This window comes from Photorhabdus caribbeanensis (genome assembly GCF_018448885.1).
GTDB classification, from domain to species: Bacteria; Pseudomonadota; Gammaproteobacteria; order Enterobacterales; family Enterobacteriaceae; genus Photorhabdus; species Photorhabdus caribbeanensis.
In genome coordinates this window covers 1-40,855 of sequence record NZ_RCWB01000040.1, presented here as the reverse complement: position 1 = coordinate 40,855, position 40,855 = coordinate 1, and the positions used below count along the sequence as shown (strand labels likewise).

The following is a 40,855-nucleotide window of genomic DNA, read 5'->3' as shown; positions in this document are numbered from 1 at the left end:
AATCTGATATCTTTCTGTCTCGGTCAGTTGTGTATAGGCCATAGCGCATTCTCCTGTGGCGGGAAAGATGCCTACTATAGCAACTGACCGCCTTTCTGAAAAATTGCGCTTATTAGTCGAATCCGCCAAATTATTATTAATTCATCATAAACCTGGCAGCCTATTTTTATTTGCCATTATAGTTATTTTATATATTAGTTATTAAAAACATAGACATATTTTATCATTTATATCTACGTTTTTAAGTACAAAAATATAATTAACCGGTTGTTATTTTATAATAAAACACAAAGAGTAAAAAAATTGACTTTTATCCGAGAGAAAAGGTATCTTAAAAAACATCGAGGGGAAATAAAGATTTTTATCTACACCATTTAATAGATAGTTTGTTTTTAACTTTAATCTTTTAAAAAGATAAAAATTATTAAAAACGATAATAAAATGGTGATAAAGATAAATCAAAAGACCGAGATATAAAAAAATAGAAACTCAGGAAACATAAAGAAACGGAATTCTAATAAGAAGTAAAACAAGCTATCAAATATAGCTAAGAAGGTTGGTTCCGCCCCAAGTTATTTTATATAACCATAACAGGTTTAATTAAAATCTTGGAATTTATTAATTATATTTTTAAAATCAATTACAAGAGGTAATATTATGTCAGAGATCGAAGCAATCTCCTTAAAAGCACCAATCAGCGTTATTGCAAAAGTAACTAACAAATCACCATACAAACTTAAACTTATTCAGGATTCTATCCGTCTGGATCAAGGTGAGTGGACCACTCTTCCTCCTCAAGTAATTAATAGAAGCCATGATAACACGCCTGGAAAAGCGATTTGGAGAAGTGATTCAAACAGCCTGTTAGGTGGTGTTGCAGGGCGTTGTACCTACGTATTTGTAGATAGCAAAGGCGAAATTTATAGCATCTATATTACATGGAACAATCCTTTGATTGGCAGCAGCAGCTACTCAATCTCAACCGATTATTTAGGTGATGATTTACACTTATCCTATACAGCAGATGGCGGTAACAATCCAGTAGTAGAATATATGATTGTAAGCTAATATTAACCATTAATATTAACAACCATTCCTGTGGTAAAATATTTATGCAACAGGAATGGTTTATTTATTTCGAGAAATAATATCTTCTCCACCTTAACCAAAGATGAATGCTGATTATTTCTCTCATTTCTTTATCATTCTCCCTTTCATTAAAATGGATCGTATATCCATATTTTTAATTCCCTTATCAGCTCAAATTTTTTTCTAGTTCTTTATTTACAGCATTACAATAATATCGTTTTTTTATTATAAAATTGATTTTAATATGTTTTTACAGATGGTGCCCGATAAGCATCAAAACGATCGAGTAAGATGGCGGGATCTTGCTCAATTATTGCCATATGACGATATTTTTCATGCAAGAATTGTTCATCAGCCATTTTATTAATCATAGCAATGAGCGGATCATAAAAGTTATTAATATTAAGAATACCGCAAGGTTTCGTATGTAACCCAATCTGACTCCAGGTAAATACCTCACTAAACTCTTCCAACGTACCAAAACCACCAGGTAAAGCAACAAAACCATCAGCTAATTCAATCATTTTGTTTTTACGCTGATGCATAGTTTCAACAACGTATAATTCAGTCAGATTTTTATGTGATATTTCCCGTGCTTCCAATAATGTTGGAATAACACCAATCACTTTCCCGCCCTCTGCCAAAACCGTATTAGCCACAGTTCCCATAATACCTACACTGGCGCCACCATAAATAAGCGTAAGATTACGTTTAACCAATTCCTTTGCGAAGATAATGACATTTTCTTTATAGATTTCAGAAATACCTAGGCTTGAACCACAATAAACAGCAATACTTTCCATTATTTCAGCTCCTGTTACTTTATCTTCACATGAAAACCAAGATTATACGTTAGTATCACCATCATACAACTCATTTATAAAACTGATGCCAAGAAAACCAAAATAAGAATGGTTTTTTCATATTCAATACATTAGCATTAATCATAAATTATACTTAATTATTATGATATGAGATCAAACATCAACCAGATTGAAGTAAATACCTTCATCACTTGTCATCTCTAAGTTATCAACATATTAAAATGTGATGTGAATTTATATCAGAATTATATTCCAATAATGAAATTTAATTTTATTATAACTATATAATATGATCTAATAAATGAAAAATATTTCGCTAAAATTATATTCTCTAAACCTATTGAGTTATCTACGTTTCACTGCGAAGATTATCGGTCAGATCATTTGATTTTAATTGAGGTTTTGCCCGGATGTCTTCTTCCAAGCTCCAAAAGAGTGCCTTTCCATTAATACCTGTAATACTGTTACTGCTTGCCATGACATCAATTCAGAGCGGTGCTTCTCTTGCCAAGACGCTGTTTCCGGTCATCGGCGCACCGGGTGTTACCGCACTGCGCCTAGGTCTTGGAACTATCATTCTGTTTATTATTTTTAAACCCTGGCGCCTGCGTTTTAGCCGAAAATCAATCATGCCGCTGCTGACATATGGTATTGCTCTTGGCGCGATGAATTATACATTCTATATGGCGCTGACAACTATTCCTTTAGGCATCGCCGTGGCTCTTGAATTCACTGGCCCACTGGCTGTAGCCATGTTTTCATCACGCCGACCAATAGATTTTCTTTGGGTGGCATTGGTTATCGCTGGCTTAGCTTTCCTACTACCCATTGGCAATAATAATATCGATAGTTTAGATCCTATAGGGATCGTTTATGCACTCAGCGCAGGTGTTTGCTGGGCACTGTATATTATTTTCGGCCAACGCGCCGGTGCAGGTCATGGAGCAGCAACTGTGTCTATTGGTTCATTTATCGCTGCGATGATATTTTTCCCTGTCGGTTTGATCCAAACAGGGCCAGAACTATTATTTGATGTGTCCATTCTCCCTCTGGCACTGGCAATTGCGATTCTGTCTACTGCATTCCCATATACACTGGAAATGATCGCTCTGACCCGTTTACCTGCACGGACATTTGGTACTCTGATGAGTCTTGAACCCGCACTGGGTGCGCTATCTGGTATTGTGTTTCTAAATGAACATTTAACTATAACGCAATGGCTGGCACTGTTTTGTATTATTTTTGCCTCCATTGGTTCTGCGTCAACGGCAAAAGGAAAACCTAAAATCACCGAAGTCGATTAATCACTTTATTTAATCGAAATAAAATGGAAGCCGGAGTAATAACGTTATTCTCCGGTTTTTTTATAGATGAACTCCTTCATGATTACATTATTCACACCAATTCACCTGATAAATTATTATAATTTTCGATATTATCTTAAGAATTTAATAGTAAATATTTTCCTATAAAATTAACTATTGATTTAATAGGAATAAGCTATATGATTTAAGACTAATATTGAGTTACATTCGTCTCATTCAATAAAAAACTCATTATTAATACCAAGGGAAAACTATTATGGATACTGCAAGATTAATCAAAACAGGGATATCCACACTACTTTATACTCGCAATGATATCGATGATGATATTAAACAGGAAACCATTGAAATTCTGAACCACATGGTGATCCAATTTATTGATCTTTCTCTGCTTACAAAACAAGCACATTGGAACATACGCGGCAAAAATTTCATTTCCATCCATGAAATGCTGGATACCTTCCGTACCGCGATTACTGAACACACGGATATTTTTGCAGAAAGAGTCGTACAACTTGGTGGAACAGCTCTAGGCACTACACAAGAAGTTAATAGACACACAATACTGAAAAGCTACCCAACAAATATCCATGACGTACAAGACCATCTAAAAGAATTGGCCGACCGTTATGCAGTTGTCGCTAATGATATCCGCAAAGCGATGGATGAAGTCGAGGATGAAAACACCGCAGATATGTTAACCGCCGCCTCCCGAGATCTCGACAAATTCTTATGGTTTATTGAAGCAAGCGTTGAGCAGTAAAATATAAAGAGCCGTCATATTAAGAGCTCTGAGACTTACAGGCCCCTGTTAACAACGGGGGCCTGTCTACATTAACCTTTCATTACCCAAGACGCCGACACAGTAAAACATCATAAAATGCCCTCCACATGGACAAATTTCACCATATCCTTTAAAAATCAGCACAAATTGTCTATAATCCACACTTATTTTCAGAAATAACTTGAGGAAATAATAAAATGGATACCGAAGTAAAAGACAGCAATGGCACTCTACTTAATGATGGCGATTCTGTACAAGTCATCAAAGATCTAAAAGTGAAAGGCACATCAGCAACGTTAAAACGTGGCACTGTGATTAAAAATATCCGTCTTACTCATCGTGAAGATGAAATCGAATGTAACGCAGACAAAATCAGAGGGTTAGTATTGAAAACCTGTTTTCTGAAAAAAGTAGGATAAATCGCCTTTTCTATCAATTTTATTTACCAAATTAGCCGAAAACCCTCTTCATGAAGAGGGTGTCGCAAAAGGTCTGCGTTTTTTGCTAAGGGTGAAAATAAACCCACAGAGATTTATTACCTGTTATTCGTACCGCCAACTTATAGCAGGCTAAAAATGGTTCACAATATCAGAACAATTGCCCCTGAATATCGTATAATGCAGAAAATACTGGTTCTACCATGACCTTTTGTTGACTCCGGCTTGGTCATACCGTGGGTGGAGTTTATTCCCTCTTCATCTTCCGGGTAGCATTTAATTTTTCTCAACGGAGAACAAAACCGTGCGATCTGTATCACCTTGTTTTATCTTTATAAAAATATTACCTTTGCTCCAATCCTCACCGCCATTCTTCATAAATCCTATATTTTCAATATAGTTTATTAGCTCTATTTTACGATTCGGATTAACATTTGAAAATACAACCTCGTTAATCATTGGTTTTGTCCCATCAGGTGAATCGTAATAAATAATATAGTCACTTGAAATAAATGGCATTCCTTTAATTTCATCAAAAGTGAACATATTATATTTAATAAAATCATTTTTCGTATATGACAAATTAATATTCACAAATAAAACAGGGATAATTAAAATCACCCCCAAACAAATAAATATAATAAATATTTTTTTTATAAAATTATTCAATCTCAATACCGACATCTCTTTCTACACCTATGTTATACCCAGTTTTATCGTTAATATGTATTAATACTTGACTTCCATCTATATCACTTATAGGTGATATAGTATTCAAAAATGTGGGCAAAGACGAATAATAAAACCTAAGCTATATTGACAAAATTGTAGCTTTAAAGCTACAGTGTATCGCATTAATACGATTAAACATTATCTCACTCCCGACAATCGGGATTTGTATATAGAGTTCCTGAAAGGGATTCGTGACCCGATAGCGGAATCAAAAAGTTCGTCGCGGGTTAACCGGATGGTCACAGGAAATTTTGGTGATCATAAACCATGCAGAGAAGCTATCTGGGAGCTTCGTATAGATCAAGGGCCTGGCTACAGGGTTTACTACAGCCAGGTTGGTAATGAGATTGTTTTACTATTATTTGGAGGCGATAAACGCACCCAAGATGCTGATATAGATTAGGCTATTGCATGCCTGAAAGATTACTTAAAGAGGTGATTATGACCAAAGCACGTTTACATGGTGATGCGATGGTGCAGCTTCTCCGCGAAGACCCTGAATTTGCGCAGCACTATCTGCATCAGGCTTTTGTTGATATGGATGAAGAAGGCGGGCAAGAAGCGTTTCTAATGGCATTGCGCCACGTAGTAGAGGCGCGTGGAGGAATGGCTCAAATCGCTGACAAAGCAGGCATTTCTCGTGAGACGCTGTATCGCACACTGTCGCCGAAAGGCAATCCGACACTCAAAACTCTGCGTAGCATAATTGCAGCAACAGGATTCCAATTCTCGCATATTGCTGCGATAGCTTAGTCTTTGAGTGATTAGAATGATAAAGTCTGGATGGCGATAATATAAGCAGAAATTTAAGGCTGATCTTCCCTGTAATCGCCATCTTCTACATCCCACCAGACTGTCGTAACACACCATCATAGGTACCAGTGGTTTACCATGTTTTTCCAGATATCCACGAGGGGCCTCGAAGTAGGTAAACGTTAATTCATATTTAGCAAAACGCAGTTGTATAAGGTGGCTGATTGCATCGTCCACAAAAACTAGAATACGGATATAAGAAGAGTGGTGAGACTTTCAATTACATCGGACTGAGTTCTCTTCAAGGAATCTACTATTTCTAATAGCTTATTTGCCCTATTGATGAATTAACGAATATCAAGTGTAACAATATAAAAAATATCAGAAAACCGACTATATGTCGTTAAATGAACACATAAATATCTGCAAATTTATATAATTTTAGATAAGTTATTTAAACTAATTCAGATTATATTCTTGTCATATCAGCAAAAGACTTCTGCGTTTATTGCTCTTTTTTATTGCAATTTATCTCATGATAATAAAACCTTTATGAATTAAATATTACATGAGGTTTATTATGTCTGTTCCTACATTTGGATTAGGTACTTTTCGTCTGAAAGATGATGTTGTGATCACATCAGTAAAAAATGCTGTTGAATTGGGATATCGTGCGATTGATACAGCACAGATTTATGAGAATGAAGCCGCGGTAGGACAAGCCATAGAAGAAAGCGGTGTAGCCCGTGAAGATATCTATATCACGACAAAAATCTGGACAGAAAATTTAAGCAAAGAAAAACTGATACCAAGTCTTAAACAGAGTATAGCTAAGCTGCGCACTGATTATGTTGATTTGACGCTAATCCATTGGCCATCCCCAAATAACGCTGTCAGTGTTGATGAAACGATGAATGCGTTACTGGCTGCTAAAAATATGGGGTTGACACGAGAAATCGGCGTTTCAAACTTTACGATTGATCTCATGCAACAGGCTATTAATGCAGTAGGTGCTGAACACATCGCTACGAACCAGATTGAACTTTCTCCCTATCTACAAAACTGTCATGTGACAGCTTGGGCAAAAAATCACGGAATTCATATCACTTCCTATATGACCCTCGCTTATGGTAAAGCTCTTCAAGATGAGGTTATCGGACGTATAGCCACAAAACATCAGGCCACTCCTGCGCAGGTGATTTTGTCTTGGGCGATGGCATTAGGTTATAGCGTGATCCCTTCTTCAACTAAGCGTGAAAATTTACAAAGCAATCTGAGATCCTCCGAGCTTAAACTTGATGCAGACGATATGACGGCTATCGCCACACTTGACCGTAACGAACGTCTCGTTAGTCCGAAAGAGCTTGCTCCGCAATGGGATAATTAATTACTCCTGCTTCTTAATAAACTCGGTAGTCCCTTAACGTTGCAGGATAATATTTGTTTATTTCAGCTCCTTCGGGAGCTGTTTACATATTTACTTAGATATAAAAACTCGAACATTTTTACATTTACAGCAAAAGTCTTTTGTACTAATAAGCCTTTTTAGCAAGAATTCGCGGAGCATAATATCTCCATATACACAAATTAAAATCAATGATTAATGAAGAGTGAGGAATATTATGCTGTTTGAACGCTATTCTCTGAATGGTTTGTCGTTATCTAATCGCATTGTTATGCCGCCAATGACACGTTCGCGGGCGGGAACAAACGGTGTAGCGACTGATTTGATGGCTGAATATTATGCCCAACGTGCCAGTGCGGGGCTAATTATCAGCGAAGGTACACAAATTAGCCAACAGGGACAAGGATATGCATGGACGCCAGGTATTTATAAGTCTGAGCAGGTAATAGGATGGAAAAAAGTAACAGATGCAGTACATATGGCAGGAGGCAAAATTTTCGCTCAATTATGGCATGTGGGACGTGTTTCACACACGATTCTACAACCTAATAATTCTGCGCCTGTTTCTCCCTCTGCCCTTCAAGCAAAAGGGGTAAAAGTTTTTCTGGATGTAGAAGGCCGTGGACCTGAACATGGTATGGGTGAAATGGTACAACACTCGCAGCCACGAGCACTGACACTTGATGAAATTCCAGATATCGTAAATGATTATGTTCAAGCGGCAAATAATGCTATTGCAGCAGGTTTTGATGGCGTAGAACTTCATGCAGCGAATGGTTATCTTATTAATCAGTTTATTGATTCTCAGACTAATCTACGAGATGACGAATATGGTGGAACTTTACAAAATCGTTTACGTTTCTTGAGAGAAGTCGCTGCGTCAGTGGCTACCGCAATAGGGAAAGATAAGCTAGGTGTCCGCCTGGCGCCACTCACAACCCTGATGGGTTCAGAAGATGATACCCCTGAATCAACTTATCTGGCTGCCGCGAGTGTACTGAATGATATCGGGGTAGCCTATATTCATATTGCGGAGGCTGACTGGGAAGACGCTCCCGTCATGCCAGTAACCTTCAAAGAAGCTTTTCGCATCCTTTATCACGGCACGCTGATATATTCGGGTAAATACACTTTGGAACGAGCGGAAGAAGCACTAACTAAAGGCTGGGCGGATTTGATCGGATTTGGTCGCCCTTTTATTGCTAACCCAGATTTACCCTACCGTCTTTCCAATAGGCTAGAACTAAACCTGCCGATAAAAGAAAAATTTTTCGGTGGCAATGCGGAAGGTTATACCGATTATTTGGCTATAAGCTAGTAGAAATAGATAGATACCTTCCTACTCTTTTCGAGTAGGAAGTTTACGATGAGGTAAATATATCACTACGAGCTCAGGCACAGATATTGCCACAGGTTTAATCTTTACAAAGATTGATTTTTGCTTCAACGACAAAAGTATTTACGGAAGTCATTTACATATTCACTCAGAAAATCGATAAAGGCTCTAATTCGGATGCTTACAGCCTGATCACTGTAATATACAGCATTGAAAGGAATCCCGACGGGTAAACGCTTTTCAACCAGTAGTTCAACAAGTTCACCACTAGCAATCTCCTTATCAATCATATAATCAGACAGACACGCGATACCATTACCCGTTACACATAGTTGTTTAAGAGTTTCACCACTGTTGGAAGAAAGTCCCACTGTTATTTCATGTAGCTGTCCGTCCTGACAAGCTATCGGCCAGGTATTAAGTGATACCGGTTCGGTAAAACCAAGACAAATATGGTTTTCCAACTCCTCAATGCATTGCGGTATGCCATATTTTTTCAAATATTCAGGCGAGGCGATGATTTTTCGGTAGCTAGAAAAAAGTGGCCGAGCTCGTAGACTGGAATCGGTTAAGCTGCCTGCACGAATAGCAATATCCACTTTGCGTTCAATCAGATTGATATAAGTTTCCGAAGAAATCAGCGATAACGTTATTTCTGGGTAACGTTCGCGAAAAGGTTTAATCAACGGTATCAGTAAATGTAATACGACTGGCGTTGCAGCATCGATACGTAATAAACCACTTGGTGTGTGTTTAGATTCCATAATTTCAGTTTCAGCGGCGGCCATTTCTTGTAGAACATGCTGAACTCGGCGGAAATAACGCTCACCTTCTTCGGTTAGACTAAGCTGACGTGTTGTGCGATTGAGCAGACTCACGCCCAGTTTCTTTTCAAGCTTTTTTATAGAACGGCTCACGGCGGAATTTGCTAATTGCAGATGTTCCGCCGCACGACTGAAACTCCCGCTTTCCACGACTGACACGAAAATTGTCAACTCTTCTGAATTTGCCTTCATCGTTGCTTTTCTTAGAAAAAAATGTTGATATTTTAAACATTTTTGTTATTAAAACACTTTTTCATATTAAATGCCATCAGTAGACATTTGCTACGGAGATAATCTATGCCACCAACATTACTTACATTGACTATCAGTGCGTTTGCAATAGATACAACAGGGTTTGTTATTGCGGTCTGGGACCAACAATTACGGAACAACTTGGGATTTCACTACCATTAGAATGGGATTCGTTTTGAAGATGGTATCAAGGTCATTCGCACGAAAAACAACGCGGAATAAGAGGAAACGTTATGAGCATAGTTAAATACAAACGAAGTGAATTGCCACCTTTGACTGAAACACGGAAATCTGAACTTAATGTGCTGTCTGACAAGCCTGATAATGACATTGATTACAATGATATCGCACCACTGGACAACACTGTCTGGAAAAAAGCTGTACGGGGGCGATTCTATTACCCGATAAAAACATAAACTTCGGTCATATTAAGACTAAAGCAATCTCATATTGCTATATTACTGCCAATAACAACAAGAATCGGCCTTGCCTTCGCCAGGCGTGAGTTTCAATTTTACACAGCCCTTCATTGATACGCTGACAATGTGTTTCCACTAACCGGCAACCTTGCAATAGTCGATCACTCTCATAACCATTTTTGCACTACCACTCCAGAAGGAAATCCCTCGACACTCACGCTAAATAATACATTTTTTTACCACACCAAAAGGCTTACACAATCTGAAAACCACACGCAAAGACATTACGTGATTGTATGAGAACTACCGACTGATTTTATACAGACACCTTATCGGGAAATGCTTTATACAATGAATTTCAAGGTAAAAACACGAGATTATCAACAGTGATTGATATTTTAGATGAGCTGAATCGCGATGGTACGTTAAGTTTAAAAATACATGATATGACAAATTATTACCCTGATAGCAATATTTATTTGATTATCTAATAGCGTATATTTCAGGATGCACATGTCATTATTTTCATCATCTTGTTGATGTTTTTCACTTCTTCTCTACTCTTTTGTATAGGTATGAAAACTCCTAACTCTCATCAAAAATGCGGCGATATCTATTGCCAATTTATTCCCTACCAATATGAGGTTCTATTATGTCTAATGATAAAACAGGAAAACCACTAAAGCAGGGAAACAGCGAAAGAGATCTCGATATACGTGACCGAAACTATTTCCGAAAACTGGCCCTATTCGATGATACTGTTGTAGTCGGTGCAGAAATGATCGGCACTGGTTATGATGTTTTTGGTAAGTACTGCAACGTAGGAAGTTGTATTAACTCGCTTTTCGATGAACAAAAAGTCAACGCAAGTGAAGATAACTTCAAGAAGATCACCATCCTCGGAAAGACTCTAAAAGTCCCCCGTTATGTCGATTGTTATAGTGCCGGAGATTTGAAATATACCAATGCATCAGGAGAATCAATTGAGTCATATCAAAGCAGTATTTCCAGTAAAAGCCGCATTAAAGGTAACTACATATTCTTTAGCGCATCATTGGGTGTCGATTTTGCCACAGACAGTCTGACGGCTTCTGAAAATGCATTTTCCCGCATTCAATATACTTATGGCCTCTATGTACTCAAAGGTTCAGCGGAAGCGTTAAAAGAGTTTCTTAAAGAAAGTGTTAAAACGGCCCTTGATAAGGCAGATACCGAGGAGGATATAGATGACCTCTTTAATACCTGGGGCTCTCACTTTCTTAGCGGCGTGGTTATGGGTGGCTGCGCACAATATTCATCATCTACGGACAAATATACTTCGAATCTAACAAACACTCTTGACGTAGTTGCAGCAGCCTCATTCGCCGGATTTGTCGGTCTCTCTGTTAGTACAGAGAATTCACTTAAGGAAGACATAAAGAAATTTCGTTCAGCATCCAGCACGAAAACCCACTCCATTGGCGGTAATCTGTCTCAATTTGATCCTTTCGGTGGCGCGACAAATGCAGAGCAACCTTCATCAGAAGCAATAGCAGCAGCAAAAAAAGCATTTGATGATTGGAAAACCAGTGTTCCTAGTGCCCCTGAATTAGTTAACTTTACAGACTCCAAACCACTGACGGGGATTTGGGAACTATGTACAACATCAGTACAAAAGAAGAAACTTAAAACATATTTCGAAACCGTCTGGGGACCAAGAGAGTCAGCTAAGCGGCAACTGCATGCAGATTATATTGACGAAATCATTATTTCAAAAGCACCTATCCCTGAAAATTATATATTAGCAGGAGGGTGTGCTTATCCTGGCTGGCTGGGAGGAACGAAAAGTCTAAGCACTCCCTATATTTATCTGTGTTACCACAGGGTGTCATTCAACTCGATTATCGACAATGAACAACGTCATAAATGTGTTAGCGATATGAAGGTAATAGCAGAGGAAGGTATTCACTCAGAAAGCGAAGAAAGCGAAGAAGGCTGGATTAAAATTCCACAGGATATAAACTGGGGAATGGGTACAAAAAAAATCTATCTATGTTATCGACAAGAAGAATACAACCATGAGAAAGCAATAACAGACATTATTACTATTTATGATTCTTATCCTCCAGTTACTCTTCCACCTTACGGATATCAGGTGGTTCGCGGCGAACAGAATTCAAACGGTAATGTTAATGAGGGATGGACCACTGCATGGAGTGTTTATATAGCCACTACTCGTGGTGTAGATAAGTGATTGAATCTTCATGTTAATATATAGGTTGTCTAAATATAGTCCTGTTGCAAGCAGCAATACAAGTTAAACTTTCCCTGGTACACCAGAGCTAAACACTAGGATAATGCCGTGACCAAATGATTTTTTAACAATCTTAAAAGGAACGAGTTAGAGAACATATCTGCCTGCAAGACTTGCAACTTTATCAGTGCTAATATTTTCAATTGCATTGAAATATTTTACAACCGAGCCTGGAGGCCTTGGAATGGGCCTCTCGCTACGTGGGCAGTTCAGCAAGTAAGTTTACGGTTGCGGGATTGGACATGATCGTGATTTAAACGCCGTAACCAATATTCACCTTTAGGGGTTGCGAATACTCTCAGTCGAATAATATGTTTATGGTGATAGGGAATACCAACACGTTAAACGTTACTACCAATAACAACAAGAATCGCCTTATTTTCGTCAAGTGTGAGTTTCAATTACCCTTTTTCATGTCCCCCAATTTCCGCCTCTGAAAGAATTTCTGGCTGCTCAATGGGGAAAACGGGCAGCGCTTGCAATAATCTTGGGCCATATCTTTTGCTCAGTAAGCGCCTATCATAAATCACCACATCACCATAACATTCATGACTACGGATAAGTCTTCCTACTTGCTGAATAAGGCTAAAAGAAGCACTTGGTAAACTCTGCACTTCAAAAGGATAACGTTTAAGTGATTTCAACCACTCGCTTTCAGTAATAATGACCGGATTATTCACCGGCGGAAATGAGATTTTTTGAATGTGAACTTGGGACAGATAATCGCCCTTTAAATCCAACCCTTCCGCAAAAGATTGCAATCCAATCAGTACACTACATTGCCCTTCATTAATACGCTGACAATGTGTTTCCACTAACCGATAACGTGGCTGATCCCCTTGCACAAGTAACATCAGGCGTAAATCTGTCACATAAGAGAGAAAGATATCCATCGCCCTCTGACTGCTAAACAAAATCAACATGCCTTTATGTTGCTGTCTCAGCAATTGCCCCCTGAAATAACTCGCCATCTCTTGTAAATGAGCAGCTTCATTATGAAGAGTCGGTTCCAATGACATTTTGGGAATAACCAGTTTGCCCTGCCGTACATGGTCAAAAGGTGATGACAACGCGACAAAACGGTCCCCGGCTTTTTCAGTTAACCCGGTCAACTCCTGAATACGAGAAAAACTATTCAGAGAACGAAGCGTTGCCGATGTCACGACCACATGAGGAATGCTACGCCAAAGCAGTTGATTAAGCTGTTCGCTGACTCTGATACCGGCACAATGAAAATAGAGGTGTGATTGATTTTTCTCATCACGGCGTCTAAGCCATTTTGATACCGGTGCACTGGATGACTCTTCCAATGCTGCCAAACGCCACAGCTTAGTCATATTTTCAAAATATCCAAGCGTACGACTGGTATGCAAAATAGACCGATGCAATCTGACAATATCCTGTTTAGCCGTCCGCTCAGTCAAATCATTCAGTATCGCTTCTGCCAACCCTCGTAAGCCGTCAGTCAGCTTAAATAGCTGCTGGCAGCAAAGTAACAAGTTATCCGGTAACTTACCCATCTCGAACAGATACTCATCTACTTCATTCTTTTCCGGCAAAAGCGCCTGAGTGATAGTCGCAAGCTCTCTAAAGCATTCCCGTAGTTTTTCACTGTGTTCATTCAGGCGACTAGCATTAGCTAAGCGTGGCGGCTTTGCCGGATGGAATTGCACCAGATATTGCTCGACATGACGAACAAAAGTATCCAATTGACCATTAAGTTGAAACAGGGTGATTTCCCCCTCAACCTCCAGAGAATCTCTGGCAACATCCGGTATATGGTGTCCTTCATCGAGTACTAATAGCAAATTTTTAGCATCAGGCAGTACCGATTCACTCTCCAATGCCGCCATCACTAACGCATGGTTAGCCACCACCACATCCACATTGTCGATCTCACGGCGAGCAATAAAAAATGGGCAACGATGATAATACTGACAGTTACGCCCCAAACAATTTGCTTTATCGGTACTCACTTTCCCCCACAAAGCATCGGATAAAGCCAATTTATGGTGATCACGCAACCCATCCCAAGCAAAGGTTGTGTAATCACTACGCAACCGACGACACAATTCCCGCTCTTCACTATTAGCAAGTTCTGTTTTGTCCTCAACCAAAAACATAAGATCAATCTGCTCGCTATCGGTTGCACAAATAGCTTCAAGATTGCGAGGGCAAACATAACGACCACGACCAAAAGCACCGGTAAATTTCAGATCAGGAATAATTTTGCGCAACAGTGGCAGGTCTTTACTGTAAATCTGATCTTGTAAAGCAACATTTGCCGTACTTACAACCAATGGCTTACTTTCAGCTCTGCTGATAGCAATGCCAGGTAACAGGTAAGAAAGGGTTTTACCGATGCCGGTTGGCGCCTCAATCACCAAATGACGCCCTTCCTGATCCGCAAGCGTTTTTGCAACTTCGGCAATCATCTGTCGTTGCGGAGCACGAGAAATAAAACCATCAATATGTTGAGGTAATGCTTTATACCACTGACTTATCTGATTTTTTATTGAATTGGAAAGTGCCATTGAATTCTCTGCCATACAACCGGGGTGCTATTGTCCCACAGAGCAGAAATGAAATCAGCTTCATGTCGAGGCGGCAATCAACTCGTTTGTTAAATTGGCGAGCACCTTGCCAGCTATTCAGAACGCTATATACTTCCTATTTTCTACAACACCTGAGAACAATAATGAAAAAGTTCCTTATCATTTTCATCGCTATCTTTGCATTTGGTTCAATTGGCGGCGTATTCTTAGCGGGCCTTAATATGTACACCCGCTCAACCACACCGCTAGAATCACCAACCAATCAACAGCAAGAAACCACTACAGCACCGACACAACAACAATAACGGGCTGTAACACTTATATTTTATCCATTTATCTTCGTGTCAAGTGAGGGACCCCATGAATAACGCATATTTTGTCACTCCACAATGGTTAAAAGATCATCTTGATGATGAGAATATTGTCATCCTTGATGCAACCGCCCCACCGCCACCGCAACAAATTGATTGCCATAAACTTTGGCTGGATACTCATATTCCCGGCGCCCAATTTTTTGATTTAGACAAAGTTGCCAATCATCAAAGTGGATTGCCCCATATGCTGCCCGATCCGCAAACTTTTAGTCAGGCTGTTGGCGCAATGGGCATTAGTGAAAATCATTTAGTCGTGATTTATGACCAAGGCAATATGTTCTCCGCCCCTCGCGCGTGGTGGACATTTAAGATATTCGGCAGCCATAACGTCCGTATTCTTGATGGCGGTTTACAAGGCTGGCAACAGGCAGGATTGCCAACAGAATCAGGTGAAGTGAAACGCAATCCGCAAATCTTTAATGCCGATTTCGATGCTGACAAAGTGAAATCCCTGGAACAAATTCTGGATTCGCTCAATGATCAACAGATCCAAGTTGTCGATGCCAGAGCAACAGACCGTTTTCAAGCCAAAGCGCCAGAACCGCGCCCTGGCTTAAAAATGGGCCATATTCCCGGTAGTAAAAACGTTCCGTGGACCATGTTAGTAGAAAATGGTCATTTTAAATCAGTAAGTGAAATGACAGATATTTTCCATAAACAAGATGTCGATTTAACCAAATCTGTCATCGCCAGTTGTGGATCAGGTATGACCGCTGCCGTTTTGGTGCTAGGTTTAGAGATCATCGGCAAGAAGGATGTTTATTTATATGATGGCTCATGGGCTGAATGGGGAGCAGACAATAATACCCTACCACTTGAGAAATAATTAAATACCATAGGGCATCTCTATGCCCTTTAATTATTTAGCATAAACAAATAGATATATTGTTCGATCATCAGATAACCGTCAATCAAATAATTCACGTATCGTTATATTTCACAACCCCATTTATTAATTTAATTCCTCATTATTCAATTACTATTATTTTTTATTAATCATTAATGACATAAAACAATGAGATAAATACATTTGCAAATTCAAATATTATTATTATTAACTTAAAATTCAACTCTGTTTTTTATTTAAAAATAAGATTAAGCTACTATTCCAATAGGAGCTAATTATTGCCAGCCATTCTTATCAATAAATCGTGGGTATGAACGGCATATGAAGAGATCAACACCAAAATGTGTTGAAACTCTTTATGACAAAGCAAGAAAAATAAAACATCCTAATGCACTAAGTACTGAAAGAGTTAAATATTAATGTTTTTACCAAAGCATAATGTCAACATTTATATCATAAAAATGGAGAGTAAAAATGACTATTTCTCTTAAAGATCAAAGAATAAATCTCGCGCTCAGCTTTATCAGTGGTGCAGGGAGTATAATAACCGAAAAATCTGAACCAGCTATGGTTGCGGAAAACATTCAAGCATCATTGGAAAAGAGCAAAGTCACTGCCAATAGATTCTCTATTATTTGGGGACCCGCTGTTTTTCGTGTTGATAATGGAAAAAACACTAAAAATAATAAGGACGACCACGTTTTATTCATTGTAAAAAATCGCAAAATTCCCCATGATTATCGCATCGTTATCCGTGGATCATGGTCTGATGTTAACTGGCAGGTTGAAAACTTTGCTGTACACGAAACCGTAAATTGGTCACTTTGGGATCACAATATCCCTGAAGAGTTTAAAGACGCCAAGATCTCTTATGGAACCCATATCGCATTAGACTATATTGTTAATCAAGTAAAAAGTAACAATATTCCTGGTCATGGAGAATCACTCATTGAAGCAATTAATAAAATTGCTTCGGAAAAAGGCATACATAATATTACTATCACTGGGCACAGTTTAGGTGGTATTCTCGCTTCTACCCTTGGATTATATTTAAAACGCCTATACCTTAATAAGGGTAACAACAATATTCGTATTCATGTTTGCTCTTTTGCCAGCCCAAATACCGGTAATGATATTTTTGCATCTTACATTAAATCTGTTTTTAACCACACGTCAGCAACCAGCTATAAAAGCCATTTCTTAAGGGTCCATAATCAAAAAGATGTCATTTCCCTCATCTGGAATCTGGACGGATTAGAAAAGATTCCAACTATCTATGAGCCATTAATTAAATTAGATGAGAAATTAATTGACAGATTTAAAAAGATTGTTCTGCTTGTGAAAGATAAGGGTTACACCAAACTCACGCCAGATTTATCTTTTACGGCACCTATTTTAAAATTAGATCTCAATAAGCAAGTTGTTTTTCAACATATTAAAGCTTATGCCAACCAATATGGCATGAATTTAGTCGAGGTTAATGACGGTACTCAACCACCTATTGATGATCTTGTGGTTATTAATAGTAATCTATCTCAAGATATCGTCGCTTATTTCTTACTTATACCGTTGCCTGAATGATAATATCAATATCGTATAAATTGATTATGCTTTATCTATACCCTATGGATTTCAAGATGGATCGCGGCGGCAAGGGAGCGAATCCCCGGGAGCATAGATAACTATGTGACCGGGGTGAGTGAGTGCAGCCAACAAAGAGGCAACTTGAAAGATGACGGGTATATATTTTATCTAAATTCAATGGAGCCTTATTACAAAGGTTCCATTAAAAAATAATTTAAATATAATAAAATCACCTCCCCCATATATCATTAGAATATCACTAGATTTATAATCATTCCCAATGATATTATTCACAGAGATAATCTCAACACTATTTACATATTATCATCCTTAAGAAAAACATAACCCAAAAAGATAGCAATAATATTCCAACGTAATTATTCAATACATAATTCTAGTCGTTTACTTTTAATTGCAAAATAAATAATTCATATTTTTGTCAAATTAGATAATATCAGAAAACCCATGTAATCATTTGACAGATTTGAAAGTTATTATTAACTTTAAGTTTAATTCTGTTTTTGTCCAAATAGAAGAGCAAAAGAATTAAATATTGATATTTAAACCGATACCACGCATTAACACTTATTACATGAAAAAATAAGGAGTAAAAATGTCTATTTCTCGTGAAGATCAAAAAATAAATCTCGCGCTCAGCTTCGTTATTAACTCTGGAGGTATAAAAACTAGCAAACCAGAACCGGGCATTGTTTCGGAAAATATCCAAAGATCATTGGAAAACAGTAAAGCAACAGCAAATAAATTCACTATCATTTGGGGACCCGCAGTGTTTCGCGTTGATGATGTTGACGGGAAGAAAAGCGTTATAGATAAAAAGGATGATCATGTTCTATTCATTGCGCAAAATCGCCATGATCCAAATGACTACCGCGTAGTTATTCGGGGATCATGGTCCGATATTAACTGGCTCAATGAAGATATTATTGTCTGTAAAACTCAAGATTGGACACGATGGGATGCAAGATCACCTGAAAATGCCAAGATAGCCTATGGAACTGACATGGCATTAGGTTATATTCTTAATCAATTGAGAAGCAACAATCCTCCGGGTTATGGAGAATCGCTCACTGATGCCATTGATAAAATTGCCAAGAAAGAAGGGATACAAAATATTACTGTTACAGGACACAGTTTAGGAGGCGTACTATCTTCTACCATTGGTTTATATCTAAAGAGACGATATCTTGATAAAGGAAACAACAACATTCGGATTAATGTTTGTGCTTTTGCAGGCCCAACTGCTGGTAACGATATTTTCGCATCCTACTCTGAATCTATTTTCAATGATATATCATTAGCCGGTTATAAAAGTCATTTTCTCAGAATTCATAATAGCATAGATGTCGTTCCCCTAGCCTGGCATATAAAAGATTTGGAGGAAGTTAAAGCTATCTATCCAGTGTTAACTGTCACAATTAATGCTCTTATCCTTTCCGTCCTTGATAAGTACTACACACAAATTTTCCCAAATCTCCCTATCCATTCACAGATTCCAATATTACCAATAGCGTCATTTGACGATTTACTGGTCAATATTGTTAATCAACATATTCGTGCCTATACCAAAGAGTATGACATGAGTTTCATCACTATTGATGACAATTTAAATATACCGACTGATTACGACATTGTGGTCATTAATGATAGCCTATCCGAAAGCATCATTGATCTCTTCAAATTTCTAACCAAGGATAAAATCAGTATTACATAACTTTATCCCATCATATAAGATATAAGTGGAGCCTTTATTAAAGGTTCCATTCATCGCAATAAATTATTTTCCATAAGCAGTATTATATACAAAATAACTTCACGTAACCTTTCGAAGGTGTAATGATATTTTCATGAAATCATTTAGCATATCATTATTATCACTTACCTCTAATTTCATAATAAATAATTTACATGTTGCCAAATAAAATAATATTAAAAATCCTTTGCACACATTTGACAGATTCAAAATTCATTATTAACTTTAAACTTAACTATATTTTTTACTTAAACGGAAGACTAAAAAATTAAACCTTGATGTTTGAACCCAAACATTAGTTCAACATTTACCACATAAAAAATTGGGGGGAGAGGTAAAAATGACTATATCTCTTGAAGAACAAAAACTAAATCTCGCATTAAGCCTTATTATTAATTCTGGAGAAATTTCTGACAAACCAGACAAAATAAACATCATTGAGTCTGATATTAATAAATCACTTAAAAGCAGTAAGACAACGGCAGATAAATTCTCTATCGTTTGGGGACCAGCAGTGTTTCGCATTGATGAAAAATACCATGATAAAAAATATGATCACGTTGTAATGATTGTGAAAAATACCGATAATCCAAGTGATTATCGCCTTGTTATTCGAGGAACCTGGTCCAAGATTAATGCGATTGATGAAGATCTTCTTGTAGCTACAACTGTAGACTGGTCAAATTGGGACACAAATATCCCCCAAGAATTTGAAGGCGCTAAGATCTCCTATGGAACAGACTTAGCATTAAAGTCTCTTATTAATGGCAAGCCTCTTAATAAAGATAACGTATCACTATTACTAATCGATGAAATTGATAGAATTACCACAGAAGAAGGGAAAGATAAGCTACTGAATATTACCGTCACGGGGCATAGTTTGGGAGGTTTACTAGCTTCTACTATTGGCCTATATCTTAAAAGGCGCTACATCAACAACAACAATATACGTATTCACGTCTGCTCCTTTGCAGGCCCAACTGCCGGCAATGATATTTTCGCATCCTATTCTGACTCTTTTTTCAAAGGAACATTAAGCCCTAACTCTTATGAAAGTAATTTTCTGAGAATTCATAATAATCATGATATTGTTCCCCTAGCATGGGCTATCGAAGATTTAAATAAAATTAAGACTATCTATCCACATATAGCAATCAAATTACTTGTTGATGCTGTTATTCTTCTTGTCCTCGATAAAAATTACACCCAGCTCTCTCCAGATTACTCTTTTACTATTATAAAGACTCCAGACACCGTTCACGGCTTATTTAATAAGATAGGTTATCAACATATCGATGCATATCCCGAAGGCTATGGCATGAGTTTCATTCGAACTGAGAATGCTCCAGTGACACCGACTAGTTACGATATCGTTGTGGTTAATGATAGCCTATCCAAAAGGATTATTGATCTCTTCAAATCTCTAACCAAGGATAAAATCGATATTACATAAATTTATCTTATTATGTCTATATTTGATTTAAATGGAGCCTTGATTAAAGGCTCCATTTAATTGCAATAAATTATATACCTGTCACCTTTCAAGTTGCCTCTTTGTTGGCTGCACTCACTCCTCCCAGTCACATAGTTTTCTATGCTCCCGGGGATTCGCTCCCTTACCATCGCGATGTATCTTGAAATCCATAGGGTATAATTAAATAGAACAAATAAATTATTTTTCCTACTTATCACTAATTACAGCAACTCACTATCACTCACTTTTGTAAATACCAATATAAATTATTTTCCATAGATAATATATATCCACATCCTTCACGTTATCATTCCCAATAGTTAATATAATCTTACAAAAGCATAGCATAATTTTTATCGACTATTTCAAAGTTCATAATAGATAATTTATTTTGTTAAATAAAATAACTTTAAAAAATTATATACTCCCATTTAACAGATTTAAAGACAATTATTAACTTTTACTCTGTTATTTAAATAAAAACCCAAAGTATTGATCATTGATGTTTAAGCTAACACATCAGATCATCATTCATCACATTAAAAATTGGAAATGAAAATGACAATTTCTCTTGAAGATCAAAAAATAAACCTCGCGTTAGGATTTATTATTAACTCAGGAAGTATAATAACGAATCAACCAGAGCCGACTATCGTTTCAGAAAATATTCAAAAATCATTAGCAAGTAGTAAAGCAACAGCAAATAGATTCGCTATCACTTGGGGACCTGCTGTTTTTCGTGTTGGTAGTGCTGATGTTAATAAGAAAAAAAGCGTTACAGATAAAAAAGATGATCACGTTTTATTCGTTGTGAAAGATCTCAACAATCCAAACGATTATCGAATTGTTATTCGTGGATCATGGTCTGCTGTTAACTGGTTTGATGAAAACTTCAATGTAGGTACAACTGAAAACTGGTCAATTTGGGATTCAAAAGCCCCCAAAGATGCTAAAATTTCAAAAGGAACCCATATAACTTTAGATTATATTATCAACCAAATAAAGAGCAATAACCCTGCTGGTTATGGAGAATCACTGATTGAAGCAATTGATAAAATTGCTCTGGAAGAAGGCGTACATAATATTATTCTTACGGGACATAGTTTAGGCGGTGTGATGGCCTCTACGCTTGGTCTGTATTTAAAGAGACGTTATATTGATAAAGGAAATAATAATATTCGTATTCATGTTTCCTCCTTTGCTGCCCCAACTGCCGGTAACGATGTTTTTGCATCCTATAGTGAATCTGTTTTTAATGGAACATTACTATCTAGCTATGAAAGTAATTTTCTCCGGGTCCACAATCGTAAAGATATCGTCACCCTAGCCTGGAGTGTAAAAGGATTAGAAGAAATTAAGGTTCTCTATCCAATATCCACTTTAATCGTTAATGGTCTTATCTCGGTCGTGAAGGATAAGAATTACACTCAACTGACGCCAGATTTAGCTTTTACTGCACCTGATTTAAAACCTTCTCAAGGTTTAATTGAAAAACTAGTATCTAGACACCTTGATGCTTATGCCAAAGAGTATGACATGAGTTTTACTATAGTTAATGATCGTTCTAATCCACCGACTGATTACGATATTGTTGTGATTAACGATGGTCAATCTCGCAATATTAGAAGCTTCCTCTCATCTCTCATTCAAGATGAAGATAATACCTGTTAATTCTATCGTATTGACTCTTTTTATAACTTAACCAAAATGGAACCTTGATTAAAGGTTCCATTCTTTTCCCAACGTGCCCAAATCAGTCATAGTAACCATTATCACACCAATTAAAATTTCTTTGACAAAAATATCACATAATGGTAATTAAATTCATTATTATCTAACAAAACAGGTGAAATTATTAATATTTCAATTAACACCTTTTGCTACTTTTTTATAAAACAAAACATTATAAAAGGAAACCAAAATGCAACCCCAAAAACTAGAAACCAAAAGATTAATATTATCTCCTTTAGAAAGTAAGGATCATATACAAATTCAAAACATCTTTCCTCAATGGGAAATTGTTCGCTATCTTACAGCAAACACCCCGTGGCCCTACCCAGATGATGGCGCCATGAAATATATAAATAATATCGCGCTACCATCAATGGCAAAAGGAGATGCATGGTTTTGGACTATAAGAAGGAAGGATGATCCATCAATAATAATAGGAATGATATCGCTATATGAGCAAGAAAATAATAATAGAGGTTTCTGGCTAGACCCACAATGGTATAGAAATGGATTTATGACCGAAGCAGTCCAAGTAGTTACCGATTTTTGGTTTAATACCCTAAATCGCAACGTACTCAGAGCACCTAAATCCAGTGAAAATATTGCTTCAAGGAAAATATCAATTAAAAGTGGTATGCGATTAATAAGACTAGAAAATAGAGACTTTGTTAGCGGAAGAATGCTCTCGGAGACATGGGAAATAACTCGTGATGAGTGGAATAAAAATAATCCTCAAAAAGAGTAACAGTCTTACATATTCATAGGCATGCTTTTGTCTGAACGCTGCCCAAGTTCACTTTTTATAGTAGAGAAAGAGCAAAATAATAGCCCTAATGGGCGGTTTTAAATTGCTCTTAATCATCTGTTATACCAAAGAGATCACATGCGCTATATCAGCAGATGTTTTTAATTTTCTTATCTCCTCAAACAGCGTTGTTGCCTGTTCATATTCTTTGCGCAAATAACCAAGCCACTGTTTAATCCGAGCAACATGATATTGCCCGGTATCACCCTGCTTTTCCAACCGGATATATTTTTGCAATAGCTGAACAACGCCCTGCCAGCACATTTTGGGCTCGTTATATTTCACCACTCGGCTCAAATTAGGAACGTGAAGCGCACCCCGCCCAATCATGACCGCATCGCAGCCTGTCACACTCAGGCAATCCTGCGCACTTTGCCAATCCCAAATCTCACCATTAGCGATAACCGGAATAGCAAGACGTTGACGAATTTCACCAATCGCTTGCCAGTTAATACGCTCCGCTTGATAACCATCCTCTTTGGTTCGCCCATGAACTGTAATTTCCGTCGCGCCCGCCTGTTGTACCGCATCAGCAATTTCAAATTGCCGATCACCGCTATCCCAACCCAAGCGAACCTTAACCGTCACAGGCAAATGAGCAGGTACTGCTTCACGTATCGCTTTCGCCCCCTGATAAATCAGTTCAGGATCTTTTAGCAACGTTGCCCCACCACCGCTACCATTGACCGTTTTTGACGGGCAACCGCAATTTAAATCAACCCCATAGGACCCTAATTCAATCGCGCGTGCCGCATTTTCCGCCAGCCACTGTGGATATTGACCCAAAAGCTGAATCCGTACCAATGTGCCGGATGGTGTCCGGCTTTGGTTACGTAATTCAGGACAAAGCCGATAAAAAGATTTTATCGGCAATAGGCTATCGACAACCCGTAAAAATTCCGTAATGCACAGATCATACTCATTAATCTCACTCAGAAGTTGCCTGACCAAAGAGTCCAGCACACCTTCCATCGGAGCCAGTAAAACCCGCATTAATTAACCTCTAGCGTTAAGCGATTTATGAGTCCCATCATGATTGCGGCTACGCTGACGCGAAGGCGCCCCAGAACGACGATGGCTATTTTTCTGCCGATTATCACCACGTGCCTGGCGGCCATTCTGAATAGGTTCGGCCTTGATGGTGGGATCTGGCTCATAGCCGGGAATCGCCATACGAGGAATTTCCCGTTTTAGCAAACGCTCAATATCTTTCAACAACTTGTGCTCATCAACACAGACCAAAGAAAGTGCCTGCCCTGTCGCATCTGCCCGGCCAGTACGGCCAATGCGGTGGACATAATCTTCGGCGACATTAGGCAATTCAAAATTCACCACATAAGGCAGTTGATCAATATCCAGACCGCGGGCAGCAATATCTGTTGCAACTAATACCCTGATGCGACCCGTTTTAAAATCAGCCAACGCACGGGTTCTCGCCCCCTGACTTTTGTTGCCATGAATAGCCGCAGCCGTTACACCATCTTTATTTAACTGTTCTGCCAAACGGTTTGCGCCATGTTTGGTTCGGGTAAACACCAGAACTTGCTGCCAGTTACGACTACCGATCAAGAAAGAGAGCAGCTCACCTTTACGCTTTTTATCGACAAAATGAACAAACTGTTCAATCTGTTCAGAAGCGGAGTTACGACGTGCAACCTCAACACTAACAGGGTTATGCAATAACTTATTGGCTAAGTTTTTGATATCGTCAGAGAAAGTTGCAGAAAACAGCAAATTTTGCCGTTTCGGTGGTAATTTATTCAGCACCCGACGAATGTCATGAATAAATCCCATATCCAGCATACGGTCAGCTTCATCTAATACCAGAATTTCTACCCGCGATAAATCAACTGCATTTTGATGTTCAAGATCCAGTAAACGGCCCGGTGTTGCGACCAAAATATCCACGCCACCCCGCAATTTCATCATCTGAGGGTTAATGCTAACACCGCCAAAAACAACCAGAGAGCGCAATCTGAGGTATTTACTGTAATCACGTACATTTTCTCCCACTTGAGCAGCCAATTCACGGGTTGGCGTCAGGATTAATGCTCTGACCGGCCGACGCCCTTTCGCCTGAATAGGGGAATCATTTAACCGTTGCAGCATGGGTAAGGTAAAACCTGCGGTTTTACCCGTGCCTGTTTGAGCACTCGCTAATAAATCTTTACCTGCTAATACGACAGGGATTGCCTGCTGTTGGATTGGCGTTGGCACGGAATAACCTTGTTCTTCAATGGCACGCAAAATATCAGCACTTAAGCCAAGTGATTCAAAACTCATAAATAAGAAATGCTCCAGACTTCACCATTCCTGAACGCTATTCAGGGGCAGTTTTATGGGAAGAAAATCAGACGTGGTAAATACCACAAAGGAAAAAACACAAACTGCAATGCGCCATATCTGAATTATTATATCAGATATACTTTCTGTGGGTGCAACTAAAACTACAGCTATTTACCCGGTAATTTTCATGATCCATAACATTTTTATGCAATTTACATTGATTTACTATAAGTATAGAGTTAGCCCATGATTGATATTTTGTTTAAGTCTTTTGATTATTTGCAACAGGATGCATGTCCATGTCAGTCAACAACACCCAAACCGCCAGAGGCGAACAAGCTAAACAACAGTTACTCCAAGCAGCCCTTGAAATTTTCGGTAAATCAGGACTGACCGGTGCAACGACTAGGGAAATCGCATTACGCGCTCAACAGAACATTGCTGCCATAGCCTACTATTTTGGATCTAAAGAGGGGCTTTATCAGGCAGTCGCCCAGTATATTACTGATACAATCAAGAAGGAGTTCACTCATCTTTTTAAAGAGATTGATGATTTTTTTTCATCATCAACGACAGACTCACCGGAAAATATATTGAGATTAATTCACGAAGGATTTCTTGGCGTTAATCGTCTGATGATTGAAAAAGAGAGTATCAATATCAGCCGGATAATGGCTAGAGAGCAACTCGCCCCAACGGATGCCTATACTCTAATCCACGAGCAAGCACTCGCTCCCCTCCATAATAGATTAAATAAATTGATTGCCAGCTATATCGGCGCCGATGAACATCAGCTCTCTACCATGCTGCATGCCCATGCACTCATGGGAGAAATTCTCACTTTCAGAATGGCAAGGGAAACCTTATTACGCCAAACTGGCTGGAATAATATTGGGCCAGAAGAATATAAATTGATTGATCAGATCCTTATCCAACATATTGATTTATTGCTGAATGGCCTGAAAAAACAGAATTCGAATAAATAAAATAACAGGGAATATCATGTACAAAAATAAATTCACACTGGCAATATTAGTGGTCGCCGTTGTTCTTGGCGCTATTTTAGGAAGTTACTATTATCAAGGTAAAAATGATAAAGCTCTGACTCTCTATGGCAACGTAGATATACGTACTGTTAATCTGAGTTTCCGGGTTGGTGGTAAACTCGCCAGCCTGCAAGTCGATGAAGGCGATACCATTATGGCTAATCAAGTGATCGGCCAACTGGACAATGGGCCATTTATTAACGCTCTCAATAAAGCGAAAGCCACTCTAGATAGCGCTAAAGCACGTCTGGCTATGATGGAAGAAGGTTATCGCACCGAAGAAATTGCCCAAGTCCGTTCGGAAGTTGCACAACGTGAAGCTGCCTGGCATTTCGCCGATAGTTTCTTCAAACGCCAACAAGGTCTATGGCAAAGCAAAGTTATTTCAGCCAACGAATTAGATGATGCTAAAACGAACCGTAACCAAGCGTTAGCCGCGTTACAAGCGGCAAAAGATAAATTGAATCAGTTCGAAACCGGTTATCGTAAAGAAGAAATTGCAGAAGCCAAAGGCCAGCTTGCTCAAGCCGAAGCGGCTGTTGCTCAGGCTGAATTGGACTTACAAGATACTCAACTGGCTTCTCCCTCGCCGGGTACTATCCTAACCCGCGCCATTGAACCAGGCACTATGCTGGCAGCAGGCAATACGGTGTTTACGCTCTCTCTGACTGACCCGGTTTGGGTAAGAGCCTATATCAGTGAAAGCCATCTTGGGCTGGCAACGCCCGGACGTGAAATTTTACTCTATACCGACAGCCGCAAAGATCAACCTTATCACGGCAAAATTGGTTTTGTTTCACCCACAGCCGAATTTACGCCCAAAAATGTAGAAACCCCTGATCTACGTACCGATCTAGTCTATCGGTTGCGCATTATTGTCACCGACCCAGATGAGGCCCTACGTCAAGGTATGCCAGTGACTCTGCATTTTTCCGATTCAGATAAATAAGGGGCTGTCATGAGCAGCTCTGCATATACGATCAGGTTAGAAAAAGTCGAAAAAACTTTTCCCGGCCTGAATAATCCTGCGGTATCCAGCTTAACCGCAGAGATCTACGGCGGCTCTGTTACCGGCCTCGTAGGGCCGGATGGCGCGGGAAAAACTACGCTGATACGCATGTTAGCGGGCTTACTGAAACCCAATAGTGGTTCGATTGAAATAATGGGGCTTGATCCGATAAAAAATGGCGTACAAGTGCGTTTTGAACTGGGCTATATGCCGCAGAAATTTGGCCTGTATGAAGATCTCACCGTATTAGAAAACCTGAATCTGTACGCGGATCTGCGTGGCGTACTGGGTGATGAACGTAAAAAAACCTATGAGCAATTACTCACATTTACCGATCTGACCCGTTTTACCGGGCGCCTGGCAGGTAAACTTTCAGGCGGTATGAAGCAAAAACTGGGGCTTGCCTGTACTCTGCTTGGCAAACCCAAAGTTCTGCTGCTGGATGAACCCGGCGTTGGGGTTGATCCCATCGCCCGCCGCGAACTCTGGCGCATGGTTCACGAACTGGCAGATGATGGCATGCTCATCCTCTGGAGCACTTCTTATCTGGATGAAGCTGAACAGTGTCGTGATGTCCTATTACTTAATCAAGGGAAGTTGCTCTACAACGGGCAGCCTCAAAAATTAACCCAAAAGATGTACGGACGCTCTTTTCTACTTGATACTAAACAGAACTCCCGTAGAAAAACACTGCAACGTGCCCTTACCTTGCCACAAGTAACAGATGGCGTGATTCAAGGGAAATATGTTCGTCTTATTCTCAAACCTGATGTCTCGCCGCAAGAATTGCTTAATCGGCTTGAACTGCCAAATGCTGAAATCATTAAAGCAGCCCCCCGCTTTGAAGATGCTTTTATCGATTTACTCGGTGGCGGCTCTACCCGCCGTTCAGAACTGGCAGAGATCATGCCACGGATTGCAGCTAACCCGACAGAAACGGTGATTGAAGCACAGGATTTAACTAAAAAATTTGGCGATTTTGCGGCCACTGACCATGTTGATTTTCAGGTGAAACGTGGAGAAATCTTTGGTCTGCTTGGCCCGAACGGCGCGGGTAAATCCACCACATTCAAAATGATGTGCGGCCTTATGGTACCCACTAGCGGTAAGGCTCTGGTATTAGGCATGGATCTTAAAACCAGCTCCGGGAAAGCCCGCCAACATTTGGGTTATATGGCGCAGAAATTTTCTCTGTACGGCAACCTGACGGTTGAACAGAACTTGAAATTCTTCTCCGGCATTTACGGTCTGCAAGGACGTAAACAAAAAGAGAAAATTAACGGCATGATCGACGCTTTCAATCTCAAATCGGTTTTACATCAAACCACCGACCAATTGCCTCTGGGATATAAACAGCGCCTTGCCCTCTCCTGCTCACTAATGCATGAGCCAGACATTCTGTTTCTGGACGAGCCAACCTCTGGCGTTGATCCACAGATACGACGCGAATTCTGGCTACATATCAACGGCATGGTAGATAAAGGCGTCACCGTGATGGTGACTACCCATTTTATGGATGAAGCTGAATATTGTGACCGAATAGGGCTGGTATTTCGCGGTAAATTGATTGCCGCCGGAACGCCGGATGATTTGAAACAATTGGTTGCTACCGATGAAAATCCTGATCCATCAATGGAACAGGCATTTATTGATCTGGTCATTAATTATGATGAGGAGCCACAATGAATAGCCCAAAGCAACATGCTCCACAGCAAGCTGTCCGCTTCTCTTGGTGGCGACTGAAAGCACTTTGCATAAAAGAGACAAAACAGATCTTACGCGATCCCACCAGCGGATTAATTTCCATTGTCATTCCATTGATTCTGCTATTTATCTTTGGCTATGGTATTAATCTCGACTCTAGTACCGTCCGTCTTGGTATTCTGGTAGAACAACAAAGTAAAGATGCTCGTGAGTTGATACAAGCCTTTGCCGGTTCACCTTATATTGAACCCAAAATCAGTGATAATCGTCAGCAATTAATTAATATGATGCAATCAGGAGAAATACGCGGACTGGTTGTCATTCCTGTTAATTTCGATACGCAACTTGCCCGCTCTGATGGTAAAGCACAAATTCAGGTCATTACTGATGGCAGTGAACCCAATACCGCAAGCTTTGTACAAAATTATGCCAAAGGAGTATGGCAGATTTGGCTACAACAAAGAGGGCAAGATCAGGGAAACGCGGCTAATCCATTGATTGATATGCAGGTCCGTTATTGGTTCAATTCGGCAACAATTAGCCAGCATTTCATCATTCCCGGCGCAATCACCATCATCATTACCGTGGTTGGCGCCATCCTGACATCATTGGTAGTCGCTCGTGAATGGGAACGAGGTACAATGGAAGCCCTGCTTTCTACCCAAATTACCCGTACCGAATTACTGCTCTCTAAACTCTTGCCTTACCAAATGCTTGGATCATTCTCCATGCTACTCTGTATGCTGGTGGCCATATTCGTGCTAGATGTACCCTACCGAGGCTCGCTATGGATATTGTCTGCGATCACTAGCCTCTACCTGGCTACTGCTCTTGGTATCGGACTCTTGATCTCTACGGTGACACGCAACCAATTTAATGCAGCAATGATAGCGTTGAATGTCGCTTTTCTACCTGCAATTATGCTCTCCGGCTTCATCTTTGAAATAAACAGCATGCCCGCCTTCATTCAGGTAGTGACCTATTTCATCCCGGCTCGTTATTTTGTCAGTAGCTTGCATACGCTCTTCCTGGCGGGAAATATCAGCACGGTATTGATGATAAATCTATTATTACTGATCGCCTCCGCTATTGTGTTTATTGGCCTGACTGCATGGAAAACCCAGCGGCGTCTGGATTAAGAAGGAATTAGCATGTTTTATCGTCTTTACACTCTGATTATTAAAGAATTGCAGTCTCTACTCAGAGATCCGCAAACACGGGCTATCTTGGTTATGCCGGTTATCTTCCAGATGATCTTATTTCCTCTATCAGCAACCCTTGATGTGACCAACGCGACTATTGCTATTTTTGATGAAGACAAAGGCAAAGCCTCTATTGAGCTCACCCAACGGTTGGCAAAATCAAAAGCATTTCCTGACGTGATATTGCTGGATCATTCACAAGAAATTCAACCGGTAATCGATCACCAAAAAGCCTTACTACTGGTACGCTTCCCGCAAGATTTCAGTGCTAAGATTGCCAGCCATGACCCTGTTTCTCTCCAAGTACTACTGGATGGGCGCAATTCTAACAGTGCTCAAATTGCAGCAGGCTATATCCAAGAAATTGTTCTTAACTATCAACAGGAACTGATGGGGAACCTGCCGAAAGCCAATAATAGCGAGTTGGTGATCCGCAACTGGTATAACCCTAACTTGGATTATAAATGGTTTGTCGTGCCCTCATTAGTAGCACTAATCACCACCGTCGGGATATTAACAGTCACTGCGCTGTCAATTGCGCGTGAAAGGGAACAGGGAACGCTGGACCAATTACTGGTTTCACCCATGACCACCTGGCAGATTTTCATTGGCAAAGCGGTTCCTGCGGTGATTGTCGCTACCTTTCAGGCAACTTTAGTGTTAGCTATTGGTATCTTCTGCTATCAAATTCCTTTTTCTGGTTCACTCGCGCTGTTTTACTGCGCTATGCTGATCTACAGTTTATCGCTGGTGGGATTTGGCCTGTTAATCTCCTCTCTTTGCTACACTCAGCAACAGGCGTTTATTGGTGTATTTGTCTTTATCATGCCCGCCATCTTAATTTCCGGTTATATTTCTCCGGTTGAAAATATGCCCGGATGGTTACAAGACATCACCTGGATCAATCCTATCTGGCACTTTAACGACATCACCAAGCAAATTTATCTCAAAGATGCCGATTTCACAGTTATCTGGCGGAGTCTATGGCCTCTTTTGGCTATTACTGCCACAACCGGTAATCTTGCTTATTGGTTATTTAGACGGAAGATTGCTTAAGTCAAAGAATAGAAATGAAATATATAACCTACCACCAAAATATCGGTGGTAGACAGGTTACGAACAATCAGAGTATTTTTATACAAACATTAACCAATTGAGCCGGTATCAAGGAAAACCAGACTTTAACTTATACATGACAATAATCATTTCTCAGATTTTTTATTAACTTTATAAAACAGAAATAGTGAAAATGATGATAACACTATTATCGTTAAAGGTAGAATATAAGATTCTTTATATGAAAAAAGACCGGTTATACCACCAACAAACGCGGCTATGATTTGGTGAATAAAACCAATTAATGCCATCACAGAAGAACCTGTTACAGATGTGTTATCTGAGGCAATAGATAAACTGATCGGGTAGTTTATCGCTTGCCCAAGAACAACTAAGGAATAAGCACTATATAGTATAATCTCCAGAACGCCCCCCACAATACTCCCAACAAACATAACCACACCACCAATAAGAATTAAAATTATTCCTATTTTCATGAGATTAGTTCTACCGCAATATACTATGTATCGATTTAAAATTATCGCTCCAAGTAAATAAGATATACTGATTGGAATGCCTATAATACCATATTGGCTTTCAGACCAGCCAAAATTAAACTTAAAAATCAATGGGGCCATAATATTGAATGATATAATTGCACCATAGCCAATTCCACCAATGAAAACCGCACATATATAATATTTATTTTTTAACAAATTGATATAGTTATATACTGAATTTTCTTCATTTTTACTGTGATTATATTTTTCCGATGGCAACAACAGCATTGAGATTAATGATCCAAAAGCCAAAACATAAAATATAGATTTCCACCCCAGAGTAGTCAGTATAACAGAACCTATCGATTGCCCAATTCCCAAAGAAATGACAAATGCTATAGATAAGTAAGATAATGCTTTTGCCAACTCATCTCCTCTAAAATTATCACGCAAAATTGATCTGGCAATAACAGAAACTCCACCGGCTCCAACTCCCTGAAAGAATCTAATTAAAATCAAAGAATAAATATTAGTTGATAGCGTCACACCAATACTACATGCAAATAATATAATAAGAGCAAAAAACATTGACTTCTTTTTCCCAAAAATATCACATATTCCCCCCCACACCAGCATTAATGAAGCCATTCCAATTAAGTATGATGAAAGCATCCATGAAGTATGATTTATATTTAAGTGTAAGTCTGACGCGATTTCAGGTACAGCAGGGAGATATATGGTCATACCAAGTTGGGCTATAAAAATGGATATACATGGTATTAATAATAATTTTTTTTTCATTTTTATGAACCGATAATTGTTTTGTACACTTGGAAAATGATTTTAATGAGAAGATTTAATATGGGGTATGAGATTTTTATCCCCTCCCCACAATAAAATTATCTTCTTTACGCTACACTTATTAGGGAGTTTAAAGTGGCACTCTCTTGATATAAGGACTCTCTTAAGAAATCAGTAATTAAATAACAAAATCGTTTAATTAAATCACTATCCATGTCAGCTCTGAGAGTTACTCTAATTGCAGCCCGCCCTTGAGGAACGACAGGGAAAAAAACTGACGATGTAAAAAAGCCATTTTCAGCTAGAAATGCAGCCGTTTTATTTGCCAACGCAGCATCACCACATTGAATTAATCGTATTGCAGTCGAACTGCCAAATTGATCTGTAGTGATTAAACTGTCAAATAATTGTATATTTTTTTCAATTTTTCCTGAAGCTCTTTAAGCTCAGGCTTGTAATGTATCCTAATTGAAGCTCTTCCAGCTCCTATTGCCGCTGAATTTAAGCTCTGAGACCAATTACTCAGGCCACCATAGCGATGAATGAGTTTCTTTTGATTACGACTGCCCAACATGACTAAACCACCACTGGCTGCAAATGATTTAGCCAAAGAAGCAACGATAATGGAGTCTTCATCCAGCTCCTTAATATGTGACCTTACATATCCACAGCCTTTATCTCCTATAGCAGATAAAGCATGTGAATCATCCAAGTAGGTGAATAACCCATATCGTTCTTTTAAATACATTATTGAACTTATGTCAGCAACACCCCCCATACTATATACACCGTCTGCCACATAAACTACTTTCTTATGTATTTTACATATATCTTCAAGATAACCCATATCGTTATGTGGAGCTGTTATCACCTCGGTTTCATCAGCACATGACGGTTTTAAATGGTTCATAGAATAATGAGAATATTTGTCAAATACCATCACCGGGTTTACGTTTCCAGTGAAAACACCCGATGCAAGCAAAGGCAATATCCCTGAACTTGCAGAACTACATGATAATGTACTTAAACATTCGGCATTAAATAACGCTGACAATTCCTGTTCATAATCTTCCAAGATGGAAAGTTTACACCTATTCTTCGAGTTAGGTATGCGAAGTGACCCAGTTTCTTTTATCGCGTCTATAGCACCATTTAATATATCTTTATGATAATCTAGACCAAGATATGATGTAGTACAGAAATGATGAAAATCTCGGCCATATTGGTCTGTCATATAATTTATACCAGATACCTTTACATCTAAACCTGATATCTTATTATTTTCTGCATTTTCCCAATCATTTTCTGAGATGTTAATAATTTTCTTGTAATTTATAAATTTATTATTATTCATATAATAAATCCCATTGAATTCTCTTGTGAGAATATTGTGAATCATGGCTCCGATGTAATAAATTTTCCCTTTGTAGCAATTTATATTATCATGAAAAAAAATCAATTAATCATAAATAATTCATATAAAAATACATATTAACCATTATAATTACGCCACTTATACTCAAGATACTTCAAAGTGCATGTTTGAAAAAAGATTATGTTGTTGAATTTAAATGTTTTTATGTCTGACGGCTCAAGCATCTTGAAGTTCATTCGGTATATTTTATAATAACAAAAAATTATTATATTTGGAGTAATAATGCCTCAGTAAATAGCCTGAGATTTGCTTAAAGCTCCTGAGGCATAATCAAAGTTTTTGCTAAAGAAAATAAAATTATGGAGATCCTCAGGCATATCTAAAATTGCTTATACATTCCAACATAAAAAACCGAGATTGAATTTATGGGATTGTGATATCGCTATTTTTAAACAAAGCTGAGGTTAAATATGAATTACGTGGAGTTAATCCGCATTCAAGACATGCTTCATAGGCATTTCTCACCATCAACTGCTAAACCAATTTAAAAGAATCATTCGGTATAAAAAAATAACCACACCAGTTATTTAGATATTATTGATTCCATAAATACTTTTTTAACATAAGCATCAGCACAATTCATAAAAATATAATCGTGAATTTTTAGATCAATAAAGCAATATAATTCTTTGTTATTAGAAAATAAACCCAAAACTCAGTGTAGCTAAAATTACTTTAGCTACACTGGAAAATATCAATTAACGGCGATCGCCAAAAATACGCAATAACATCAAGAACATGTTGATGAAGTCTAGATACAGCGTCAGTGCGCCAACAATCGAGAATTTACGCAAATTCTCTTTGTCATTCACATCCAGATCTTCACCCATCTCTTTTAGCTTCTGAGTGTCATAAGCGGTCAAGCCCGCAAAGATAACGACGCCAATGTAGGTTACTGCCCACGTCAACGCTGCACTCTTTAACCATAAGTTGATCAGAGAAGCCAAAATGATGCCGATCAGCCCCATAAACAAGAAGCTACCAAGGCCACTCAGGCTACGTTTGGTGGTATAGCCGTAAAAACTCAGCGCACCAAACATCCCCGCCGTCACGACAAAAGTGCTAGCAATGGAGCCGATAGAATAGATAACGAAAATACTGGAAAGCGTCAGGCCGGTCAGCGCCGAATAGAGCATAAACAACCCTGTGGCTAACGAAGCTCCCATGCGGTTAATCATGCCAGAGAGGACGAAAACCAACCCAAACTGGGCAATAATCAATCCATAGAATAGTATTGAGTGTGAAAAAATATATGAAACAACATCCTGATGTAGTGACACATACCAAGCCACAAACGCGGTTAACAACAGACCACAAGTCATCCAGCCATAAACCTGGGCCATATAAGTTTGTAGGCCGGTTCCAGCTTGCTGGATTATCGAACCATTAGAGCGTGGATATCGATCCATGAAGCTTACCTTTATATAACGATATTAAAAACCTAGGTTGTTCAGTATCAACAACCCACTCAAGTTTTATACATTATCATAGAAAATAAACAAAACAATTAACTATTCAATAATTACTCATATAGCAATCTTTTTATTCAATCCTTTTTCGAAGCGCTTCGCAGAATTTAGCTAACACTTTCATGACCAACGTTTCACGGCTTCCTGATCACTCTCACGGGATTCAACCCAACGTTCACCATCAGGCAAAAACTCTTTTTTCCAGAAAGGCGCCTGCGTTTTCAAGTAATCCATAATAAATTCAGCCGCTTCAAATGCCATATGACGATGAGCACCGGTTACACCTACAAACACAATCTGATCACCCGGGCGCAGCGTACCAACCCGATGGACAACACTGATTCGCTGCAACGGCCAGCGATTGCGGGCTTCGGTAACAATATTCCGTAACGTTTTTTCCGTCATGCCCGGATAATGTTCCAATCTCATCGCCCCGACATTATCGCCCAAATTATGATTGCGGACTTTGCCGGTGAACGTGACGATAGCACCATCTTCATCACATTGAGCAAGCCATTGATATTCATCCCCTACATTGAAATTTTCCGGCCCAACGAAAATGCGGGTGTTTTTCATTTATCATCCCCCAGTCACTGGGGGGAAAAAGGCCACTTCATCACCATCCTGTAATAAGTGCCCGCCATGAACGAGAGATTGGTTTACCGCTGCCAACAATTTTCCATCTTCCAACGCCAAGGCCCAACGTTCTCCCTTTGCTATTAACGCCTTTCTCAAACTATCAACGGTTGTATAACGATTATCGAGATCCAGTGAATCAGTACCTACCAGCTCACGTACCTGAGCAAAAAATAGTACTTTAATCATTGCTCCACCTTAAAATGGCCTAATTTTCCACCTATCTTCTCCAGCAAACGCACTGGCCCAATGACCATATCTTTCTGTACCGCTTTACACATATCGTAAATTGTCAAAGCCGCGACTGACGCTGCTGTCAGTGCCTCCATTTCAACCCCGGTTCTCCCGGTCAGACGACAACAAGATTCAATTCTAACCCGGTTATATTCTGTCTGTGCCTCCAACTGGATTTCTACTTTAGTTAGCTGTAATGGATGACATAGCGGAATTAATTCCCATGTGCGCTTTGCCGCTTGAATACCCGCAATCCTCGCGGTTGCAAATACATCACCTTTGTGATGGCTGCCGTCAATAATCATTGCCAATGTTTCCGGCTTCATTTCAACAAAAGCTTCTGCCCGAGCCTCGCGTGATGTTTCAGCTTTAGCAGAAATATCAACCATATGCGCTTCACCGGTAGAATTGATGTGAGTTAATTGAGACATTCTCAGCTCCTGAAAAAACAACAATATCTAGACGGTAAATCAACCGCCAATGACAGAAAGATTTGGGGTGATGCCGCTGTCGCCTTGATGAAGAAAATGGGTTTCCCGTTTATGGCGCAGCCCACCCTGAATACGCAATTTCAGATCATCGAGCTGTTCTTCACTCGCCAATAAGTCACGCAGTGGTATCCCCTGTTCACCAAACAGGCATAAATGAAGATTACCTATTGAAGAAACACGTAACCGATTACAACTTCGACAAAAATCTTTCTCATAAGGCATAATCAGACCAATTTCTCCCTGATAATCAGGATGGTTAAAAACCTGTGCCGGTCCATCACTGCGTGAACGTTGAAGCAAATGCCAACCATCAAGCAACAGACGTTCCCGGATAGTTTCCCCCGAAATGTGGTATTGACGAAACATTTCACCACCATCACCAGTTTCCATCAACTCGATAAATCTCAATTGAATCGGACGATTTTTTATCCAGTTCAAGAAAGCGGGCAGGCGGATATCATTAACATTTTTCATCAGCACCACGTTGACTTTCACTTTATTAAAACCCGCCGCAAATGCTGCATCAATACCGCCCATCACCTGAAAAAATTTGTCCTGTCCGGTAATTGCATGAAACTGGCGGGGATCAAGCGTGTCCATACTGACATTCACTGCGGTTAAACCCGCCTGTTTCCACTGAGCAACATCCCGTTCCATTCGATAACCGTTAGTAGTTACCGCCAGGGTTTTAATCAACTTATTCTCACGGATAGCGGAAATAATATCGGTGAAATCACGGCGCATGGTCGGTTCGCCACCCGTCAAACGGATTTTCTCGGTACCCAACTCAGAAAACGCTCGGCCAACAAGGCGGATTTCGGATAATGTCAAAAAGGAATGATGTCCACGGGGTTTATAACCCTCCGGCAAGCAATAAGTACACCGAAAATTACATACATCGGTAATAGATAGCCGCAAATAGTAAAATTTACGGGCAAAAGCGTCTATGAGTTGTTCCACAATAACACCCTTCCAAACACGGGAGACGCGGGCATTTCTACCTCACATCCTGATGACTCAATGGTCACGGCCAAAACATCATATCGCTGTGTAAAAAGTGAGTTAGATGCAGAGGCTAGGAGTTAATTTCAACATCTATGATTTACATTCCCAATACAAATTCTAGCGCTTAACAAAGGAAAATGCGAATACCTGCCTTCGTTATATAATTGAATATACAATGAATTAGCCAGTGGCAGAATAAATCGCAGGCAATTTCTATTGATGATTAATTAAAACATTGCGTCCAATCATAACGCGAGTTGGTTAATCGTGTTTTATAATAAATTACGTTAAAATTATTTGGTAAATATACGTTCAGTTAGCAACAGGAATTCTATGCGAAACCGCACATTAGCCGATTTAGATCGGGTAGTTGCTTTAGGCGGAGGTCATGGCCTTGGGCGCGTTATGTCCTCTCTTTCATCATTAGGCTCCCGCCTGACAGGTATCGTCACCACGACAGATAATGGCGGCTCTACCGGCAGAATCCGACGCTCAGAAGGCGGTATTGCCTGGGGTGATACCCGCAATTGTTTAAATCAGCTTATTACCGAACCCAGTGTCGCATCGGCAATGTTCGAATACCGTTTCGGCGGCAATGGCGAATTGGCAGGGCATAACTTGGGTAATCTGATGCTTAAAGCGTTGGATCATCTGAGTGTCAGGCCCCTTGAGGCGATTAATTTAATCCGCAGTTTGCTGAAAGTTAATGCTCATCTTATTCCAATGTCTGAACAGCCCGTTGACCTGATGGCGATAGATGATCAAGGCAACACCATTTATGGCGAAGTTAATGTTGATCAGTTGCACTGTATTCCTCAGGAGTTGATGCTTTATCCTCCCGCGACGGCAACAAAAGAGGCATTGGAGGCTATTACTCAGGCAGATCTGATTATCATCGGCCCAGGCAGCTTCTTTACTAGTCTGATGCCATTGCTTTTGCTTGAAGATCTCACCCAAGCACTGCGTCGTAGCTATGCCAATATGATTTATATCGGTAATCTTGGCAAAGAATTAAGTGCCGCCGCTGCTGAACTGACACTGAAAGATAAGCTGGAAATAATGGAAAACAAAATTGGCAGCCGGATAATTGATGCGGTCATTGTTGGCCCGTGCACAGATATCAGCGGCCTTAACGACCGAATTATCACTCAGCAAATACTCGAAGCACAGGATGTTCCCTACCGCCATGACCGTGAATTACTGCATCAAGCGTTAGAGAATACCCTGCAAAACCTTGGGTGACGTTCCCTCCGTAAAGAAGGTACCGCAAAAGCTCTCCTTTATCAGCTAAGATTGAGGTTCCCATTCCAAACGCGGTTCCTTCATGACGACATTTCTACGACAACTGATGCTTTCCATTCACACCGGGTGTCAGAAAAATCTACCCAAAATTGCGGTTTATTTATCATGCGGAGAAAGAGCGGTATTTTCTGCCTTACGTAGCATCCAGAGACTGGAGTTCCAATAACAGGCAATAAATCTCTGCGGGTTTATTTTCAATGCTGGCCTTTTGCGACACCCTCGCATTAGGCCAGGATTTACGAGGCAATTGTTAAAAAAAGCCTTTTTTATCTATCAGCGTGGTTTTAAAAGCGGGTAAAAAGTCCGATGTCATGCTGACATTGGAAGAGAAAACGCAACTTGAAAGATGACGGGTATATCGGTAAATCAGTAATACTGCCCTCCACTTATTTTACATTTACCTAACCAGACATGACTATTTAAAAAGACAAACAGGGAAAGATTAAACATTTCATTCAACGGACTGATTTAACACAACGAATCAAAGTTTTCAGTAGTGTGATTAATGACATTTAGTCGAAATTCACTAACCATTAACCGAAGGTTGAAAAGCAGTAATCACGTAAAATAACATCAATAGAATAAACTGACATTCAAGTATTTTTTCACTATGTACTAGAAAACTATTTATTAGTGATTTAATGAAGAAAAAAACAAAGGGGGATGATTCATAAAAACCCACAGAATTGTCAGTAAAACCATCACTGACTACCCAACCAGAAAGCTGGTTTTTTTTCTGATTAAGAATACCTTCTTCCACTTTGGCAATATTTTCTGGGGAATATTTTTTTAGTCCTTCCAGCTCATGACGGTGAAAACGCAGGTGAGAGCCAAACTCTTCGCGAAAGCGCTGGTAACAGGCCAGAATGCGTTGCTTTTTCTCCAGGATGTAACCCTGTTTAAAAAACAGGGTAATTGAGAGACCCAGACGAGAAACGGTCAGCCCATCGCCATTGAGGAAGGTAAACGCGGTCAGTTGTGATTTCAACTGGGCAAAGTCATCTACAGTTTCCATCATTTTCTCCGTAAGTTATGAGTCGGTGGATAATCTGTTATTCCCACATA

General features: G+C 39.4%; 37 protein-coding genes, 1 pseudogene and 1 riboswitch. Of the genes and pseudogenes, 23 read left to right on the top strand and 15 right to left on the bottom strand.

What is annotated here, in order from left to right; translation table 11 throughout:
- The first annotated feature begins 657 nt into the window (after window positions 1–657).
- Window positions 658–1,068 (top strand): toxin, encoded by a 411-nt coding sequence (locus EAE90_RS19980; RefSeq protein ID WP_214054973.1) that lies wholly within the window; start codon window positions 658–660, stop codon window positions 1,066–1,068.
- 260 nt (window positions 1,069–1,328) lie between these two features.
- Here EAE90_RS19980 and EAE90_RS19975 read toward each other — a convergent pair whose 3' ends face one another.
- Window positions 1,329–1,892 (bottom strand): LOG family protein, encoded by a 564-nt coding sequence (locus tag EAE90_RS19975; RefSeq protein ID WP_214054972.1) that lies wholly within the window; start codon window positions 1,890–1,892, stop codon window positions 1,329–1,331.
- A 431-nt stretch (window positions 1,893–2,323) separates the two neighbouring features.
- Between EAE90_RS19975 and rhtA the strand changes: the two genes are divergently transcribed.
- From rhtA to EAE90_RS19960, 3 genes are all read left to right on the top strand, one after another.
- Window positions 2,324–3,217 carry a threonine/homoserine exporter RhtA gene (gene rhtA / locus EAE90_RS19970; RefSeq protein WP_214054971.1) on the top strand — a complete coding sequence of 298 codons (894 nt, stop codon included), beginning with the start codon at window positions 2,324–2,326 and terminating at the stop codon, window positions 3,215–3,217.
- 277 nt (window positions 3,218–3,494) lie between these two features.
- A complete protein-coding gene (gene dps / locus EAE90_RS19965; protein ID WP_214054970.1) occupies window positions 3,495–4,001 on the top strand; it encodes a DNA starvation/stationary phase protection protein Dps in 507 nt (168 codons plus the stop codon).
- 218 nt (window positions 4,002–4,219) lie between these two features.
- A complete protein-coding gene (locus EAE90_RS19960; protein WP_214054969.1) occupies window positions 4,220–4,441 on the top strand; it encodes an alkylphosphonate utilization protein in 222 nt (73 codons plus the stop codon).
- A gap of 294 nt (window positions 4,442–4,735) precedes the next feature.
- Here EAE90_RS19960 and EAE90_RS19955 read toward each other — a convergent pair whose 3' ends face one another.
- Window positions 4,736–5,143 (bottom strand): hypothetical protein, encoded by a 408-nt coding sequence (locus tag EAE90_RS19955; protein ID WP_214054968.1) that lies wholly within the window; start codon window positions 5,141–5,143, stop codon window positions 4,736–4,738.
- A gap of 169 nt (window positions 5,144–5,312) precedes the next feature.
- Between EAE90_RS19955 and EAE90_RS19950 the strand changes: the two genes are divergently transcribed.
- The 4 genes from EAE90_RS19950 (at window position 5,313) to EAE90_RS19935 (ending at window position 8,667) form a co-directional block, all read left to right on the top strand.
- On the top strand, window positions 5,313–5,594 hold the full coding sequence (locus EAE90_RS19950) for a type II toxin-antitoxin system RelE/ParE family toxin (protein ID WP_214054976.1): 282 nt from the start codon (window positions 5,313–5,315) through the stop codon (window positions 5,592–5,594).
- A gap of 38 nt (window positions 5,595–5,632) precedes the next feature.
- On the top strand, window positions 5,633–5,944 hold the full coding sequence (locus tag EAE90_RS19945) for an addiction module antidote protein (protein ID WP_214054975.1): 312 nt from the start codon (window positions 5,633–5,635) through the stop codon (window positions 5,942–5,944).
- A 580-nt stretch (window positions 5,945–6,524) separates the two neighbouring features.
- Window positions 6,525–7,331, top strand: coding sequence for a 2,5-didehydrogluconate reductase DkgB (gene dkgB, locus EAE90_RS19940; protein ID WP_214054967.1), 807 nt, complete (start codon window positions 6,525–6,527; stop codon window positions 7,329–7,331).
- Window positions 7,332–7,566: 235 nt separating this feature from the next.
- Window positions 7,567–8,667 carry an alkene reductase gene (locus EAE90_RS19935; RefSeq protein ID WP_214054966.1) on the top strand — a complete coding sequence of 367 codons (1,101 nt, stop codon included), beginning with the start codon at window positions 7,567–7,569 and terminating at the stop codon, window positions 8,665–8,667.
- Window positions 8,668–8,792: 125 nt separating this feature from the next.
- Here EAE90_RS19935 and yafC read toward each other — a convergent pair whose 3' ends face one another.
- Window positions 8,793–9,701, bottom strand: a complete 909-nt coding sequence (yafC, locus tag EAE90_RS19930; protein ID WP_214054965.1) for a DNA-binding transcriptional regulator YafC — start codon at window positions 9,699–9,701, stop codon at window positions 8,793–8,795.
- A 293-nt stretch (window positions 9,702–9,994) separates the two neighbouring features.
- Between yafC and EAE90_RS19925 the strand changes: the two genes are divergently transcribed.
- Complete coding sequence (locus EAE90_RS19925; RefSeq protein ID WP_214054964.1) at window positions 9,995–10,177, top strand: hypothetical protein; 183 nt, start codon at window positions 9,995–9,997, stop codon at window positions 10,175–10,177.
- A 655-nt stretch (window positions 10,178–10,832) separates the two neighbouring features.
- On the top strand, window positions 10,833–12,413 hold the full coding sequence (locus EAE90_RS19920; RefSeq protein WP_214054963.1) for an MAC/perforin domain-containing protein: 1,581 nt from the start codon (window positions 10,833–10,835) through the stop codon (window positions 12,411–12,413).
- Between the two features lie 461 nt (window positions 12,414–12,874).
- On the opposite strand, the gene dinG is transcribed toward EAE90_RS19920, so the two are convergent.
- A complete protein-coding gene (gene dinG / locus EAE90_RS19915) occupies window positions 12,875–15,007 on the bottom strand; it encodes an ATP-dependent DNA helicase DinG (RefSeq protein WP_214054962.1) in 2,133 nt (710 codons plus the stop codon).
- Between the two features lie 164 nt (window positions 15,008–15,171).
- On the opposite strand from dinG, the gene EAE90_RS19910 reads away from it, so the two are divergent.
- The 7 genes from EAE90_RS19910 (at window position 15,172) to EAE90_RS19880 (ending at window position 23,554) form a co-directional block, all read left to right on the top strand.
- Complete coding sequence (locus EAE90_RS19910; RefSeq protein ID WP_214054961.1) at window positions 15,172–15,333, top strand: hypothetical protein; 162 nt, start codon at window positions 15,172–15,174, stop codon at window positions 15,331–15,333.
- Window positions 15,334–15,388: 55 nt separating this feature from the next.
- Window positions 15,389–16,228 carry a 3-mercaptopyruvate sulfurtransferase gene (gene sseA, locus EAE90_RS19905; protein ID WP_214054960.1) on the top strand — a complete coding sequence of 280 codons (840 nt, stop codon included), beginning with the start codon at window positions 15,389–15,391 and terminating at the stop codon, window positions 16,226–16,228.
- A 495-nt stretch (window positions 16,229–16,723) separates the two neighbouring features.
- Window positions 16,724–17,830: a lipase family protein gene (locus EAE90_RS19900; protein WP_214054959.1), complete on the top strand. Its 1,107-nt coding sequence runs from the start codon at window positions 16,724–16,726 to the stop codon at window positions 17,828–17,830.
- 616 nt (window positions 17,831–18,446) lie between these two features.
- A complete protein-coding gene (locus tag EAE90_RS19895; protein ID WP_214054958.1) occupies window positions 18,447–19,565 on the top strand; it encodes a lipase family protein in 1,119 nt (372 codons plus the stop codon).
- A 379-nt stretch (window positions 19,566–19,944) separates the two neighbouring features.
- Entirely contained in the window at window positions 19,945–21,057 is a 1,113-nt protein-coding gene (locus tag EAE90_RS19890) for a lipase family protein (protein WP_214054957.1), read from the top strand.
- A gap of 579 nt (window positions 21,058–21,636) precedes the next feature.
- Window positions 21,637–22,749, top strand: coding sequence for a lipase family protein (locus EAE90_RS19885; RefSeq protein WP_214054956.1), 1,113 nt, complete (start codon window positions 21,637–21,639; stop codon window positions 22,747–22,749).
- A gap of 250 nt (window positions 22,750–22,999) precedes the next feature.
- Entirely contained in the window at window positions 23,000–23,554 is a 555-nt protein-coding gene (locus EAE90_RS19880; protein ID WP_214054955.1) for a GNAT family N-acetyltransferase, read from the top strand.
- Window positions 23,555–23,674: 120 nt separating this feature from the next.
- On the opposite strand, the gene dusC is transcribed toward EAE90_RS19880, so the two are convergent.
- Together dusC and rhlE are read right to left on the bottom strand one after the other, a co-directional pair.
- Complete coding sequence (gene dusC, locus EAE90_RS19875; protein ID WP_214054954.1) at window positions 23,675–24,607, bottom strand: tRNA dihydrouridine(16) synthase DusC; 933 nt, start codon at window positions 24,605–24,607, stop codon at window positions 23,675–23,677.
- 3 nt (window positions 24,608–24,610) lie between these two features.
- Entirely contained in the window at window positions 24,611–25,897 is a 1,287-nt protein-coding gene (gene rhlE / locus EAE90_RS19870; protein WP_214054953.1) for an ATP-dependent RNA helicase RhlE, read from the bottom strand.
- Between the two features lie 302 nt (window positions 25,898–26,199).
- On the opposite strand from rhlE, the gene EAE90_RS19865 reads away from it, so the two are divergent.
- The 5 genes from EAE90_RS19865 to EAE90_RS19845 are packed head-to-tail and all read left to right on the top strand — an operon-like array spanning window position 26,200 to window position 31,917.
- Window positions 26,200–26,886 carry a transcriptional regulator gene (locus EAE90_RS19865; RefSeq protein ID WP_214054952.1) on the top strand — a complete coding sequence of 229 codons (687 nt, stop codon included), beginning with the start codon at window positions 26,200–26,202 and terminating at the stop codon, window positions 26,884–26,886.
- Window positions 26,887–26,902: 16 nt separating this feature from the next.
- On the top strand, window positions 26,903–27,895 hold the full coding sequence (gene hlyD, locus EAE90_RS19860) for a secretion protein HlyD (protein WP_214054951.1): 993 nt from the start codon (window positions 26,903–26,905) through the stop codon (window positions 27,893–27,895).
- 9 nt (window positions 27,896–27,904) lie between these two features.
- A complete protein-coding gene (locus EAE90_RS19855) occupies window positions 27,905–29,641 on the top strand; it encodes an ATP-binding cassette domain-containing protein (RefSeq protein WP_214054950.1) in 1,737 nt (578 codons plus the stop codon).
- Window positions 29,638–30,798: an ABC transporter permease gene (locus EAE90_RS19850; protein WP_214054949.1), complete on the top strand. Its 1,161-nt coding sequence runs from the start codon at window positions 29,638–29,640 to the stop codon at window positions 30,796–30,798. The genes EAE90_RS19855 and EAE90_RS19850 overlap by 4 nt, the downstream gene beginning before the upstream one ends.
- A gap of 12 nt (window positions 30,799–30,810) precedes the next feature.
- Window positions 30,811–31,917: an ABC transporter permease gene (locus EAE90_RS19845; RefSeq protein ID WP_214054948.1), complete on the top strand. Its 1,107-nt coding sequence runs from the start codon at window positions 30,811–30,813 to the stop codon at window positions 31,915–31,917.
- Window positions 31,918–32,063: 146 nt separating this feature from the next.
- Here the strand turns inward: EAE90_RS19845 and EAE90_RS19840 are convergent, their stop codons facing one another.
- The 8 genes from EAE90_RS19840 to moaA all read right to left on the bottom strand — a co-directional run bounded on the left by EAE90_RS19840 (window position 32,064) and on the right by moaA (window position 38,446).
- Window positions 32,064–33,218, bottom strand: coding sequence for an MFS transporter (locus EAE90_RS19840; protein ID WP_036777881.1), 1,155 nt, complete (start codon window positions 33,216–33,218; stop codon window positions 32,064–32,066).
- Between the two features lie 107 nt (window positions 33,219–33,325).
- Window positions 33,326–33,547 (bottom strand): hypothetical protein, encoded by a 222-nt coding sequence (locus tag EAE90_RS24030; protein ID WP_242685545.1) that lies wholly within the window; start codon window positions 33,545–33,547, stop codon window positions 33,326–33,328.
- A gap of 62 nt (window positions 33,548–33,609) precedes the next feature.
- Complete coding sequence (locus EAE90_RS19835; RefSeq protein WP_246550990.1) at window positions 33,610–34,572, bottom strand: aminotransferase class I/II-fold pyridoxal phosphate-dependent enzyme; 963 nt, start codon at window positions 34,570–34,572, stop codon at window positions 33,610–33,612.
- 779 nt (window positions 34,573–35,351) lie between these two features.
- Window positions 35,352–36,062, bottom strand: coding sequence for a Bax inhibitor-1/YccA family protein (locus tag EAE90_RS19830; RefSeq protein ID WP_214054947.1), 711 nt, complete (start codon window positions 36,060–36,062; stop codon window positions 35,352–35,354).
- A 180-nt stretch (window positions 36,063–36,242) separates the two neighbouring features.
- Entirely contained in the window at window positions 36,243–36,698 is a 456-nt protein-coding gene (moaE, locus tag EAE90_RS19825; RefSeq protein WP_214054946.1) for a molybdopterin synthase catalytic subunit MoaE, read from the bottom strand.
- Between the two features lie 3 nt (window positions 36,699–36,701).
- Window positions 36,702–36,947 (bottom strand): molybdopterin synthase sulfur carrier subunit, encoded by a 246-nt coding sequence (moaD, locus tag EAE90_RS19820; RefSeq protein WP_214054945.1) that lies wholly within the window; start codon window positions 36,945–36,947, stop codon window positions 36,702–36,704.
- Complete coding sequence (moaC, locus tag EAE90_RS19815) at window positions 36,944–37,423, bottom strand: cyclic pyranopterin monophosphate synthase MoaC (protein ID WP_214054944.1); 480 nt, start codon at window positions 37,421–37,423, stop codon at window positions 36,944–36,946. The genes moaD and moaC overlap by 4 nt, the downstream gene beginning before the upstream one ends.
- Before the next feature lie 39 nt (window positions 37,424–37,462).
- Complete coding sequence (gene moaA, locus EAE90_RS19810) at window positions 37,463–38,446, bottom strand: GTP 3',8-cyclase MoaA (protein ID WP_214054974.1); 984 nt, start codon at window positions 38,444–38,446, stop codon at window positions 37,463–37,465.
- A riboswitch (molybdenum cofactor riboswitch) is annotated at window positions 38,433–38,577 on the bottom strand. (Overlaps the previous gene by 14 nt.)
- A 244-nt stretch (window positions 38,578–38,821) precedes the next feature.
- Here moaA and yvcK point away from each other — a divergent pair.
- Entirely contained in the window at window positions 38,822–39,730 is a 909-nt protein-coding gene (gene yvcK, locus EAE90_RS19805; RefSeq protein WP_214054943.1) for a uridine diphosphate-N-acetylglucosamine-binding protein YvcK, read from the top strand.
- 730 nt (window positions 39,731–40,460) lie between these two features.
- Here the strand turns inward: yvcK and EAE90_RS24510 are convergent.
- A pseudogene (locus EAE90_RS24510) lies at window positions 40,461–40,805 on the bottom strand (type VI immunity family protein); the annotation flags it as partial.
- Window positions 40,806–40,855 lie beyond the last annotated feature (50 nt).

Bases quoted from the DNA above. Each gene is read 5' to 3' on its own strand.
- yvcK (WP_214054943.1), top strand. From the start codon at position 38,822: ATGCGAAACCGCACATTAGCCGATTTAGATCGGGTAGTTGCTTTAGGC.
- dusC (WP_214054954.1), bottom strand. From the start codon at position 24,607: ATGCGGGTTTTACTGGCTCCGATGGAAGGTGTGCTGGACTCTTTGGTC.
- dps (WP_214054970.1), top strand. From the start codon at position 3,495: ATGGATACTGCAAGATTAATCAAAACAGGGATATCCACACTACTTTAT.
- hlyD (WP_214054951.1), top strand. From the start codon at position 26,903: ATGTACAAAAATAAATTCACACTGGCAATATTAGTGGTCGCCGTTGTT.
- EAE90_RS19845 (WP_214054948.1), top strand. From the start codon at position 30,811: ATGTTTTATCGTCTTTACACTCTGATTATTAAAGAATTGCAGTCTCTA.
- EAE90_RS19910 (WP_214054961.1), top strand. From the start codon at position 15,172: ATGAAAAAGTTCCTTATCATTTTCATCGCTATCTTTGCATTTGGTTCA.
- EAE90_RS19900 (WP_214054959.1), top strand. From the start codon at position 16,724: ATGACTATTTCTCTTAAAGATCAAAGAATAAATCTCGCGCTCAGCTTT.
- EAE90_RS19945 (WP_214054975.1), top strand. From the start codon at position 5,633: ATGACCAAAGCACGTTTACATGGTGATGCGATGGTGCAGCTTCTCCGC.
- EAE90_RS19955 (WP_214054968.1), bottom strand. From the start codon at position 5,143: ATGTCGGTATTGAGATTGAATAATTTTATAAAAAAAATATTTATTATA.
- moaE (WP_214054946.1), bottom strand. From the start codon at position 36,698: ATGAAAAACACCCGCATTTTCGTTGGGCCGGAAAATTTCAATGTAGGG.
- moaC (WP_214054944.1), bottom strand. From the start codon at position 37,423: ATGTCTCAATTAACTCACATCAATTCTACCGGTGAAGCGCATATGGTT.
- dkgB (WP_214054967.1), top strand. From the start codon at position 6,525: ATGTCTGTTCCTACATTTGGATTAGGTACTTTTCGTCTGAAAGATGAT.
- EAE90_RS19890 (WP_214054957.1), top strand. From the start codon at position 19,945: ATGACTATATCTCTTGAAGAACAAAAACTAAATCTCGCATTAAGCCTT.
- EAE90_RS19920 (WP_214054963.1), top strand. From the start codon at position 10,833: ATGTCTAATGATAAAACAGGAAAACCACTAAAGCAGGGAAACAGCGAA.
- EAE90_RS19980 (WP_214054973.1), top strand. From the start codon at position 658: ATGTCAGAGATCGAAGCAATCTCCTTAAAAGCACCAATCAGCGTTATT.
- EAE90_RS19835 (WP_246550990.1), bottom strand. From the start codon at position 34,572: ATGAATAATAATAAATTTATAAATTACAAGAAAATTATTAACATCTCA.
- EAE90_RS19840 (WP_036777881.1), bottom strand. From the start codon at position 33,218: ATGAAAAAAAAATTATTATTAATACCATGTATATCCATTTTTATAGCC.
- EAE90_RS19880 (WP_214054955.1), top strand. From the start codon at position 23,000: ATGCAACCCCAAAAACTAGAAACCAAAAGATTAATATTATCTCCTTTA.
- EAE90_RS19975 (WP_214054972.1), bottom strand. From the start codon at position 1,892: ATGGAAAGTATTGCTGTTTATTGTGGTTCAAGCCTAGGTATTTCTGAA.
- rhtA (WP_214054971.1), top strand. From the start codon at position 2,324: ATGTCTTCTTCCAAGCTCCAAAAGAGTGCCTTTCCATTAATACCTGTA.
- dinG (WP_214054962.1), bottom strand. From the start codon at position 15,007: ATGGCACTTTCCAATTCAATAAAAAATCAGATAAGTCAGTGGTATAAA.
- EAE90_RS19895 (WP_214054958.1), top strand. From the start codon at position 18,447: ATGTCTATTTCTCGTGAAGATCAAAAAATAAATCTCGCGCTCAGCTTC.
- EAE90_RS19935 (WP_214054966.1), top strand. From the start codon at position 7,567: ATGCTGTTTGAACGCTATTCTCTGAATGGTTTGTCGTTATCTAATCGC.
- EAE90_RS19925 (WP_214054964.1), top strand. From the start codon at position 9,995: ATGAGCATAGTTAAATACAAACGAAGTGAATTGCCACCTTTGACTGAA.
- EAE90_RS19960 (WP_214054969.1), top strand. From the start codon at position 4,220: ATGGATACCGAAGTAAAAGACAGCAATGGCACTCTACTTAATGATGGC.
- yafC (WP_214054965.1), bottom strand. From the start codon at position 9,701: ATGAAGGCAAATTCAGAAGAGTTGACAATTTTCGTGTCAGTCGTGGAA.
- EAE90_RS19855 (WP_214054950.1), top strand. From the start codon at position 27,905: ATGAGCAGCTCTGCATATACGATCAGGTTAGAAAAAGTCGAAAAAACT.
- EAE90_RS19865 (WP_214054952.1), top strand. From the start codon at position 26,200: ATGTCAGTCAACAACACCCAAACCGCCAGAGGCGAACAAGCTAAACAA.
- moaD (WP_214054945.1), bottom strand. From the start codon at position 36,947: ATGATTAAAGTACTATTTTTTGCTCAGGTACGTGAGCTGGTAGGTACT.
- sseA (WP_214054960.1), top strand. From the start codon at position 15,389: ATGAATAACGCATATTTTGTCACTCCACAATGGTTAAAAGATCATCTT.
- EAE90_RS19885 (WP_214054956.1), top strand. From the start codon at position 21,637: ATGACAATTTCTCTTGAAGATCAAAAAATAAACCTCGCGTTAGGATTT.
- rhlE (WP_214054953.1), bottom strand. From the start codon at position 25,897: ATGAGTTTTGAATCACTTGGCTTAAGTGCTGATATTTTGCGTGCCATT.
- EAE90_RS19850 (WP_214054949.1), top strand. From the start codon at position 29,638: ATGAATAGCCCAAAGCAACATGCTCCACAGCAAGCTGTCCGCTTCTCT.
- EAE90_RS19830 (WP_214054947.1), bottom strand. From the start codon at position 36,062: ATGGATCGATATCCACGCTCTAATGGTTCGATAATCCAGCAAGCTGGA.